The organism is Veillonella absiana (assembly GCF_032970865.1).
GTDB classification, from domain to species: domain Bacteria; phylum Bacillota; class Negativicutes; order Veillonellales; family Veillonellaceae; genus Veillonella; species Veillonella absiana.
In genome coordinates, this window is the sequence record NZ_JAWJZB010000004.1 from 1 (window position 1) to 57,671 (window position 57,671).

Below are 57,671 nucleotides of genomic sequence, written 5' to 3' on the forward strand. Positions count from 1 at the left end.
AGATTCAGTGGCGATAGCTACGAGGCTCCACCTGTTCCCATCTCGAACACAGTAGTTAAGCTCGTAAACGCCGAAAGTACTTGGCTGGCGACGGCCTGGGAGGATAGGAAGCTGCTGATTAAAGAAATAAAAAAGCTCACCCTAAAGGGTGGGCTTTTTTATTTCTCTGCTCGGCAGATTCCTACGGAGCAGGGATACCTGGGATAAGCAGGGCAATAGGCTAAAAAGGAACGAAGTGACGAATTTAGCCATTGCATCACTTTCCCACAGTGAGCGAAGCGAACGGCGGGTGATAGGCACCGTAAACTAGTAAACAACTATAGCAGCAACGAGCGAAGCAACGTTGCGGACAGCACAATGCTTCCTATCTGCCCCACAATAAGATGCTTTACGGACTAGTAAAATACTATGGTAGCAATAGCAAAGCGCATTGCGGATAGTACCATACTTATTTTTCAGCATTTATTTTACATTTTTCGGAGCAAACTTTTACAATTTACGTTATAATAATAGTTACATTCAATTTTATACAAGATAATATGAGGGAATTATCTTGTAGGTATTATTCGATGTTTATCACTTACTAGAGGGATGAGGTTACCAATGGTATAAAGAAGGAATCGCTATGCCTTGTTAGATCAATATGCTGATGATATTCGAGAGACGATGAATTTATATTTAAAATAGCCCTAGCACGAATATAATTAGTTCAGTGAAATTTATTATCCTGTAGGGCAATATGTTTAAAACTATATGAATCAATTGCTATTTGAGTTCTTAGAAATCTCAATGGATTGCTTCTAGGGAGTAGGTATATGAATTTTATTCGCATAATTTTAGCTATATTAGTAATGTCTATTGTGCCCATGTCATTACTTTGTAGTCCAGAAACCTTTTGGGAATTAGGTCCAGTGGAAACTGGGGATCTGGTAGTGTTGCTATTAGGCGCTGCTTCTTGTTTATCCTGGTATAAGTTAGACGGTGTAGGCAGTTATTTTCGTCCCGTATGGAAAGTGGGCGGATTAATATTCTTTCTCTCGGCTGCCCGTGAAGCCAGTTGGGGGCGTATTTTTATGGCTACAGGTACAGACTCAGCTGGCCCTATTATTCCTGGTATGAGTGATTTATGGTTTGGCACCTACATTCATATTACAGTAGGGATTCTGATTCTAATTTTATTGTATATGATGTATAAATATCGTCATGAATTAGGGGATCTCGTATATAGATTGTTGCGAAGCAAAGAAGCTATGTTATACTTTGGTATATTAATTGTATTGCTCGGATCTGCCACAGTTATTTGGGATCCGAATCGTATTAAATCTCTCGGCCGATGGCATCAAGCATTGGAAGAAATGTCTGAAATTACTGCCTATTTTTCAGCCTATGCATTAGCTTGGAAAGCTCATTTGTTGAGTCAAGAAACAGTAGTTCAGGATAGAACTGACAAATCTAATGTAAAAAAATAAATCCCCTATATGTTTCAACATTTAAATATAGGAAATCTAACTCTCGTTTCTTTGGTGAAAGTACCAATTGACGAGAGTTTTATTTTTATAGTCTATAGTTATTTTTCTAGGCAGGTATTTCGGCCCTTTATAGTGAATATATAATATATAAAGTATATATATTAAGTATCTCATTTTTCTCACTTTCACCAAGAAGGAGACGAGTCCATGGGTATTGATACAAGAGAGCGATTTGATGTCATTGTCGTTGGCGGTGGGCCAGCGGGTGCAGCGGCGGCGTATCGATTGGCGCAGGCCGGTGTGAAAGTACTACTATTAGAACGTGGTCAGTATAGTGGGGCCAAAAACATGATGGGTGGGCGTATTTACACGCATTCCCTAGAGGCGTTAATTCCTGATTTTCGGGAACGTGCGCCATTAGAACGGCAGGTTATGAAGGAACGCATTTCTATTGCAGAAAACGGGCACGTGACGACTGTAGAATATGTGCAATCTGAGGTTCCTCAAAATGAGGAATCCTATGTGGTGTTGCGTTCAAAATTTGATAAATGGCTGGCCCAAGAGGCGGAAAAACAAGGGGCCTTGCTCATTTGTAATGTGCAGGTCACAGAATTACTCGTTCATCAGTCCTCCGTCAATGCGAAACCGCAGGTCATTGGCGTGCGATGTGATGATGACGAGGTGTATGCGGATTTAGTCATCGTTGCTGAGGGTGCGAATACATTGTTATTGGAACAGGCCGGATTATGTGCAGCCTCTGATCCACATGCTCTTGCAGTGGGCGTGAAAGAAACGTATAAATTAGCAAAATCGGCCCTAGAGGACCGTTGTGGTCTCATGCCTGACCAAGGAATGGCATGGCTCACCTTAGGTGACCTTACAGCGGGTTTAATGGGCGGTGGATTCGTGTACACCAATAAAGATAGTGTATCCGTTGGTCTCGTTGTAGGTCTTGATAAAATCGGATCCGTGGAAACCACAGTTGAGGATATGCTTTTGAAATTCCAAGCTTACCCTGCAGTAGCACAATTATTGAAGGGTGCCCAATTGAAAGAACACAGTGCCCATCTCGTACCTGAGGGTGGCTATCATTCCATGCCTCGTTTAGGAGGCCCAGGATATGTCGTTGTAGGCGATGCAGCACGCATGTGTATGAACCTAGGGTATACCATTCGTGGTATGGACCTTGCTATCGGTTCTGGTATGCTCGCAGCAGATGCGTACCTAGCGGCAATGGGTGAAGGTGATTCTAGCAAAACAGCTAGTCATTACCGTCATATGGTTCACCACAGTTGGCTTGGCAAGGATTTGGAATTATATCGTCATTTCCCATCCTTCCTAGGCGGAACGGATCGGATTTTCCAAGTATATCCACAGTTCGTGAACGATATTATGAAAGATGTCTTTACTATTAATGATGCCGGTGCTACGCCGATTATGGGGAAATTATTACACCGCGTGGAACAAGTGGGCATGAAAGAATTAATGATCGATGCATTGAAGGGGGTACGAGCTCTATGAAACTAGAGGAAAAATTAGGTACCAACAAGTATTATGTAGATGAAACTTGTCCGCATATTCATATTGATGATACGGGCTTTACCATGGAGGAAAAACGTAAATTGGTCAATTGCTGTCCTGCTGGTTTATATAGATTGCAAGAGGATGGCTCGTTGGCTTTTGACTTTGCGGGTTGTTTAGAATGCGGTACATGCCGTGTCGTGGCGGGCCAAACGATTGTGAAAGAATGGAAATACCCTCGCAATACGAAGGGTGTAGAATTTAGACAGGGGTGAGCAGATGGAACTATTAGTATGCATTAAACAAGTGCCTGATACATCGGAAATCAAGCTAGATCCCGAAACAAATAATCTCATCCGTACGGGATTGCCAAGTATTGTAAATCCTTTTGATTTGCATGCCTTAGAGGCAGCCCTCGTGGTGAAAGATGCACATTCCGACAGTCACATCACCGTAATTTCCATGGGACCACCACAAGCAGAAGATGCATTGCGTGAATGTTTAGCCCTTGGTGCTGACGATGCGGTGCTCATTACGGACCGTGCCTTTGGCGGTGCTGATACATTAGCAACGAGCTACACTATAGCCTCTGCTATTCGTCATGTGCAAACAAAACAAGCTAAACCATTTGATATGATTTTCTGTGGCAAACAAGCCATCGATGGTGATACAGCTCAAGTAGGTCCACAAATTGCTGAAGAACTGGGGATACCTAATGTTACCTATGTATGTGATATTAAATTAGATACTAATGAAGCGGGTAAACCGGTAACTGTTGTCACTCGTGAACATGATCTTGGCTATGAAGTTGTACAAGCTACATTACCAGTGTTGGTAACGGCCACACTTGCCTTGAATGAACCGCGTGTACCAACCTTATGGCAATCCATTTATGCGAAGCGCTATGCTATCGAACATATCACTGTGAATGATATGGAGGTCGATAAAGAACGCCTCGGTTTAGGTGGTTCACCAACGAGGGTGCGCAAGGTATACCAACCACCGCTTCGTGCAAAGGTTGTAATGATGGATGGCTCTGTGGCGGATATGGCGACGCAAGTGGTGAATATGGCGAGAACTGTGAAAGGTGGTGCTACACATGAGTGAATTGGAAACTAAACAAGCTACAACACAGGTGGCGCTAGAACAAACGGCTCAGGTGGAGATTCCTAAGGCAGCAGAATCGGTAGCGCCAGAAGCACAAGAAGTACCAGAAAACCCGTTAGCAGCCTATAAAGATGTGTACGTTGTTAGCGATATACTAGAGGACAAAATCCAGCCAGTGACGATAGAACTCATTGGACAAGCTCGTATTCTCGCCGATCAATTGGGTGAACGCGTACAGGTCATGTTACTGGGTGAACATGTACAGAACCAAGCTCAAGAGCTTATTTATTATGGAGCGGATATTGTACATGTCTTTGAAAGCCAATTATTGAAGGATTATACTACCGATGGTTATACCAAGGTCCTAGCCGATTATTTATTGGTGCATAAACCAAATGTATTGTTAATTGGTGCCACGAATAATGGTCGTGACCTAGCACCTCGTATGTCTGGTCGTATGCAAAATGGTGTAGTAGCGGATTGTACGATACTTTCAGTAGATACAAAAGAAGGCCTCGTAGAATGGACGCGTCCAGCGCTAGGCGGCAATATTTTAGCGGAAATCATTTCGCCTAATCATCGTCCTCAAATGGGTAGCGTTCGACCAAATGTATTTAAGAAACCAGAACTCGATACAAGCCGTACAGGCGAAGTGATTGTAGAACCGTTTGAACTAGCGGAAACAGATATTCGCACAAAACGATTGAATTTCATTCCTTTCAGTTTAGAAGGCTATAATCTAGAGGATGCGGAAATTATCGTGGCCGGCGGTCGTGGCATGGGGAATAAGGAAAACTTTGACCGTCTCTATGAACTGGCTGATGCCCTTGGTGGCGTTGTAGGTGCCACAAGACCTTTGGTGGAAAAGGGCTGGATTGATTTGAAATACCAAATCGGTCAAACTGGCAAAACTATTAGCCCAAAACTCTATTTAGCGTTTGGCATTTCTGGGGCCATTCAACATGTATCTGGTATTGGCGGGGCGGAAACGATTATCGCCATCAACAATGATCCAGAGGCGCAAATTTTCCAATACAGTAATTATGGTATCGTTGGGGATGTTATGACCGTCCTGGAGGAAATGCTAGCGCAAGCAAAAGGAAAATAAATTCTATAGATATCCTAAAAAATAGTCTATAATAGCAATATAATGTAATATGAATGGATTGCTATTGTAGGCCTAGGTGAAAGTACATCATTAGTGTGCACCGGTCTAGCAATATGCTCATCATGTGCTAGGCCGGTGTTATTTTATAGAAAAGCGAGGGAAGAACTATGTGTAGACGTGTCTTTGTAACAGGAGCAACAAGTGGTATTGGTAAAGAAATCGCAATTTCCTTTGCTCAGTATGGCGATAATTTGTTATTGTGTGCTCGTCGCGAGGAAAAATTAGCTGAGCTAAAAGCAGAGCTCGAAGCCGATTATGATGTGAGAGTGGATACTTTCACCCTAGACGTACGAAATCGTGAGGAAGTAGAAACGAAGGTACCTCAAGCCATCAAAGCGTTTGGGGGCGTGGATATTCTCGTGAATAATGCTGGTTTGGCTCAAGGCCTCGATGATTTCCAAGATAGTTCTATCGATGATGCGGTGACAATGATTGATACCAATGTGAAAGGCCTCATTTACGTGGCTCGCAAGGTATTGCCATTCATGATGGAACAAAATAGCGGTCACATTATTAATATGGGGTCCACTGCGGGCATTTATGCCTATGCGAAGGGCGCTGTGTATTGTGCCACAAAGGCCGCTGTTAAAACATTGAGCGATGGTATCCGCATTGATACGATTGCTACCGATATTAAGGTCACTACCATCCAGCCAGGTATCGTGGAAACACCGTTTAGCGAAGTTCGATTCCATGGTGATGCACAGCGTGCAGCTAGCGTATATGCTGGTATTGATGCCATCCAACCTGAGGATGTGGCGGATATCGTGCTGTACGTGTCCAATCAACCAAAACGCGTTCAAATTTCTGATGTTACAATTATGGCAAACCAACAAGCCACTGGATTTATGGTGCATAAAAAATAAATTTTGACATAATGTTTGGTTAATTAGTAGAATAATGATAATGAGCCCTAGGTGATGTAGCACCTAGGGCCTTGTAACTTGTTATCAGATAATGTGAAGTATGTGCTAATTGATATTACTCTAAGAAAGGGGGATTTTTATGGTTCGAGAACGATCTATGAAGCATCGTGAATTTGATACGTCTAGTCTAACCGTGCCGATGACTCCCTTTTCTGTGGCGACACGCCGAGGCGTATTGCTCAAGGGCGTATTGTTTAGTGCACAAAATAATAGTCATTATGATGCTGATGTTGTGGCGCCCCGTACTGTTGTCATCTGTCTCACGGGCATCCATGGTAATTTAGAGACAAATCCGATGTATTATCACATTGGAGAAACCTTAGGGGCGCATGGTTTTGACTTTGTTTATGCACAGATGTGCGATGCGTACAATCGCCTGGAAACTGAGAATGTATTAACTGGCGAGACCGAGTGGATTGGATCCTTTAATGAGGACTTTTACGATGTGGATGATGATATCGAGGCCTATTTGAATTGGGCTCGTGAAAGTGACTATAAGCATGTGATTCTTGCGGGCCATTCCATTGCGGCCAATAAGGTATTGTGGTATTTATCGAGGCATCCTGAATGTACAATCGACCGTTTCATAGCTTTGAGCCCTGTGAATATAACCATAATGATGCGGAATGTTACGGATGAGCATCGCCAGATTGTGGATGAATATATGTCCAGTGGTCGTGATGAGGAGATGCTACCATTTGAGATGATGGGCTGGGCCCCTATGATTGCTAGGACGGGTCAGCAGTGGTTGAGTTTTACACCGCTAGATAATTGCCATATTGAGGCTGATGCGGATTACTCAGTGTTAGAGAGGGTAGAACATCGAGGCGCCTTTTTCATCGGTGGCCTTGATAGCTTTGCGGATGGAAATGCGGAGCATTTTATTCAGAATAATAACGCTCACTTAGTGCATGGTGAAGATAGCGAACTCGTTGTGATACCAAGAACGGGTCATACGTATCAGCATAAAGGTGCTGCGTTGGCACAGGCGATGCTAGAAGTGTTAGAAAAATGGATTAATAAATAGAATCTGCTTTTTCGATTAAAAAATGAAGATATATGAATTTTACGGATTATATGAGTTGTTACATATTAATTGTATGCTATGGTGTATTGGAATTGCTAATCTATATAGATACCGTTATAATAGTGAGTAATTGATTTTTGAGAAAAGGAGCTATTATGAAAGGCATACATTTCACCAAACGACAGATTTTAATTTTGGTCAGCGTGTGGTTCACATTCCTGTTGGCCTTTGTGACACGCTTATCTTGGGGCACTTTGATGCCTATCGTAAACGAGTCCTTGCAGTTTACACCACAACAGGGAACGAGCTATATTTCGGCATTTTATTTTGGTTATGCTCTTGCCGTATTACCTGGCGGTTTGTTAGCGGATAAAATTGGGTATCGTAAAACTATTATTGGCTCATTATTAGCCTTAGCTATTACGACCGCAGCGATGGGGATGATTACTGACTATACTATGGGTCTTGTTATTCGTTTCCTAATGGGGGCCGTATCTGGCCCGATTCAATCCTCTTGCTTGAGTGCATTAGGCCATAATTTCAGTATGAACCAGCGCGGTACAGCTGTGGGGATTTTCATGAGTTGTACATCCTTCGGTGTATTCACTGTTAATCTCTATGCACCAACTGTAGCTATGGAATTTGGATGGCGAGCAGCGTTCTTTGTAACTGCATTATTACCATTAATTGTTATGTTCGCATGTTTCTTTACGTTGAAAGCAAAACAAACAGTTGCTACTGTGTCTGATGCGGTGAATAAGCTGAATGGTAATGGTAGTAGTCCTGCTGTAGGTGGTGCCGGCACTGCTAATGGCGTAGGCGAATTAACAGACCACGGTGTTGAAAGTGTCATGGATCATGGCGTTACACCAAATTCTATTGAACAAGCTGCGGAGGCAGCAAAACCAACGCTGTTAGAGAATTTAAAATATTTGTTCACTACACGTAATGTATTGTTATTAGCTGTAGCTGGTATGTTTGCAACAGGTACGACTTGGGGCGTTACAAACTGGGCAAACTTGTATATGGTTAAACAGCTAGGGGTTAGTGCGGTGTTTGCGGGTTCTGTTATGAGTTTGTATGGTTTTGCCGCATTTTTAGCGAAGCCGACAATTGGTATTATCTCTGATAATATTCCTGTGAAAAAGAATTATACAGCGGCGGCAGCATTGTTCTGTTTTAGCCCTGCATTATGGATTTTCGCTAATACAACGAATCCAAATATGCTGTATGTAACAGCACCAATTCTTGGGGTAGGTGCCTTCATGTACAGTGCTGTAACAAATGCGTTAATTGTACAATCTGCACCAGAACATTTACGTGCTACCACAGCGGGCTTTGTAAATACCTTTAACCAAATCGGTGCTATTACAGCACCTATGATTTTAGGCGGGATTTTGACAAGTACTGGCAGCTATCAAACAGCATTGATGAGCATTGCCGCATTCCCAATTTTGGGTGCATTGGCGTTGACGTTTGTGAAGCTTACAGGACAGGAAAAATAAAATTAATGGAATGTCTATTAGAAATATACATCTGTAAATTCCTTATTGACACCGTGAATTATTTTGACGTATAATAACTTCATTATCTTAATAATTAGCTATGAATGGGTATAAAGATATAATCATCTACTTACAGAGAGTTGCCGGTTGGTGCGAGGCAATAGAGGGATTATGTTGAAACTCTCCCGTGAGCTTTGCTAGCGAATACAGCAGTAGTTAGCAACGGTTGGACCGTTAACACTCAATGAGCCCCAACTAGGGTGGTACCGCGTTATGATTATAATGCCCCTTTGGATGACTGTGTGTCGTCCTGAGGGGCTTTTTTTATACACTATTTGAGTTCTTATAGCTCATAGATGTTTGTGAGAGTATCCATACCTATGTTTAGGTAGTTACTTTTACAAACAGGGGTATAAGACAGTCTATTCGTAAGAATGAAGCAGAAAGGATGAATAGATATGGATCAGAATCGCATTATATTTTTTGATACCACATTACGTGACGGGGAGCAAACACCAGGCGTAGCATTGCAAGTATCTGAAAAGGTTGAAATAGCACAAAATTTAGTTCGTCTCGGTGTAGACGTTATCGAGGCGGGGTTCCCCGCGGCGTCCCCAGGGGATTTTAAAGCAGTGCAAACTATCGCTCGCGAGGTAAAAGGTGCTACCATTTGTGGTTTGGCTCGGGCGAATATCAACGATATTCAAAAGGTAGCTGATGCATTGGCTGATGCAGAACGCAGCCGTTTGCATTGTTTCATTGCTACCAGCGACATTCATTTGGAATACAAATTGAAAATGACTCGTGCAGAGGCGATTGAAAAGGTGAAAGAAGTATTGGCATTTGCGAAAGGCAAATTCGACGAAATCGAATTCTCCGCAGAGGATGCATCTCGCACAGATATGGATTACCTTTGTGAAGTGTTTGGCGTAGCCATCGCAGGCGGTGCCACTACATTGAACGTGCCTGACACAGTGGGTTACATGACACCACAAGAATTCGCCGATAAAATTCGTTATATTAAAGAGCATACACCAGGTATCGAAAATGCTATCATTTCCGTTCATTGCCATGACGATTTAGGCCTTGCCAATGCGAATACATTAGCTGCATTACAAGCGGGTGCTCGTCAGGTAGAATGTACCATCAATGGTCTTGGTGAACGTGCTGGTAACGTAGGCATCGAAGAAGTAGTGATGTCCATTAAAACTCGCCATGATATTTATCCATTCGATGTGAATATTGATACAAAACGTTTTACTCGCACCAGCAAATTGGTGAGCCGTTTAACAGGCGTTGCAGTGCCACCAAATAAAGCTATTATTGGTGCTAACGCGTTTGCTCATGAATCTGGTATTCACCAACATGGTGTTTTAAACAATCCTGGTACCTATGAAATTATGACGCCAGAATCCGTGGGTGCTGAAAAATCTGCCATCGTATTGGGTAAACATTCTGGTAAACATGCCTTTGCGGATCATTTGGTAACATTGGGCTTTGTGTTTGATGATGAAAAAGTTACTGATTTGTTCACAAAATTCAAGGCTTTGGCAGACCGTAAAAAACAAGTATTTGATGATGATGTGATTGCTTTGGTGATGGATAATATTGATCGTAAACGTGCCATCGAGGTTATCCATCATCATTACCATTCTAATGAATTTGGTTACGCTTATGCGGATATTCGTTTGAGCACACCAGAGGGCATCAAAGAGGATGCTGCTGTAGGCGATGGTCCAGTGGATGCTTCTTTGAAAGCAGTAGAACGTGTTATCGAAATGCCAGTGAGCCTCAAGGATTACCAAATCCGTGCTATTACAGCGGGTAAGGATGCCCTTGGCGAGGCTACTGTGAAAGTAGAACATGAAGGTCGTATTTATCATGGTCGTGGTATTAGTACAGACATTATTACATCAAGTGTGAATGCATATATTAACGCGGTAAATTCCGTGTATCTAGCGAAAGAGCTAGAAGAGGAGGCAAAATAAAATGGGTATGACGATTACTGAAAAAAATATGGCTCGCCATGCAGGCCTAGAATCTGTAAAACCAGGCCAAATGATTGAATGTAAATTAGACGCAGTGCTTATGAATGATATTACATTCCCACCAGCTCTTCGGGAATTCAAAAAAATTGGGAAACCAGTTTTTGATAAAGAAAAAATCTATTTGATTCCTGACCATTTCACACCTAACAAAGACGTTGTGTCCGCTACACAATCCAAAGTTATGCGTGATTTCGTAAAAGAACAACATATTCCTCACTACTTTGAAACTGGTCGTGTAGGTATTGAACACGTTATCATCCCTGAAAAAGGCATGATTGCTCCTGGTGAAATGATTATCGGTGCTGACTCTCATACTTGTACATATGGTGCGTTGGGTGCCTTCGCTACTGGCGTTGGTTCCACTGATGCGGGCGTGGCAATGGCAGAAGGTAAAACTTGGTTCAAAGTACCTGAGTCCATCAAAGTAGAATTAATCGGTAAACCTAATAAATGGGTAACTGGTAAAGATATTATTTTGGAATTAATCGGTCAAATCGGTGTTGACGGTGCTCGTTACATGGCATTGGAATTTGCTGGTGATGGTGTTCAACATTTAACAATGGCTGATCGTTTAACAATCTGCAACATGGCTATCGAAGCGGGCGGTAAATGTGGCGTATTCCCTTACGATGCAGTAACTGAAGAATATGTGACTGGCCGTGTAAAACGTGACTTCGAACCAATCGCTCCTGATGCGGATGCAAAATACGTTCAAACTATTACAATTAACCTTGCAGAATTGTCTCCAGTAGTAGCATTCCCTCATTTGCCGTCTAACAAACATTATGTGAATGAAATCAAAGAAGAAATCGCTATCGACCAAGTTATCATCGGTTCTTGTACAAATGGTCGTTATGAAGACCTTGTACAAGCAGCTGAAATCTTTAAGGGTCGCAAAGTGGCTCCATTCGTTCGTTGCATCGTGGTACCTGGTTCTCAAGAAGTATACGAAAAAGCTATGCAAGATGGCTTGTTCCAAATCTTCTTGGATGCAGAATGCGCGGTATCCACACCAACTTGTGGTCCTTGCCTAGGCGGTTACATGGGTATCATGGCGGAAGGTGAAAAAACAGTTTCCACTACAAACCGTAATTTCCGTGGTCGTATGGGTCACGTAGATAGTGAAGTATATTTGGCTAGCCCTTATGTAGCGGCTGCAAGTGCAGTATTGGGTCGCATCGCTGGCCCTGAGGAGGTAAAATAATGGACTTTCAAAGTAAAAAAATCTGGCGCTACGGCGACGATGTAGATACAGACGTAATCATTCCAGCTCGTTACTTGGCGATTTCCGATTGGAACGAATTGGCTGAACATGCAATGGAGGACATTGATACTACCTTCGCACCAAATGTAAAACCAGGCGAAATCATGGTAGCTGGTAAAAACTTTGGTTGTGGTTCCTCTCGTGAACATGCACCTGGCGTTATTAAAGCTAAACAAGTACCTGTCATCATCGCGCATAGCTTTGCGCGTATTTTCTTCCGCAACGCTATCAATATTGGTTTGCCAGTGATCGAAATCGGAGACCAAGTTGATCGCATCGATGCAGGCGATGAAATAGGCGTAGAATTGTCCAAAGGTATCGTGTACAATTTGACTAAAAATGAACAATACCAAGGTACAGAATTACCACAATTCATCCAAGATATCGCCGCTGCTGGTGGTTTGGTTGAATTTGCAAAAACTCGTAAATAAAATGTTATTACTGAAAGCAACCTAGCTCGCTAGGTTGCAGGCGGTAATTGCGGTACGTCATAAAGTAGGATGAGATAGTAGCGAGCTAACATATTATGATGTAGGCGCGCTGTATTGGGACTTTCACTATGAGGAATTATGTAAATAGTGAGTTGAGAAATGAGGATTAGAATGAGTGAAAAGAATATCGTATTGATTCCTGGCGACGGTATCGGTACAGAAATTATCGACGCAGCAAAGGCTGTGTGCGACGTAGCATTTGAAAAAGCAAATGTAACAGTGAATTGGATCGACAAAAAAGCTGGTGGCGCATCCATTGATGCATACGGCGAACCTTTAACACAAGATACAATCGACGCTTGTAAAGTAGCGGACGCGATTTTGTTAGGTGCCGTAGGCGGTCCTAAATGGGATAATCTTGATCCAGCCATCCGTCCAGAAAAAGCGATTCTTGGTTTGCGTAAAGCATTAGGCTTGTTCTGCAACCTTCGCCCTGTAAAAATCTATCCTGCATTGCAAGAATATTCCCCATTGAAAAAAGAACTCGTACAAAACGTTGATTTTGTCATCGTTCGCGAATTAACTGGTGGTATCTATTTCGGTGAACGTGAAGAAGCATCTGGTTCTGGCGCTGAAGAGTCAGCATGGGATAAAGAAACATACAGCCGTTACGAAATCGAACGCATTATGGATGTGGCGATGGAAACAGCTCGTAAACGTAATAAAAAATTAGTATCTGTAGACAAAGCGAATGTGTTGGCATCCTCTCGTTTGTGGCGTAAAATCGCTCAAGAAAAAGCGGCTGCTAATCCAGACATCGCAACAGATTACTACTATGTAGATAACACAGCACAACAACTCGTTGTAAACCCTGGTCAATTCGACGTTCTGGTAACAACAAACTTGTTCGGCGACATTTTGTCTGACGAAGGCGCTGTTATCTCTGGTTCCATCGGCTTGTTGCCATCTGCCTCCATGGGCACTGGTACTGCTTTGTATGAACCAATTCATGGTTCCGCACCTGATATTATGGGCCAAAACAAAGCGAATCCTTTGGGCACTATTTTGTCCGCGGCTATGATGTGCCGTCACTCTTTGGGCTTGCCTGAGGTAGCTGATGCTATTGAAAGCGCAGTAGAACAAGTGTTGGCTGATGGGTTCAGAACTGGTGATATCTATCGTGATGGTTTGAAACTCGTAGGGACTACAGAAATGGCGCAAGCCGTAATCGAAAGATTATAAAATACAAAAATCTCCCATACATATTTCTGGCTCCGAACGCCTGACGTACCTGCCTATAGGCAGGGCGTCGGCGTAATGTCGCTGCGAAATATATAAGGGAGATTTTTTCATTGGAGGTGCGTTGGGGGGCGGTGTAATTAACGGCTTGTGCATTGCTGTTAAGGCGGGCGAGGTTTGATATGATCGCTGTGGATATCCCCAGGGCTCTTGGGAGACATGATGTGGAGCAGAGCATCTACGTTTGTTTGAAGGTGTGGTTTGGAAAGCGGCTTAGTTTATCCGGTTGTGTTTAGCACAGGCGATGGGTTAGCATGCCTCGTCCTCCGGACATTGGGTTAGCATGCCTCGTTCCTGCGGAACATCGGAGAGCAATGCTTGGAGTACGGTAATGGGGGTTAGTGTGCCTCAGCCTACGGGCATTGGAGTGGCATTATATAGGATGAGGTAATAAATTTAACGATTCGTGAAAATCTTTTGATTAAATTGACCTTCCAGATGAGGACCTATATAATAAAGAAAAGAGATAGTTGGCGTGTTAGTTGTATTTAGTGATAAATCGTTACATGTGTATAGCATTAGGGAGTGAGCGATGCAGTGTTTTACATATTTGATTATTCAATAAGCCTGATGTGACTGGGAGGAACTTTCACCAAATAATTGAAACGAGTTTTCAAAAGTGTAGCCATGGATACGTTTATAATTTTTCAAAGTTGTATAATGAAGTCATAACGAACGTTCATTAGACCGTCAGCGAGTGGCGTTGATATAATTGAGAATATATGATAATGATATATCGAGATAGGAGACAGAATTATGAGAAAGCACGTTAAAAACAATGTATCTTGGATTGGTAAAATTGACTGGGAATTGGAATCTTTCCATGGCGATGATTATTCTATTAATAATGGTTCTAGCCAAAATGCGTATTTGATTGAAGAGGAGAAAACTGTTCTCATCGATACGGTTTGGAAACCTCATTCCACTGAGTTTATTGATAATTTGATGAGCGAAATTGATATTAACAAAATCGATTTTATCGTATGTAATCACGGTGAGGTTGACCACAGTGGTTCTCTGCCAGCGTTGATGGAAAAAATTCCTAACACACCAATTTATTGTACTGAGAATGCAGTAAAATCCTTGGTGGGTCAATATCATCATCCTGAATGGAATTTCAAGGTGGTTAAAACTGGCGACTCTGTGGATATTGGTAATGGTAAAAGCCTCGTTTTCGTTGAAATGCGTATGTTGCACTGGCCAGATAGCATGGCGACATATATGACTGGCGATAATATTTTGTTCTCTAATGATGCGTTTGGTCAACATTTCGCAGTAGAGGAATTATGGGCTGATAAAGCCGATCAATGTCGTTTATGGGAAGAAGCGATGAAATATTATGCCAATATTTTGAACCCATTCTCTCCATTGGTAAAAAATAAAATCGAAGAGATTTTGAAATTGAATTTGCCAATCGATATTATTGCTACAAGCCATGGTGCGATTTGGCGCGAAAATCCTACACAAATCGTGGAAAAATACTATGAATGGTCTCAAGCGTACCAAGAAGATCAAATTACAATTGCTTACGATACTATGTGGGATGGCACAAAACAATTGGCTCATAAAATCGGTGAAGAGATTGCGAAACAGTCCCCTGAAACTCGCGTTAAAATCTTTAATATCGCTAAGGCCGATAAAAATGATATCATGACGGAAATCTTTAAATCTAAAGCCATCGCGGTAGGTTCTCCAACTGTGGGTAACAGCATTTTGTCCTCTGTGGCTGGTTGGATGCAATTTCTTCATGAATTGAAATTCAAAAATAAAAAAGCTGCTGTATTCGGTTGCTATGGTTGGAGCGGTGAAGCACCAAAAGTATTGCGTGAAAAATTGACTGATTGTGGATTTGCTGTGGTGGAACCGCAGATTAAATGTAATTGGAATCCCGAAAGTAGTGATTTAGCGCAAGCATCTGGCGTTGCGGCTGCTCTATTGTCCTAATAGCAAAAACGCCTATATCTATTTCTTGCTCCGGAACGCGTGTGGCATGAAAGCAAAAATCTCTCCTACCTATTTCTAGCTCCGAACGCCTAACGGCGTAATATCGCTGCGAAATAGGTAAGGGAGTTTTTTTCATTGGAGATGCCTAGAGTGGGGCGCAACGTACGGCTGTTGCATCTATGTGGAGAAGGACGACTTAGGTTATCCAGATGTGTTTAGCACAGGCGATGGGCAATACCATTAACGGTGATGAGTGCATCGTTTAGGCTGAAAGTACCGAGTCCCGCTACATAGGCGGCATGTCGTTCGGACCAATTAGAGCTGATGCCGGTGTTACTGGCTGTTATACGAGACCAATGCTCATCTATTTGTGGTGAAATATTAGGAATATTCTGGTGATGAAAGAAATATCGCATGTGTTGTCGAAGAGCGTTGTTAAGCTGTTCACCATAATAACGAACGTGAGTATTTTATAGCTAGTGCTGTATCGTATATAATAAGATATATTATGGTGAAAGTACTATAACATAATCTATGAAATCTAGTTATAGAACTCAGAGATAAAAGGGATGAATTTAGATGAAAAGCATTATTTTAATTGGCATGCCTAGCAGTGGTAAAACCTATGTAGGTGAGGCATTAGCAAAATCATTACAGCGACCATTTATTGATTTGGACGATGTATTTATAGAGCGCGTACAGCGGACACCACAAGAGGTAGTGAAGCAAGATGGGCATGAATTGTTTCGGCGTCTTGAAACAGAATGTTTAGCTTCTGTGGCAGATATACAAGATGCCGTTATCTCTACAGGTGGTGGTATCGTTACAGAAGAACGGAATCGACCATATTTAGAAAAAAACATTATTATCTATGTTAAAAGAGAGCTTGATGATTTAGATGTGGAGGGGCGCCCATTAGCGAAAGGATTATCAGCAGCAGCGTTGTTTGCAGAACGACGATCCTTGTATGAATCTTGGAGCCACTACGAGGTGGAGAACCATGATGCGGAACAGGCTGTGGCGGATATTCGAAGATTGTTGAATCTATAATAATAAATATATTATACAAGCACTATACATTGTTAGTCCTAACTGATGTATAGTGCTTTTATATTGCCTTAAACTATAGCTAATTATAGATATATGGTATCTGAAATTTAATTCCTATTATTGACATGGGATAAAATGAAAGCTATAATGTACTTATAGCCTACTTTAAAAAGAGGAATTAAAAACTACACAGGTACATACCTGATGAAAATATACCTCATAGGGATATAGGTCGGATGTAACCATGGCGTAGCTTTTATAAAGAAGAAAGATTCAAATTAGATATACACTATTAGCAGAATGCTAATAGATACCGATAAATAGAAAGGGTGTTAAACCATGAGTGATAATGTAGATGTAAGCCAAATCAAGGATCCGGCGATTGCCGCGGCTCGTAAGGAAGTTGAATTCCAACGTGCCATGAATCCTTGTCCAATTGATTTTTCTGAGTTCCAATCTAGCAACCCTCGTTCCCAAGGGGAGCAAAAAGAATACGAAGGCGATGTAAACTCTAATTTTAACCGACGTCAAAAATATTCCGATAATGAAGAACCTCAATTCACAACGCCATTCGGCAACGAACCAGGTTTCCTACCTGCTGAAAAAGACCGTTACCGTTTGATTTGGTCCAAACATTGTCCTTGGGCGCATCGTATTGCTATTGCTATCGATTTACTAGGATTAGATAAAGTCATTTCCAAAGGTAGTGCAGATCCACTTCGTCCAGCAGGCGTTATTGCAGACTGGTTCTTCACATTGGACAAAGATAATGTTGATCCAGTCTTGGGCATTCATTCTCTTGGAGAAGCGTATCGCAAAGGCGACCCTAACTATGATGCACGTTCCACTGTACCAGCTATCGTGGACGTAACAACTGGGGCTGTAGTAAACAATGATTACCATGCGTTGACTACAGAATTGGCATTGGGTTTCAAAGATTTCATCGACCCTAATGCACCAGATATTTATCCAGAGGAATTGCGTGCCGATATTGATGCGTTAAACGTAATCATCTATGCAGATGTTAACCTTGCTGTTAACCTTGCAGCGCTAGTAACTAGTCAAAAAGATTACGAATACTACTTCGACCGTATCTTTGATCGTTTGGATTGGCTTGAAGAACGCTTGAGTACTCGTCGTTACTTGATGGGTGATACAATCACTGACCCAGATATCCGCTTGTTCCCAACGCTTGCGCGTTTTGACCTCGTGTTCTACCAAAAATACTTGGTTAACAAAAAACGTTTGGTAGATTATCCAAACTTGTGGAACTATGCGAAAGACTTGTACTCCAATCCAGCATTCGGTGGTACAACAGACTTCGATTCCATGCGTAAACGTTTTTACTATGTAGATCATACGCCTTTTGAAGATTTGCCACGTTTAGTTCCAAAAGGTCCAGATGACAATATTTGGAAAGAATCGAATGATCGTGCTGAGAAATTCAGCAAATAAAATTGTGAAAGAGGGGGAATTCACGTGAGTGAAACCATAGATGTAAGTAAAATTAAGGATCCTGACATTGCTGAAGCTCGTAAACATGTAGAGTTTCAACGAGCTAAGAATCCTTGCCCAATCGACTTTTCTGAGTTGCAATCTAGCAATCCACGTCAAGGGGAACAAAAAGAATATGATGGTGAGGTAGCTTCTAACTTTAACCAACGGAAAAAATATTCTGATTATGAAGAACCGCAATTTACCACACCATTTGGTAATGAAGCCGGTTTTGCACCAGCAGAGCCCGGTCGTTATCGATTGATTTGGTCTAAGCATTGTCCGTGGGCACATCGTGTAGCCATCGCTGTTGATTTATTAGGCCTTGATAAGGTCATTTCAAAAGGGGTTGTTGATCCGCTCCGCCCAGCAGGTGTTATTGCAGATTGGTTCTTTACATTAGATAAAGATAATGTAGATCCAGTGCTAGGAATTCATTCCCTTGGGGAAGCTTATTTCAAAGGTGATCCTAATTACACAGCTCGTTCTACTGTACCAGCTATCGTTGATACAAAAACGGGTGCAGTAGTGAATAATGATTTCCACGTGTTAACAACTGAGTTAGCATTAGGCTTTAAAGATTTTGTAAGTGCTGATGCACCAGATATCTATCCTGAAGAATTACGAGATGATATTGATGCATTGAACATCATTATTTACTCTGATGTAAATGTGGCCGTAAATATGGCAGCACTTGTAAAAAAACAAGAAGAATATGAATTTTACTATGATACAGTGTTCAACCGATTGGACTGGTTAGAAGAACGATTGAGTACACGTCGTTACTTGATGGGGGACACAATTACTGACCCTGATGTACGCTTGTTCCCAACTCTCGTTCGCTTTGACTCTGTATTCTATCAAAAATATATGGTTAACAAGAAGCGTTTGGTAGATTATCCAAACTTGTGGAATTATGCAAAGGATTTGTACTCCAACCCTGCATTCGGTGGAACAACAGATTTCGATGCTATTCGTAAACGTTACTATTTTGTTGATCATACACCATTCGAAGATCTACCGCGGATTATTCCAAAAGGTCCAGACCTTAGCGTTTGGAATGAACCGAATGATAGAGCTGAGAAGTTTGGGAAATAAACTTCTGTAGATAGTTAGTTTGATTATAGGTCCATGATATAAGGAGGCCCTACAATGGATACAATTACAAAAACGCTTGTAGCACATATTGAGGGCACAAATCTTACCAATCGACGGGACCTGTTTAATCAATCTGTGATTGCTTTAGTTGACTATCTAGCTGCATTGTTAGCAGCTAGGCGTGAAGCTAAGGTTATTGAAATGGCAAATTACCAAACTAATCAAGATTTAGACTACATTGATTTGCAACAAATTGCTAAGTCCTCCTCAGAACAGCAAGCATTTTGGTATGGTTATACTTCTCATTATCTTGATTATGATGACGCACAAGCAAATTTGGCAGGTCATTTTAGTACCGTACTTTTTTCCGCATTATTAGCAGTGGCAAAACCAACAGATACCTTGCAGAATTTCTTAACTGCCTATGTGGCAGGGGCAGAATTAGAGGGTTTGATTGGTAAATGGATTAATCCAAGCCATCGTTCTCAGGGATGGCATCCGACTGCTACGGTAGGACCTATTGGTGCAGCAGTGGCTATTGGCCGTTTGCGAGGCTTTACTGGTGAAAGATTGGCTCAACTCATTTCTTTGGGCGCCACACAATCAAGTGGTATGTCATTTCAATATGGTACTGATGGGAAACCTTTACATGTTGGTCTTGCAGCTAGAAATGCTGTTTGGTCATATGAATTATTGGAGAATACATCATTGGAAACGAGTGTTATTCCGTTTAATTCTGATACAGGGTGGTTGAAAATTATTGCTAATCACACCATTACTGAACAGGATGTTAATGATGTATGGCTACAACCAGGACAGATTATTAGTCCTGGTTTATGGATGAAAGTACATCAGTATTGTTCGGCAGGTATTTGCGGTGCCGCAGGCACACAAGATATTTATGATCGATTGATAGAACGTTTTGGTGCAAGTGGAGATAGTATCTGGTCTCATGTAGCGAGCATGACGATTCATTTTCCACCAGGTAATGATAAGGGCTTAAAATATAAAAATCCTAAATCAGGTCGAGAGGGGCAGTTTTCCATTGAATATGTGTTATGGCAAATTTTTGAATATGGATGTATTAGAGATGAGTTATTCCACATAGAAGCTGTACCAGAGGAATTTACACGGGCATTGCCAAAAATCTATCGTGTTAATGATTTGCCTCCAGTGCCACAAGATGTGCGAGTTACAGAAATTAAAGTTACATTGAACACTGGTGAAATATTGGTTGCAAATATAGATAATCCGAAAGGCTCTCCAGCAACACCTTTCACTATAGAAGATTTAACTGTGAAATTATTACAGGGAACTACACAAAATCGTATTGATGAGCTTTTTGAAGCTTTCAAAAAATATAAAGATATGGGGTCCATATTACATGTGATTCAGCAATTATAATTAATATAAATTATAGATAGAAGGAAGAGAACAATGTTTAATACTAAAAAATTAGGTAAATTATTAGCAGTTGCTACATTAGCATTAGGTGTTTTTGTAGTAGCTGGCTGTGCAGATGATGCTGGTAGCAGCAATAAGGCAGCAGTTAATAAAGATGCAAAAACTATTGTTGTAGCTACACGTGGTACTGCAAGACCATACTCCTATACAGATGATAAAGGTAATTTGACAGGATATGATGTTGAGCTTGTAAAAGAAATTGAACGTCGCAATCCTAATTTACATTTTGAATTCAAGCCAATGGCAACAGATGCTGCGTTTGTAGCAATGGATGCGGGCCAAGTAGATATGATTGCAAACCAAATGCGTCGTAATCCTACTCGTGAAGCAAAATACAATTATACTAATGAAGTAAATAATTATTCTACTCGTAAACTAGCTGTTAAAAATGATCGTAATGATATTAATAGTTTAGAAGACTTAAAAGGTAAAAAAATCGTAGTTACTATTTCTTCTGAGTTCCGTGAATTAGTTGATGAATTTAATAAAACAGCTAATCCGCCAATCGAAGTGGTTTACACAGATAAAGGTAGTGCGGAATCCTTAAACTTAGTAGCAACAGGTCGTGCTGATGCAGCGGGTGAATATGAATATGTAATTAATTCTGCTGTAAAAGATCGTGGTCTACCAGTTAAAGCTGTTGGCGATGTATTAGCTGTTGTTCCTACTTATTTCTTAACGAAGAAAACTGATGATATGAAAAAAGTAGCAGATCAAATTGATAAAACTATGAAGGAAATGAAAGCAGACGGTACACTTAAAAAATTATCTGAGCAATATCTTGGTGGCGACTTTACTGTAGAACCAGCTCAAAAGTAGTGTTAGCTAATATATGTAATGCATGGTTTTATTACTTCGTAGTATACAAATGTATAAAACCTAGTGTATAGAGTGGGGCTGTAATGAACTATCGTTACAGCCCAATTCTAATTTTTATCTTATGGAAAGGACATTACCCATGAGTAAATATTTTGATGTAGGATATATGATACAGTCATTACCAACTTTGTTATCCTATATTCATGTAACATTGATGATAACGGCAGTGTCAGCTGTTCTTGGAATTTTACTGGGCTCCTTAATTGCTATAGTAAGAATCAAAAAAGTGCCAGTATTAAATCAAATCTTGGTGGTATTTATTTCCTTTATGCGAGGAACTCCATTCTTAGTGCAATTATTCCTTATTTATTTCGGTGTTCCTGAGATTATGAGTCATTTAGGAATGAATGTACGGAACTTACCAGGATTGGTGTTTGTGTATGCAGTATTTACATTGCATATTGCAGCATATAGTGCGGAGATTATGCGCGCTAGTATTTCTGCTGTATCTCAAGGTGAAAAGGAAGCTGCTATGGCTATTGGCATGACAGAATTACAAAGTTACGTACGAATTATCTTGCCCCAGGCGTTTACATTGAGTATCCCTCCGTTAACTAACCTGATTATAGGTATGTTGAAAGGTACAGCATTAGTATTTAATGTTGGTGTTGTCGATATGATGCGTCGAGCTGATTTGATGGGTGGCAATAGTCAACGTTACCTTGAATTATTCGTTGATGCGGCCATTATCTATGCAGTGTTAATTTTTATAGTTACAACAGCGGGACGTTGGATCGAGAAACGTTATACTGTTGGTGAGCGCCAAACTGAGCGTGTATTATTGAGTGAGGAGTAGGCCATGGAACAGAGTATTATTGATACAACCTATATATATGGCACCTTCTGGGCGGTTATTCCTTATTTAAAAGTGACCCTATATATTACATTTATGAGTATTGTATTTGGTACACTATTAGGCTTATTTAGTTGCGTTATGCAAATGAATAAAGTGCCTGTTTTAGGACAATTGAGTTATTTATATGTGTTAATCTGTCGTAGTATTCCTAATATGGTATTACTCTATTTAGTATATTATGGACTTCCTATCGTATTCTTGGCAGTTGAGGATTCTACCGGCTTTCACATTCCCTTTGAACGTGTACCAGCTATGCTCATCGCCATCGTTGGTTTAACATTACACACAGGTGCGTACTTGAGTGAAATTTTCCGTGCAGCCCTCCAATCCGTGCCAAAAGGCCAAATGGAAGCGGCACAGGCCATTGGTATGACTTGGTTCCAAGCGTTCCGTCGTATCGTGTTGCCACAGGCGACAGTATTCGCGTTGCCTCTATTTACAAATCAATTTTTGAATACTATGAAGAGTACTAGTATCGTGTTTGTTATCACCGTTATTGAATTGTTTGGTGCAGCGAAACTATATACAGAGGAAAATTCGCAGTATTTTGAAGCCTACATTGTGGTAGCTTGTATGTTCTGGGCGTTGGGTATTTTCTTTGAATTCGTATTCCATCGTCTTGAAATTTATGCAAGCAAATATAAACGAGGTAATGCAGTATGATTAACATAAAAAATGTACATAAATCTTTTGGGAATCGTGAGATTCTGAAAGGTATCGACCTAACGGTCTCAACTGGTTCCGTAACGGCTATCCTTGGCCCATCTGGCAGTGGTAAAACCACATTCCTTCGTACGTTGAACTTCTTGGAAAAAGCAGATCAAGGAACGATGGAATTAAATGATATTAAAGTAGATTTAAAAACGGCTAGCAATAAGGAAATCTTGAATGTGCGACGTAATACGTCTATGGTATTCCAGTCTTACAATCTGTTCTCTAATAAAACTGTTATCGAGAACATCATGGAAGGGCTTGTGACGGTTAAGAAAATGAATAAGTCCGCTGCACGCGAGATTGCTCAAAAATTCCTGAAAGAAGTTGGCATGGAAGGCTTTGATGATTACTACCCAGTGCAATTATCTGGTGGTCAACAACAACGTATTGGTATTGCTCGTGCATTGGCGATGGATCCGCAGGTTATCTTATTTGATGAACCTACAAGTGCTCTTGATCCAGAACTTGTGGGTGAAGTATTGGCGGTTATTCGTAAAATCGCTCGTGATTTGAATGTAACAATGATTATTGTGACTCATGAAATTGGCTTTGCTAAGGAAGTAGCGGACCAAGTGGTGTTTATGGAAGGCGGAGTTATCGTAGAGCAAGGCGATCCTAAGATTGTGTTAGAACATCCTAAGGAAGAACGTACTCGCAAATTCCTAAGCCGTTATCTCACACTGGAACCTGATTCTCCACTGGATAGCGCAGCGCTATAGGAGGTAATTATGGCAGAGGTATTTAGATTATTAACGGTAGACGATGCGACAGAGTATCATCGTGTATTGGTAGATGGATATGCGGCGAATAAGGAGTTTCCTATTTCTTTTGAGGCCACTGATTTTACATTACAACAATCTATTGATTGGGTGAAAGAGCAGCCTACGTATGGTTTGTATGTAGATGATCAACTGGTGAGTTCTATTTCACTTCGCATGCCTTGGATTGGTAAGGGCACGATAAAAGGCTTCCCTCATATTGGGCATTTTGTTACGGCCCCACAACATAAGGGCAAAGGATATGCAAAGAAAACATTAGCCTATACTGAGGATTTACTTCGTACGGTGTATAGAACGCCTGTAGTAACCTTGGGTACGGCCGCACAACATCCTTGGTTACAAGATATGTATAAAAACATGGGGTTTGTGGAGTTTAAAAGAACTCAGTTAAAAGGGAAAAAGCATATTACTATATTTTTTGAAAAAAATTTGATTTAGCTAACATGGGTGTATATCCTGTTTTACTTCGAGAAGCAAAGCTTCAAGGGGAATGCAGGATATACACCTGTTGTTTATGTATGTACTATGGAATTTGTCATAATTAAAATAACTTGTAATAATTATAAACAAATAATATTATTATTTTATGAGAGGGCTTGTGTTAGCTTTTACGCGGATAAAAGATTGAACATGGCATAACCAGAGAGCGATAGTGGGTCAAATATATTTTAAGATATATATTTAGCTCCATTTATGTAATGCAAGATGAAGTAACTGCATTGCAAGATAAAAATGCTCAGTTAGAAGCTAAAAATGCTAGCCTTGAAGCAGACGTAGAAACATTGAAGGCTCAAGTGGCAGCTTTATTAGCGCGATAATTTCATGTTCTAATTAATTACTAACAGATTGATTTTATATTAGACACTAAAAAGCTAGTAAAATAGCAATATTGTAGATTATCATTATTAATGAAAAATATATTTGTTAGTTGAACTAATTATTATAGGCATTAATAATTTCTTTCATAGATCTTATTAATGCCTGTTCTAGCATAGTATTTATGTGTATTTTCGCAGTTTCGAGTATTGGTTTTCTTTCAAATTAAGAATATAATGAAAGTATCAATATACCCTTTAGGTTAAAGAGGAGACACAACATGAAAACTTACACACCATTCAAAGCAGGTAAAGTTCGTGAATTATATGATTTAGATGATAGCTTGATTATCGTTTGTACTGACCGCATTTCTGCGTTCGATAACATTTTGAAAGAACCAATTCCTGAAAAAGGTGCTATTCTTAATAAAATGTCCAAATTCTGGTTCGATTTCACAAAAGACATCGTTCCTAACCACATGATTTCCATCGATACAAAAGATATGCCTGAGTTCTTCCAAACTCCTGCATTCGAAGGCAATAGCATGAAGAGCCAAAAATTGACTATGCTTTCTGTAGAATGTATCGTTCGTGGTTATATCACTGGTTCCGGTTGGGAAAGCTATAAAAAAGAAGGGCATATCTGCGGTATTCAATTACCAGAAGGATTACAAGAATGCCAACAATTGCCTGAACCTTTGTTCACACCATCCACAAAAGCTCCTTTGGGCGAACATGACATGAACATCTCCATGGAAGAAGGCGCTGAATGGCTTGAAAAAGACTTCCCTGGTAAAGGCAAAGAATACATGGAACAATTGCGTGATTTTACTTTGGCGATTTACAAAAAATGTGCTGAATACGCATTGGAAAAAGGCATCATCATTGCCGACACTAAATTCGAATTTGGCCTAGATGAAAACGGTCAAATCGTATTGGGCGATGAAATCCTAACACCAGATAACAGTCGTTTCTGGCCATTAGAAGGCTACAAAGCTGGTCAAGGTCAACCATCCTATGACAAACAATTCGTACGTGATTACCTATCCGCTCATCCTGGCGATTCCTTGCCACAAGACATTATCGACAAAACATTGGCTAAATACAAAGAAGCTTACTTGTTGTTGACTGGCGAAGAGTTTAAATAAGAAACTATTCGTAAGTGTTACGATGTTGAAAGAGGCTCGAGCATTGCGTTTGTGCAATGCTCGGGCCTCTTAGCAATTATAGGGGGTATAGGACAAAATGAATTGTTCCTATAACCCCTATTATAAGCATAAATATGGGCGATAGGAACATAAAAGGCGATGCCTACACGATTGTGTGGGCATCGCCTTTTCATAATCTGTTTCGAGTGTTTCTATCGATGAATCAATTATTGTTTTGTAACAAGTTTCAATTCTGCAGGGATTTTAGCTTCTACTTTTTCGCCTTTTACAACTTTAGCAGCTGTTTCTACTGCTAATTTCCCCATCAATTCAGGTTGTTGTGCAATTGTAGCTGCCATTGTACCATCTTGAACTGCTTTTTGAGCATCTTCAGTACCATCGAAGCCTACGATGAAGATTTGTTTGCCAGCGGATTTAGCTGCTTGAATAGCACCAAGAGCCATTTCGTCGTTATGAGCAAAGATTGCTACAACGTCTGGGTTAGCTTGAAGCATGTTTGTGGCTACGTTAAGACCTTTTGTACGGTCGAATTCAGCAGTTTGTTTTGTTACTACTGTTAACATTTTGTCAGCAATGTTGTGGAAACCTTGACCACGTTCACGAGTTGCGGATGCGCCAGGGATACCTTCTAATTCAGCAACTTTCGCGCCGTTACCCATTTTGTCAGCAATCAATTTAGCTGCCATTTCGCCACCTTTTACGTTATCGGAAGCGATATGAGATACTACAGTACCTTTGTCAGCGGAACGGTCAACTGTGATCACAGGGATTTTTTTGTTGTTCGCTGCTTCTACGGATGTAGAGATTGCTGCGGAGTCAACAGGGTTAACGATAAGAACAGTTACGCCACTTTCAAGCAAGTCGGAAATGTCATTAGCTTGTTTAGCTGGGTCATTTTGAGCATCAACGATTTTAACTTTGAGGCCCATAGTTTTTGCTTGTTCTTCAACGCCTTTTTTCAAAGATACGAAGAATGGGTTGTTTTGAGTGGAAACGGAGAAACCGATAGTACCTTGTTTTTGGTCGCCACCGTCTTTTTTGGAATCAGAGCCACAGCCGGCTACTAAACCGATGACTACAAGAGCCATCATTAAAATGGTAAATAATTTTTTCATACAAACCTCCTAAAAACTGGGAACGCATAGGTTGCGTGTGCGCCGTCCTGATATTAACCACGGCTAGTAAACCGATTGCACAACCGTATGTGCGGCGCTTTCACAATAGATTTCACCATAAAAAGATGAAACCACTATGCTTTCTTGCGGTCCACGAGAACAGCGAGAAGAATTACGATCCCTTTCACAACTTGTTGATAGAAACTAGAAACATCGAGAATATTTAGACCATTATTGAGTGTGCCGATGATGAGCGCACCGATAAGGGTACCAACGATATGACCACGGCCACCAGCAAGGCTTGTACCGCCCAGCACAACGGCTGCGATGGCATCTAGTTCGTAACCTGCACCAGCTGTTGGTTGGGCAGAGTTCAAACGAGATGTAATAATGGCGCCCGCCATGGCACTGAGCATACCAGTGAGGGCATAAGAGAAGATTTTCACGCGGTCGATTTTGATACCCGCGATGTAACTTACTTTTTCAGAACCGCCAACGGCGTAAGTTTGACGACCGAGGCTCGTTTTTTGCAAGATGAACCACAAAATACCGAATGCCAAGAACATCGTAATAGCTGGAATTGGCAAACCGAGGATGTCGCCTTGACCGAAGGCATGGAACATTTTGTCATCTGTTAAACCAGAAATCGGGTTACCATCCGTGAATACGAGGGTCGCACCGCGATAAATAGTCATCGTCGCCAATGTCGCAATGAACGGTGCCACGCGACCATAGGTGATAACGAGGCCGTTGATACCGCCAAGGACGATACCGATGCCAGCGGATACGACGATGGCCAATTCAGGATTCATGCCACCGACGATGAAATTCGCCATAACTGCACTAGATAGGGCCAAAATGGAACCCACGGAAAGGTCGATACCACCTGTCAAAATAACGCAGGTCATACCAAATGCGATGATGGCATTGATGGAAACTTGACGCAACAAATTGCGCAAATTGGAAAATTCAAGGAAGCTGTCATTCATGCCAGCGATAATAATAAATAATACGATGAGACCGATGAGAGGTCCGAGTTTTTTTATAGTTTCAGTAACTTTGCCGTTCATTATTGTCCTCCTGTAGCAAGTGTCATGATGGATTCTGGTGTGGCCGTCTCACGATCGAGAATGCCGGCTACGGAATTTTCGTGGATGACCATAACGCGGTCACTCATGCCGAGAATTTCGGGCAATTCCGAAGAAACCATGATGATGGACACGCCTTCATTAGTGAGGTCGTTCATCAAATCGTAAATGTCGCGTTTCGCGCCGATATCGATGCCTCGCGTTGGCTCGTCCATGATGATGATGGATGGTGAAAGTCCAATCCATTTAGCGATAACAACCTTTTGTTGGTTACCGCCAGAGAGGGAGGACGCAGGTAAATGAACAGATTGTGTTTTAACACCCAGCTTTCTAGACAAATCGTCCGCGAAATCCACCATTTTATCCTTTTTGAGGATGTGGGTCGGACATAATTGTTTTAGAGCTGGTAGGGTAATGTTAGATCCAATGGAAAAATCAAGGATGAGACCTTCGCCTTTTCTATCCTCTGTAATGAAAGCAATGCCTGCCTTGATGGCATCTTCTGGTTTTTTGAAGTGTAGACTTTCACCATTGAGGGTAATGGTACCGCCATTGTGATTGTCCACGCCAAAGATAGCACGCATGATTTCCGTACGACCTGCGCCCATGAGGCCGGCCACGCCTAAAATCTCGCCCTTGCGAAGGTTGAAGGAGATAGGATTGTCGAAGCCATCTGGAATCAAATCCGTCACAGTGAGGATTTCCTCGCCCGGCGTCGTGGTGCGTTCTGGATAGAATTCGTCGATAGAACGGCCTACCATGTGGCGAACTACTTCGTCCACGTCGGTTTCACCGATTGGTTTCGTAATGATGGTGTGACCATCTCGCATGACAGTGACCGTATCACATTCGGTGAACACCTCCTCCATGCGGTGGGAAATGTACACGATGGCTACGCCACGGGATTTCAACTGGCGCATCATGTGGAATAATGTGTCTGTTTCTCGTTCTGTGAGGGCTGCCGTCGGTTCGTCCATAATAACGACCTTCGCATCGAGCATGAGAATACGAAGAATTTCCGTCATCTGTTGTTGACCAACGGAACATTCGCCAGCCTCTTTGGTGAGCGGCAAATCGATGTTCAATTCCTCGCATTTCGCCGTTGCCTCAGCGAGCATCGCTTTTTTGTCGTGCATGCCGAAGGCGTTTTTAATAGGGCGCATCAAATATAGATTCTCTAACAATGTTAGATTCGGCCAAATATTTAATTCTTGATGAATGAAAGCTACGCCATGTTTTTCCGCCTCGCGAGGATTTGGATATGTCGTTTCCACTCCATCAATGGTGATAGTACCGGCATCTGCCTTGTGAATACCTGTGAGGATATTCATGAGGGTGGATTTGCCAGCACCATTTTCGCCCATAAGGGCGTGGACTTCACCGGCTTTGAGCGTAATACTAACATCCCGTAGTACTTGGTTCGTACCAAAGGCCTTAGCAATGCCGGTCATTGAAATTTCCATTAGTGACTCCTAACTATTAGGTAACATTTATTTCATACAGCTCATACATTTGCTTGATTTGATTCGGGGCGCTGATGTAATTTTCGAATATCATCAGCTGTTTGAATGCTATCGCATCTAATTGGCAAATAGTGAGTAGCTAAATTGGACAAGTAATGTATCAACTTATTTTTCTTCGTTGAAAATGCAGTCAGCCCGCAAAATAACATTGGAATAAGGCGTAGCCTCACCCGTGCGGATAATGCATTTACAAGATTTTGTGGCTTCTTTAAATTCTTCGTGGCTCGTAGCAATCCATTCATAACAATCTTTTGGATATAATTCCTCAAGCACCGCGTAATTATCTGGGTTTTCCTTTGCCATTGGTTCGCCCACGTGGATGGCCTCCACTTGCATGTGGTAACGAAGCAAACGAACAACGTCCTCAAAACTAGGAACGCCATAGGTGAGGGCCAAATCAATTTTTCGGACACCCTCTGGGATTGGTAAACCACAATCGCCGATACAAATCGTATCCGTGTGACCAAGGTCGGCCAACACCTTCGCGATATGGCTATTTAAAATACCATGCTTTTGCATAGGATACCTTCTTTCATGGTAAAAGTATATGATTTTTCTGTATCACCAGTGCTAGTATGGACTAGCTTTTGTTGTGCCAATTAGCACTCAAACAATTACGTAAGCACTGGTGTAAGTTGATACTAGTTTAGGTTTACTGTTTCGCCAAAAATGCGCTAACTTCCTCAGCCGTCGGCATACCTTCTTGGGCGCCTAATTTCAAGATGGATAGGGCTGCTGCCGCATTACCGTAGCGAATGGCTTCCTCAATGGACTTACCATTTACGATGGCTGTAGCAAAGCCACCATTGAATGTATCGCCGGCACCAGTTGTATCCACTGGTTGTACCTTGAAGCTAGGCACTTTGTGGATGTCGCCATCTTTGCCAAAGGCAACGCCTTCGCTACCAAGGGTAACAATGATTTTGCCTGCATTGGCTTTGATGATGTCGTCAGTATTGTTCACTGGATATAAGGCAGCCAGCTCATGTTCGTTTGGTGTAATGTAAGTCGCTTGTGTTAACCATTCAGCCTCTAAATCAGCAGCTGGTGCTGGATTTAAGAGAACTTTCACACCCGCAGCGGCACATTTTTTGGTAATGTAACCGATGGTTTTGAGAGGGATTTCGTTTTGCACCATCACAAGATCAGCTTTGGAAATAGCATCCCAAGCGCCATCGACGATACTTTCATCCACGCGAGCATTCGCGCCCAATAGCACGATGATGCTATTGTCGCCCTCAGCTAACGTGATGTGAGCCGTGCCCGTGTTTACGTCATCCAGAGTCACGAGATAATCTGTATTGATGTTCCAACGATGCAAGTTTTCCAGCACCATTTGGCCGTACGCATCATTGCCGATGCAACCCACCATAGTCACATTGGCGCCTAATTTAGCTGCCGCTACCGCTTGGTTGGCACCCTTGCCGCCTGGCGCAATATTCAGGCCGTTACCGAGCACCGTTTCGCCCGCTACTGGCCGTTTGTCGGACAGCACCGTTAAATCTATATTACAACTGCCGATTACCACAATATTATTCATGGAATCCTCCTTAAATTTTGCATAAAAAATGCTGCTGCATTATGAGATAACTAATCGATAGATGGAACAATCAAAATTAGTAACGAATCCTCCTAAAATAGTGCAACAGAATTTACATTAATAGTATACACGATACAGGCCGTTAAGGTAAACAATAAAAACGATAAATAATCAGTATTTTACAGTGTTTTTGTGCATCTTGAGGGGATGAAAGTACATTTAAATAAAAGTATTAAGAAAATATAAAAGTAAATTTATAATCATTCTTGAAACCTTCATCGGCGCCCAATCCCGATTTGAGATATTACTTACCTCCCAAGCAGATTTGAGATACATCTACAGGCCCATCCCAGATGCGAACCTCCACCGGATCCCTCTCTCGGAGCCGTAAAGAGCCTCCTGCTTTCAACGTAGAAGCTGTATTCAACGCAACAAATCCGCGCTTCATAAACAAGGTAGAACGAAACTCGGGGGACCACCTCTGGGGGAGCGCCTTACACCGAAGGCGTTTGAAGTGAGACCAGAGGTGGTCCCTCAAGTTCTTTCACCCCCTTTTAAAACGCCCGGATTTTTGGTAAAATAACAAATATATGTTTTAAGCAGGAGGATTTTTAATGGCGACTTTACCGAATTGCCCTAAATGCGGCGATGAATACACCTACGAAGACGGCACGATGCTTGTTTGCCCTATGTGCGGACATGAATGGACTGCAGCCGACGCAGATGCTGCAGAGGCAGGCCTAGTCGTACGCGATGCGAATGGCAATCTTTTACAAGATGGAGATTCCGTAACAATTGTGAAGGATCTCAAAGTAAAAGGTGCATCCACCCTTAAACAAGGGACTCGCGTGAAAAACATCCGCCTGGTAGAAGGCGACCATAACATTGATTGCAAAATCGATGGCTTTGGTGCGATGGCATTAAAATCTGAGTTCGTGAAAAAATTATAATTTTCAGCGAGATAGGCTCATAGGAACAGACTAAGGCGTACCTGCCTTAGTCTGTTTTCATAACTGTTGTGTCTATACATATCGGACAATTGTTCGCGGGAATTATAAGCTAATTTAAAATATATGTTGTATGTTATCTAAAATGGCACCAACGGTGCTTTCACTATAGAGATCCTAACAAGTGGATAGAAAAGAGGAGTAGAAATGGAACGAATTACAGACGTTTCAAAATTGGTATACACCCACATTCAGGGCGGCCAATTTAGATGGGTGACGGTGAGCACCCTCATGTTGGCGCTGGGCACAATTTTGCATTTGGTGAGTCCTAGCGTAGGCGGCGTGACGCCGAACTGGACTATCGCGACCTATTGCGTGGCGATTTTGCTGACCCGCCCGAATTACAAACAAACATTGGGTATCGGCCTCGTGGCGGCGCTCATCAATGTGTTAACGTCTAAATCTGGGTTCCCTTATGGCAATCTATTGAGCGAACCAGGCGGGACGGTGGCATGTGCCTTCGTGATGCGGTTAATGATGGGCCTCAAGATTGAAAAAATCGGTAAGCTCGATATCATGCCGTTTGTCACTGGCTTCATTGCAACATGCGTGTCTGGCGGTATTTTTGTTACTATTTTGTGGCAGGTCCTTGGTCTCGCTAATAACATTTACATCAATGCGATGTTACCGCTCGTGGTCATCATCGGTTTGGTAAATGGCGTGGTGACACCGCTCTTGTACTTCCCGGCAAAACGTCTATTCGCGAAACGTGGTTTCTTGCCATCCTCTGGTGAAATCACGAGCGATCACAGCAATTACATCATCGAACCGTCCCAAGAGGGTAAAATTTCTGTGGAACATGTTAATTACACGTATTCCAAGGCGACAGAGCCTTCTTTGAAAGATATCAATCTCGTGGTGCACGAAGGTGATTTCCTAGTTATCACTGGCCCGGCAGGTTGTGGTAAATCCACACTTTGCATGGCTATGGTAGGTGCGGTGCCTAAGTTCTATGGCGGTCGCCTGGAGGGAATGGTTTTCGTAGATGGCAAGGCCACAACACAAATGGATATTCCAGAACTGGCCACACATATTGGTGTTGTTCTAGCTGATTATGATACGCAGCTCGTAACGATGACGGTGAAAGAAGAAGTAGCCTTCGCTATGGAAAATCGTGGTTATGATCGTGACACTATTGAAACTCGTTGCAAAGAAGTATTCAAACAAGTAGGCCTAGAAGGCATGGAAGAACAAAAAATTACGAGCCTTTCTGGCGGTCAACGTCAACGTTTGGCAATTGCTTCCGTATTGGCTACGAACCCAACCGTTCTTGTCCTTGATGAACCTACGAGCTCCCTTGACCCAGATGGTACAGCTGAATTGTATCGCTTGGTAGGCGCTCTTAATAAAGAGCATGGCATTACCGTTGTGGTTATTGACCACGATTTACATGCTGTATTACCATATGCGAACCGTATGGCCCTCATGGTGGATGGCGAACTTCGCTGTGATGCGGACGTAACAACAACATTGCGTTACATGTATGACAATGGCATTTATTTAGAAGCCTTGCCAACTGTATTTACAGCATACATGGATCTTGAAAAAGCTGGTCACACATTTGGTGAACCATGGCTCAGTATTGAATCTGCTCGCGCAGGCCTTGCAAAAGGTGGCGTAGCAGTTTCCGAAACAGCTCAACCTGCGTCAAACGTAGCTTTTGCTAGCGCTACAGCTCAGGATGTTGTAACAGTAGGAGGTGGCACACATGCTTGAAGTAAATAATTTGCGCTTTGGCTATGTGCCAACTATGGATATTTTCCGTAACGTTAATTTCATCATCAAGGAAGGCGAGTTCATCGCCATCGGTGGTCGTAATGGTTGTGGTAAAACCACTATAACTCGTTTGCTTGTAGGTCTTGAATCCCCTGCAGAGGGCCGAATTTCTTACATGGGCGAGGATATTACCAATATGCCGGCCTCCAAACGGGGCCAATTCATTGGTTATGTATTCCAACAGCCGGACCGTCAAATGTTCCGATCCAACGTGGCCACTGAGGTTGCCTTTGGCCCTGAAAGTCTCGGTTACAGCAAATCCGAAGTCGATGATATCGTAGCAAATGCGTTGGAACGCACGGGCATCTCTCATTTGCGTGAAGCCTACCCACCAACATTACGTCGTGGTGAAAAACAGCGCGTTGCTATCGCGTCTGCGTTGGCAATGCAATCTAAAATTCTTATCCTCGATGAACCAACCTCTGGCCAAGACGGCAAGGAAACGAAAGAATTATTGGAATTATTACGTCAACTCAATGCTGAGGGGGTAACGATTCTGCTCATTACTCATGATATGGAAATTATGGCTGGTGAATGTTCTCGTGCTATTATCATGGGACACCAAAGTGTGGCCTTTGATGGCACTACTGAGGAGTTATTCACTGGTGACTATGATCTTCATGATTGGGGCCTCACAAAACCACCATCTGTGGAATTATCTGATGCTGTACCTGGTCTTGGATATTGCAAGTCCATGGCTGAATTCAAAGAACGTATGTTAGCGCACTTGGCGCAGAAATAGGAGGGGACCATGGAACGATTAGTACCATTTACAAAAATTCTGTTGACCCTCGCCGTATCTGCGTGGGCTATCGCGTTACAAACATGGGAACAACTATTGGGCCTCGTAGTGGTCGAATTAGTGCTCCTCGCTATGACGGGTTTGCTAGGTAAACAAATTAAACCTGTTATCGCTTTGGCCGGTTTTGCCGTATTCCTCGGTGTTGTTCAATACATTGGCAGCGGTGATATCGTATCCTCCGCAGTGGCGGGCCTTCGCATGTTGGCCATGACCATGGTGTTCATCATGCTCTTGGCTACAACGAAATTGCAGGATTTAACGGCATCCCTCGTAATGCAATGTAAAATTCCTTACGAATATGCCTTTATGTTCACCGCAGCGCTTCGCTTTGTGCCAGATTTCATTGCTGAAAGCCACGCTGTACAAGAGGCTCAGGCTTGTCGCGGACTTTCACTAGAGGGAAATGTATTCAAACGCATTAAATCCTATATGTCCGTTATTCAACCATTGTTATTGAAATCCTTGGGACGTTCCGAAACCATGGCATTGTCCTTGGAATTGCGCGGATTCGGCGGTCCAACACATAGTTTCGCTGCAACGGTAGGTTTGAAATCCTTGGATTATATCGTGATTGCTGTATTGGTAGCGATTACAGTAGTGTTGTTTGTGATTCGATAAATGGGGTTTACAGAATGAATATACAACAAGAACGTCATGTGGTAGGTTACAATCGTTACCGCAGTCGTTTAGTGGATGGACATACGCATACAGAATTATGCCCACATGGCAGTGGGGACCGTACGGCATTGATGATTGAGAAGGCCATTGAATGCCGTATTGAAAAGATTTGCCTCACTGAGCATGCACCATTGCCAGCGAATTTCATCCAAGAATATATTGGGGATGCAACGGCTCTACAGACGGCAGCATTACAACGCAATCAAGTGGATACCTACTTGGAATTAGGAGGACAATTGCAACGTATCTATGGGTCTCGTATCGATATTTCCATTGGTTTCGAAGTTGATTTCATACCAGGATTCGAGGCAGATACACGTGATTTCCTAGATCAATATGGTCCGCTTACAGAGGAAAATATTTTGTCCGTTCATTTCATGGATGGTGTGAATAATGGATTCTGGTGCGTTGATTATAGCGAAGGGGAGTTTGAACGCGGTTTCGGTCCATGGCTCAAGAATCAATCTGAACTGTACTTTAAATATTTTTCCCTTATGCGTCAAGCGGTAAAAACAGATTTTGGTACTTATACTCCACAACGGATTGGCCATCTTGATTTGATTAAGAAATACCAAAAACATTTTGGCTTTAACGAACGCCTTGATCGTCGTAGCCTTCAAGTTGTTTCCGATATTTTGCACATTCTCCGCGGCCAAGGACGTGAATTAGATTATAATTTCGCGGGCTTATTCAAATCCAACTGCCAGGACATGTACCCAAGCCGATTCATCCAAGGCATGGCTTATGTGATTGGTGTTCCTTATGTGTTGGGGTCTGATGCACATGGGGTGAAGGACTTGGAGAAAGTTTGGATGCAAAAGAATAACTAGTAATGTTGGTTATTATAGGATTACAATAGCGTAATATAATTGATATATTTTGTGAAATTTACATATAAATAAAAGAAAGAACCGAGCTAATTGTGGCTCGGTTCTTTCTTTTACTCTCTAAACAACCATTTCGTTGCATTATGAATGTATTTTGCTGTTTCAGAGCGGTTCATAATATATAAATGGATACCTGGCACGTCTTGTGTTACGAGGTCCACGATTTGGTCAATGGCGTAGGCAAGGCCGGCTTCGCGAAGGGCCTCCGGGTTGTGTTCGTATTTGTTGAGGATGGCCTTGAATTTACGCGGTAATTTTGTTTCATTCATGGATACGAGGCGCATAGCCTGGCGTTGGTTTGTAATAGGCATAATGCCTGGGATGATTGGCACATCGATGCCGGCGATGCGACATTTTTCTTGGAAATCAAGGAAAATATCGTTGTCGAAGAATAATTGTGTAATGAGTTCGTCACAACCTGCATCAACTTTCTTTTTGAGGTTCTTAATATCGTCTACGGCAGAGGCTGCTTCAGGATGGATTTCTGGGTAGCAAGCGCCAGTGATTTCAAAATGAGGGGCAATTTTTTTAATATAGGTTACCAAATCGCTAGCATAGGTAAAATCATTCACTGGTTCCATGTCAGGTAATCGGTCTCCACGAAGGGCTAAAATTTTATTGATGCCAGATTCATCTAGTCGTGTCACGATGTTGGACACGTCTTGTTTTGTCAGATAAATGGCTGGTAAATGGGCGATGGCAGGGATGCATAGATTATTTTGCACATGCTCTGCAATTTTGGTTGTCGTGTCGGCGACGTTATTGTTTTTTGTGCTGTACGTTACGGAAATGGAATCGGCCTCCAAATCCTTCAAATCTTGGAGAACTTGGAATAAATTGTCTTCCCCCACTTGTGTTTTGGGAGGAAATACTTCATAGGATAATGTAGTTTTACGTAAGGGATTTGTCGTTGTCATATATGTGCCTCAATACTAGTTATGTATTATGAATGAGTATGGTGAAAGTGTCTTAATATAAACAATATCCATATTCTAACAAGATGAGAATTGATTGAATAACTTGTATTCTATATACATTGTTATAGTTATAAACTATAATATATATTGGAATAGAAAATAGCACAGTGCTAACAAATAAAATCAGGAGATTCACATGCGTATACAACAATTATTATATTTAGAACAAATCGTTAAAAAAGGTTCCATCAATGAAGCGGCGAAGGAGCTGTATTTAACGCAGCCGAGCTTGTCCAATGCCATTAAAGAACTGGAAGAGGAAATGGGTATCCAAATCCTTTTGCGTCAACGTAACGGCGTATCCCTCACCGAGGAAGGTCGTGAGTTCATGATGTACGCGAAACAGATTCTGGATCAAATTAATTTGATGGAGGAAAAATATAAATCTAATTCTCCGCGAAAACAATTGTTCTCTGTGTCGGCCCAGCATTATGCGTTCGTGGTACATGCCTTCGTTAAACTGGTGAAAGAAACGGGCGGTCAAGAATATCAATTTACCCTACGCGAAACAGAAACACAAAATATTTTGGATGATTTAACGAGCTTTAAAAGTGAGCTTGGTGTCTTATATTTAAATGATTTTAACCGTAAGGTTATGGAAAAACTATTTAAGGAAAAGAAATTAGAATTCCATCATTTATTTACGGCTAGCCCTCACGTATTTGTGAGCCGCGATAATCCATTGGCACAACAGAGCAGCCTTACACTTGAGGATTTAGAGGATTATCCATGTTTGTCCTATGAACAAGGTGAGGAAAATTCCTTCTATTTTGCAGAGGAAATCTTGAGTACTTTGGAGCATCGCAAGAATATTACCGTATCTGACCGTGCGACGATTTTTAACTTGATGGTCGGCCTCAATGGCTATACTATCAGCTCCGGTATCATCAGTAGCGAATTGAATGATGATAAAATCATCGCTATTCCTTTAGAGGTAGAGGATGAAATTCATATCGGTTACTTGAAACACCAACAAATAGAGCTTTCACCAATTGCAGAAACCTATTTAGAATTGTTGAAAGATAATATTGAGGAATTTGGTTTTGCTGTGGCAGATGAATAAATAGACTGTAGATGAGTTGGTTGATCTCAGTACATAGAGCGCTGATTACTGAGGTAATTGGCGCTTTTGTGCATTCTAGTAGCGATAATAGCTGCACATTAGGCGTGAGTAATCCGCGCATATTGGTAGATATGGTACAGGATGTATTGAAAATCATATACTGTGTTTGTATGCGCATAGTAAAGATTACATAAAAACCTAATTAATAACTGTATTTTTGTTGACATATGGCACAGATAGTTGTAATATTGGTTCATCACTTTAATACGCTAAATAAATAAAGGAAAGATTATCGTATTAAAAAGCATAGAAAATAGATCGTATTTAGAACTGAATTATATAGTATTAAATGCATAGATTCTATCATTGTAGTAGGCACTATTGAGGAATAAAGAGGGACATATGATACGTAAACAATTGCCACAGGGGTTCCGTGATGAATTCGGGGCACTGGCACAGAAAAAAGAACAAGTAAGTCGCTATTTGTTGACGGGCTTTCACAAACGAGGGTACACAAAAATCTCTACACCATTGATGGAGTACAAGGATGTATTTGATGGGTATGTATTAGATAGTCAACAAGGGGTGTATGAATTTGTGGACACGGCCACAGGAAACCTTGTGTTGCGTCCGGATTTGACGCTACCTATTGCACGATTTTTGTCTACCACAAAGGTGAAAATGCCTAAAAAATTCTATTATTTAGGAGATGTGTTGGCACTCAATCAAGAGCATCGTGGTAATGCGAACCAAGTGACACAAGCCGGCGTTGAGCTCGTTGGATATAGTTCCATCAAGGCGGAGATTGAATGTATGCTCATCATCAGCCGCGTGAATCGCGAATTGTTGGGCGGTCGCTTGTACTTGGAATTGAGCGATGCGAGATTTGCAGAATCCATTGCGGAGGCATTGGGATTAACAGCGGATGAAAAAAATGCGTTATTTAATGCATTATTTTATAAAAATCTACCAGTTTATGATACATTGATTCAACAATACGAAGGGAATGCATTGTATCCATTTCTAGAATGTTGGCCTCGTTTATTTGGTTCTGTTGAGGAAATTCAAGGCGAATTGGCTCGCATCATCTTACCGATGACGGCGCAACGTATTGTAGATAATGTATTTAATTTGGCGCAGACAGTGGAATCTATTTCTGGACAGCAAGTACGCATCGATTTTAGTAGTAAGGCACCACAAGATTACTACACAGGCATCACGTTCCGTGGCTATGTGGATGGTGTGGCCTCTTATATTGTCAGCGGTGGTCGTTATGATCAATTGTTGGCGAATTTTCAAGAACAGCCTGAATGTGCAGTGGGAATGGCCTTTGATATCGATGTATTAACTGCAGTGGCGGACATCGACGAATCACAGTACGACAAGGCTCTCGTATATTTTGAACAAGAACAATGGCAGGCGGCTCGTGAGCTTCTTGAAAGCAATGACGAGTATAGCGTGGCCATGGCGGATTCTTTAGAGGATGCACGCAAATTAGCGAAACAAGAAGGTGTACAGTTAATGATAGTTTCAGCGGAAGGGGTGAAGGTAGATGCTTAAAATCGCGTTAACAAAAGGTCGTGTTGAAGAACAAGCGATTCCATTATTAGAGGCCTGTGGCATCGACTGCGAACCTCTGCGCAATAAAAAACGTAAACTTGTCATCCCATTGGGGGATGATTTAGAGGTCATCTTGGTGAAAGGCGGCGACGTCCTCACATACCTTAACAATGGTGTTGTGGATCTTGGTATCGTCGGTAGTGATGTGCTAGACGAACAACAAAATGTAGGCTATGAATTGCTAGATTTAAAAACAGGTGTATGCCGATTCATCTTGGCATCCTTGGCAGAATACAATCCTGATGAGGGCCGACGTCAAACTATCGGTACAAAATATCCGAACATCACGAAAGAATACTTTGCTAAGCAAGGCAAGGACGTGGAAATTATTAAAATCGAAGGTTCTGTGGAACTAGCACCACTCATCGGCCTAGCTGATGCTATCGTAGATATCACGGAAACAGGCACCACACTTCGTGAAAATAATTTGAAAATTTTTGATTGGTTGCGACCAATTTCTACACGCCTCGTGGTTAATCCATTGGCATTAAAACAAAAACGTAATGAAATTTTCCCATTGGTGAACAAAATGAAAGCCACCATTGAGGAACGTGAAGCGGCTAAAAAAGAAGCGTAGTGTGCTGTGTGTTTAGGGGTTTTCACAAGAGAAAAAGAGACGAACATTTATATAAAAACGCGACGTGAGAAATCGCAGATATACAAGCGTTAAACGCTAATACGTAAGGCGACGTGGTCGCTAGAGAAACGGATTGAGGTAGGACATGAAAATTTATCGTGAATCATTAGAAAAAATGATTGAAATTACAACTGAGTATACGAGCCAAACTACGGACATGACCATTGAAAAAACGGTGTATGACATCATTCAAGACGTTATTCAAAACGGTGATGCAGCACTTCGTGCGTATGGTGAAAAATTCGACAAAGTAACGGTAGAGAATTTGAAAGTGGATCAAGCGGACATCGACAAAGCCTATGATTCCATTCCTGAAGATTTGAAAGCCGCATTATTAAAGGCAAAAGCGAACATCACTGAATTCCATGCACGCGAAAAGGAACAAGGTTTCGTTGATATGGATACACCAGGCATCCTTCGTGGTCAAAAGGTAACACCGTTGAAACGCGTGGGCCTCTATGTTCCTGGCGGCACAGCAGCGTACCCATCCACTATCATGATGAGTGCCATCCCAGCGAAAATCGCTGGCGTAAAAGAAATCGTTATGGTTACACCTCCTCAAAAGGATGGCATTGCACCAGCTGTATTGGCAGCGGCAAAAATCGCGGGCGTTGATGCGGTATACCAAGTAGGCGGTGCCCAAGGCGTAGCGGCATTGGCATATGGTACAGAATCCGTTCCTAAAGTAGATAAAATCGTTGGTCCTGGCAACATCTTCGTAGCCACTGCAAAACGCCAAGTATTCGGTCAAGTATCTATCGATATGATTGCGGGCCCATCCGAAATAGGTATACTCGCAGATGACAGCGCTAACCCTGTTCACCTCGCAGCAGATTTATTGTCCCAAGCAGAACATGATGCGCGGGCTCGTGCTATTTTGATCACAAATAGCGAAGACTTGGCTAATAAAGTATCTGACGAAGTAGAACGTCAATTGAAATTGTTGCCTCGTGAAGCCATCGCTCGTCCTGCTATCGAAGAACGTAGCTTTATCGCTATCATGGATAGCATTGAAGATATGTTCACATTGATGAACGAAGTAGCGCCTGAGCATTTGGAAATTCAGTTGCCAGACCCAGTACAATATATGAGCATGGTGGAAAATGCAGGCTCTGTATTCCTTGGTCAATATGCGGCGGAACCATTGGGAGATTACATCGGTGGTCCAAACCACGTATTGCCTACAAGCGGTACGGCTCGATTCTCCTCACCTCTTGGGGTGTATGACTTCGTGAAACGTACGTCCTTCATGCAATTCTCTAAATCTCGTTTAGAGGAATTGGCTGGTCACATCACAACATTGGCGCGTACCGAAGGTCTGGAGGCGCATGCTCGTGCTATTGAAGTACGTTTTGAAAAATAAATTGTATCGCGCTCGGCCGTTGATGCTCATTCATCAGCGACTGTGCGCATTGTATACCGCAGAGAAAATGGTGCGTTAATTAGCATCATGTGAGGTTTTTATGACGACAACAACGAATCGTTGCGCGCAGGTGCAACGGACAACGGCAGAAACAGATATTTTAATCGACCTTCAACTCGATGGCAACCAAGGCATTTACGTGGAAACGGGCATCGGTTTCTTTGACCATATGCTCCATCTATTTGCGAAACATGGCCGTTTTGGTCTCACTGTGAAAGCCAAAGGCGACACGTATATCGATGCACATCATACCGTTGAGGATATCGGTATTGCCCTCGGAGAGGCCTTGGTAAAAGCGCTGGGTGACAAAGCCGGCATCGAGCGTTATGGTGATACATGGGTGCCAATGGATGAGGCGTTAACACAAGTTGTCATCGACTTGAGCGGTCGTCCATTCCTAGTATTTAAAGGCGAGTTCCAAATACAATTGTTGGGTAATTTTGAAACAGAATTGGTAGAGGATTTCTTCCAGGCCCTAGCTTTCACAGCGAAAATGAATTTACATATCCGCAATGAATATGGTCGCAACACGCACCACATTATTGAAAGTATGTTCAAGGCCACAGGTCGTGCATTGCGCAAGGCCGTGACCATTAATCCTGAAATCGAAGGCGTGAATTCCACGAAAGGTGTGATTTAATGATAGCCATCGTTGATTATGATGCGGGGAATACGTTCAACGTACAAAAGGCCTTTGCTCATCTTGGCGTGGATACTGTGTTGACAGCGGATCCAGAGGTCATTTTGAACTCTGACGGCGTAGTGTTACCTGGTGTAGGCGCCTTTAAGGCGGCTATGGATACCTTGGTGGAACGCAAGCTCGTGGACGTGTTAAAACAAGTAGCCGAGAAAAATATTCCATTATTGGGTATTTGCTTGGGGATGCAATTATTGTTTGATTCCTCCACAGAATACGGCCTTACAGAAGGCCTTGGCCTCATTCCAGGCACCGTAGAGGCACTACCGGCTGATTTAGGTCTCATGATTCCTCATATGGGTTGGAACCAAAATCTTGTGAAAAACCACAGCAGCATTTTCGCTGACGTAGCGGATAGAGAATATACATATTTCGTGCATTCTTATTATGCGAAATGCGATGACCAATATATTACAACTACAGCCGATTATGGTGTGGATGTGCCAGGCATCGTGGAACGGGATAGTGTATATGGTATGCAGTTCCATCCGGAAAAAAGTGCCCATGTAGGCCTTAATTTACTCAGAACCTTTGTGGAACGGACGAAAGGATAACTATGATTTTTCCAGCAATCGATTTACAGAACGGTCGTAGTGTGCGTTTGTACAAAGGCGACTTTGAAAAAGAAACTATTATTAATCCTGATCCAGTGGACCAGGCACAGCAATATGAAGCAGCTGGCGTGCAGGCCTTGCACCTCGTCGATTTAGACGGCGCCAAGGCGGGCAAACCAGTGAATACAGATGTGGCGAAACGCGTGCGTGCAGCCTTTTCTGGTATTTTGGAAATTGGCGGCGGCATTCGTGACGAAGCAGCTGTGAAATTATATATGGATATGGGCATTGACCGTATCATCTTGGGTTCCGTGGCTTTGAAAAATCCAGAACTCACTAAAAACCTGCTCAAAACCTATGGCGGTGAAAGAATCGTTATCGGCGTAGATGGCTTTGATGGCAAGGTGGCTACGGAAGGTTGGCTTGAACAATCCGACGTAACTATGAGTGCGCTCATCTCCGTTATGATGGAGGCCGGCGCAAAACACTTTATCGTAACGGACGTAAACCGTGATGGCACTATGCAAGGTGCGAACGAGGATTTGCTTGAAAGTTTACAAAAGGAATTCCCTAATGGCAATATTATTGCCTCTGGTGGTATCCGTAACGCTGACGATATCCGTTCCTTGCAATCCAAGGGCATCAAGGATAGCGTGCTAGGTAAGGCGTTATATGAAGGTACCATTACCCTTGAGGAAATTGCTGACATGAACGTGGCTGAGCAGCAAGCGAATAATGCAACAAATGCAACTGCTAATAGCGCAACTAATGCAGCTGGTGGTAATGGCAAATTAGACGCAAGTAAGGCGGTGGATTGATATGTTAGCGAAACGAATCATTCCATGCCTCGACGTAGACAACGGACGCGTTAAAAAAGGCGTAAATTTTATCAATTTGGTGGACGTAGGCGATCCAGTGCAAATTTCTGCATCCTATGAGGAGCAAGGCGCTGATGAGCTCGTATTTTTAGATATTACCGCCACAACAGAACGCCGCGATACCTTCAAGGACGTGGTCATGGATATTTCTAAAGAAGTATTCATGCCCCTAACCGTAGGTGGTGGTATTCGTACCGTTGAAGATATGCAACATTTATTACAAGCTGGGGCGGATAAGATTTCTTTGAACTCTGCGGCGTTGGCGAATCCAGAACTCATTCGTGAGGGGGCTCAAAAATTCGGTAATCAATGTATCGTCGTAGCCATCGACGTGAAAACAGATCCTGTGACGGGGCGTCGCTATGCCTATACGCATGGGGGCCGAAAAAAAACGGAACGCCTCGCCATTGAATGGGCGAAGGAGGCCGTATCCCTTGGTGCTGGCGAATTGCTCGTAACGAGCATGGACAAGGACGGCACAAAATCTGGCTTTGACATCGACCTATACCGCGAGCTTGGCGACGCCGTTGATGTGCCAATCATCGCCTCTGGTGGTGCCGGTACGCTACAACATTTCGTAGACGTATTTGAACAAACCAAGGTAACAGGCGCTCTGGCAGCCTCCATTTTTCACTTTGGTGAAATGACCATTAGCGATGTGAAATCTGAATTGCGTAAACACGGAATTAGCGTTCGTTAATATGATGAAAGCTACGCAACAGGTTCACGTTTTCAGCATCATACTGATGAACGGTAATCGTGAGGCGTAGCTTTCGCAAGCGAATTCATAGCAAGTCAGCATTAAACTAGCAGTAAATATACTGCTGAACTGTTACGGCGCTTTCAAAAAATAGATGTAAGGAGCAACAATGAATCCTGATTTTAAAAAGGGCAACGGCTTGCTGCCAACGGTGGTGACCGATGCAAATACAAAAGAAGTGCTCATGGTAGCATGGATGAACGAAGAGAGTTTCAAAAAGACAAAGGAAACAAAGGAAACTTGGTTCTGGAGTCGTTCTCGTCAAGAGCTATGGCATAAAGGTGGTACGAGCGGTAATGTGCAACGCGTGGTGCGCATGGCGCTAGATTGCGATCTAGATACATTGCTCGTAGAGGTTATCCCTAATGGACCAGCGTGCCATACGGGGGCGACGAGCTGTTTCTTTAACGAAATTCCGCTAGAAAAATAATACGAGGCTTATAAACGCGATTTCCTTAATGCTGTGAGAAAATCGTTGTAACATAGCCTGACAATATATTGATGAACAGAGATGTGAAGTAACTTTCACAAAACGAGGCCATTATGAACGGACAAGAATTGAACGAATTATACGCAGTCATTGCGGACCGCAAAGCCAATCCAAAAGAAGGTTCCTACACGAATTATTTATTCGACAAGGGATTGGACAAAATCTTGAAAAAAGTGGGCGAAGAAACCACAGAAGTTGTGATTGCGGCCAAAAATACAGATCCACAAGAGGTTATCTACGAATCTGCTGATTTGTTGTACCATTTGTTGGTATTGCTCGTGGAAAAAGGCATCCCTTACGAAGCCATCACAGAAGAATTGGCGAAACGCGAAGGCCTTGTGAGCAAAACAACGGATCGACCAGAAATCGACAATTTATAAAGGAGGCCAACAATGAAGGAAATTATTGGACAGTTAAAATCCTATGTTCCTGAGGAACCATTGGAATCTGTACAAGCACGATTGGGCATCGATAAATTGGTGCGTTTATCTGCGAACGAAAATCCTTACGGCACATCACAAAAGGTGCGTGAGGCCGTATTAGACTATGTGGCAAATAACGATGCCAATTATTATCCAGATGGTTATGCCGCGTCCTTGCGACAAGCCTTGTCGGAACACTGGGACATTCCGGGCGATCAATTTGTTATCGGCGTAGGGTTAGACGAAGTGATTTCCTTGGTAAGCCGTACGTTTTTATGCCCTGGTGATAATATTTTGGTGAGCACACCAGCGTTCTCTGAATATGCTTTGAATGGTCTCATTGAAGGTGCTGAGGTGAATGCTGTACCATGCCAACCGGAAACAGGACACTATGATTTCCCAGCTCTATTGGCGGCGGTGAATGACAAAACTCGTCTCGTATGGTTCTGTAATCCTAATAACCCAACTGGTACCTATGAAACAGTAGAGGACTTGCGTAATTTCATCAGCCAAGTGCCAAAGAATACTATCGTTATCATCGACGAAGCCTATATCGATTTCGTTACGGATGTGCCAGTGCCAACAGCGATGGAACTTCTTAAGGAATTCGATAACATCGCCATGATGCGGACCTTCTCCAAGGCCTATGGATTGGCAAATTACCGCGTAGGCTACATGATTATGTGCCAAGAATTGACGAAATACGTACAAACTATTCGTTTGCCATATAATTTGAATAGCGTGTCCCAAGTGGCAGCGGAGGCTGCTTTCAAAGACGAAGCATTTTTGAAAGACACCATTGAGAAAAATCGTGTGCAACGTGACAAGTGGGAAACTGTCCTCACAGATCTAGGAGTGAAGTTCTTCCACAGCCAAGCAAATTTCATATATATGCAAATTGATGAAGCCATTGCCGAAGAGTGGCTCAAGGTTGGTTATCAAGTACGTAAAGGTTTACAACCTGGTTGGTTACGAATTGGAATCGGCAATGCAGAAGATTGTGATAAGATGCAAACTGTATTGCGCCAATTCTTAGGTAACTAACAATATAGATATAGCTTGAATTCTATAGAAAATACAAAAAGGATGATCCCCAGTGTATCATCCTTTTTTATATGTCCTTGCATGATTGTAGATAAAGAAATTCTATAAAGTATCGTTGTTGTTCTCAAAAACTCATACATGCTGTGTAAAATTATATGTGTATAACTTGATGTAATACTATGTATAAAATTTACAAATATACAGTTGACATAACAACGATTAAGTTTACAATAAAGGTACAGATGGTCCTATTTGACATAAGTATGCCATTGGGAAGTAGGACCGCTGGACCGCACCAGCGTATTTTATGATGAGGCCCAGATTTGTGTTCCCTAGTCGCGACATTGTAGATGGTGCACTTAACACAGATGCTTTATTAGATTTTATAAACCGTGCTAACCACCTTCGATGTTGCAGAAATCTTGGAGGTGGTTTTTGTGGTAATGAATGGGATTTATCTAGTTATTGCCTCAGCCTGCATTTTGATGTTGGCGTACCGATTCTATGGGGCATTTGTAGCAGCAAAGGTATTAACCTTGGACCAGTATCGTCCAACACCTGCTTGTGTACATGACGATGGTCATGACTATGTTCCAACAAACAAATGGGTGACATTTGGTCACCATTTCGCCGCTATCGCCGGCGCGGGTCCTCTCGTAGGCCCAGTTATTGCAGCACAATTTGGCTATTTACCAGGGGCATTATGGATTTTAATCGGTTCCGTATTTGCCGGTGCTGTCCATGATATGGTTATTTTATTTGCATCCGTTCGTTATGATGGTAAATCCATCGCCGATATTGCGAAGGAAGAAATCAGTAATTCCGCTGGTATCGGTGCCATGTTTGCCACATTGTTCTTACTTGTTATTACATTAGCAGGTATGGCCGTAGTAGTAGCGAATGCATTGCATAACTCCCCTTGGGGCTTCTTCTCCGTTAGTATGACGATTCCAATTGCGATTTTCGTTGGTGCTTACTTACGTTGGATTCGCCCAGGTAAAATCCAAGAAGGTACTATTATTGGTGTATTGTTGATTTTCGCAGCTATTCTTGGTGGCCCAGTCGTAGCCGCTTCTCCATATGCATCTTGGTTTACCTATGATTTGAAAACTATTGAAATCATGCTTGCTGTATATGGTTTCTTTGCAGCTGCATTGCCAGTTTGGTTATTGCTTGCTCCTCGTGATTATTTATCTACATACCTTAAAATTGGTACTATCGGCGCATTGGCACTTGGTATTATCATCGTAATGCCAGTTATCCAAATGCCAGCAGTTACCCCTTATCTTTGGGGTGGCGGTCCTGTATTGAAAGGTTCCGTATTCCCATTCATCTTTATTACTATTGCCTGTGGTGCTATCTCTGGTTTCCATACAGTTATCGCAACAGGTACAACTCCTAAGATGATTACTAATGAAAGAGAAATCTTGCCTATCGGTTATGGCGCTATGTTAACAGAAGCGTTCATCTCCATGATGGCATTAATCGCAGCTACTGCATTACATCCAGATGATTACTTTGCAATCAACAGTACTGCTGAATCTTTCAAAGCCTTAGGTTTGCAAGTTCATGAATTGCCAGCATTGGCAAACATGGTTGGTGAAGATTTGATGCACCGTCCTGGTGGCGCCGTATCCCTTGCAGTTGGTATGGCACATATCTTCTCTAAATTGCCTAACATGGATCATTTAATGGGTTACTGGTATCACTTCTGTATCATGTTCGAAGCTTTGTTCATCATGACATTGATCGATGCTGGTACACGTGTAGGTCGTTATTTGTTACAAGAATTGCTTGGTCAATTCTACAAACCTTTAGGTAACGTTCATTGGCAACCTGGCGTATATGGTTGTGCTGCTCTTATCTGCGTACTTTGGGGCTACTTAGTTCTTCAAGGTAACATCGGTACCATTTGGCCTCTATTTGGTGTATCTAACCAATTACTAGCCACAATGACATTAGCCGTTGGTACTACCGTAATTATGCGTCTTGGTCGTAAACGTTACGCATGGGTAACCGGTATTCCATGTATTGCGTTGGCTATTATCGCTATTACAGCAGACTTTGAAAACGTAATGTACAACTACATTCCTGGTCAAAAATGGATTCTCGTAGCCTTCAGTGCAGCGATGTTCTTGATGATTCTCATCGTATTAATTGAGGCCATCCGCAGCTGGATTCGTCTATCCTCTATCCCTCAAGATTACCGTACACAAGCCGATTTCGAGGCTGAAAGCTTGAAAAAATACGGTGCTCCTAAGGTGAATGCTTAATATCCATATTCATATATAGTTAATTTGCACACCACATATGACATAATGGGTTGAGCGTAAGATATATTGAGAGAGGGTTCCTAACAACCCGATTTTGATTGAGAAAAAACATATAGAAATAGGTTCTATCAGATAGTCTATCGGAACTGGTATTGTTGATATAATACTGGTTACGCTATCAATGATAGAACCTTTTCTTTTGGTGAAAGCTGCAATTAGGTGAAAGCTACCATTAGGTGAAAGTTCGGAAAGGTGAAAGCTAATTTCACAGGTAGCACATTTCTGCATGGATTTCCTCTATGGTTAGTTGTTTTAAAATGTTCAATTTAATGTGGTACAATATAATATTATTACTATACTTATTAAATCCCGATGATAGTCAGCATTACAGGTGCTTTCACAAACGATTATGATACAAAAACTACGAAGCATAGTCCGATGGATTATACGAAAAGTACAACAGAATAAACGAGGCTTCAAGGTCGTCCTTGGCATTGTGTCTGTTGCCATCGTAGTCATTGTGGCGCTAGCGATGCTGGCCAGTCGTGGGGCAGGGCTCATATTCAATGAGGTAATGGCTCGACAAACCATGTTGAATGGTACCGTTACGGTAGAGTCGATTCATGCCACGCCTTGGGGCAGAGTTAGTTTTACGGAATTGAACTGGACGAATGCGCAAGGTGAAACCATTTTAGAGGTACCTAGCGGTAGTTTCCGTGTCAATCCTTGGGATGTGATTACCAAGAATTTCAAGGCCGCTGCGTTGCGTGAATTGACACTAGAGGATGCGATTATCGTTGTAGATATGGACGATAACATGCGTTTGGATTTTACGAAACCATCGCCAGATGTAAAGAAACCACTCAATGAAGTGTCTCAACAACCTGTGCCACCTAAAGCTTTGACCGAACGCAAAACGACGGAGCAACGTGAGGCAGATATTGAAAAGCGCGTTCGTAACTTTAACTGGAATGGCCAACATATGGATTTGAAAATCTATTTGGAAAATTGCCAATTAGAGGTCTTTCAAAAAAATCGTCATTATGTCATGACAGATATCAATACGGAAATTGATTTGGATAGTGACAAGGAATTGAAACTCGATTTTTCTGCCGGTAAATTCGGTGGTACAGCTATCGGTGAAGGTATGAAAATTAAGGGCACTATCGATTTACGAGGCGTTAAACATCAAGAATTGCCGACCTTGAATATGCAGGTCCACATCCTTGGCGTAGATCCATCTTCATTAGGATTTGGGGATAATATCCATGATCCTATGACACTGCATGTAGATGCAACGGGTACATTGGCGCATCCTGTGGCAGATGGTCGCGTATCTATGCCGGAACTACACATCCCGGCGTTGACGTTCACCCAAGTTATTGGTGATGTGCATTATGATGCAGGCGATTTGGAGTTCAAGAGCGTATCGGCAAATGTGTATAACGGGACGCTCGAGGCTCATGGCCAGTATAATATCGATACTAGGGCCTATACATTCTATGGCGAGGCTAGTGGGCTCGACAGCAGTATCGCCCTCAAGGAGGATGATTTTGTGGTGCCTGTCAATGTGACCATGACCTTTGAAAGTAAAGGTGCTCGTCGTGATCTTCGTGTATGGGGCGAATTTAATTCCGATGAGGGGCGTTATATTCTGATTCCTATTAAATCCATTACTGGTAAGTTTAGTAACTATCAGCGACATTTAGCATTTGAGGATGTAAAAATTCATCTTAAATACACCACAATATCCACAGATGCCCTTCGTATCGATGACGGTGAACTGACCATGGGGGCTTTAAATATCACCTCCAATGGGGGTAGTAATTTTATCTTCCATGAATCAGATTTCGATACTATAGGCGATGAATTTGATAATATCAGCAATCAAGGCAAGGCGGCCCAAGAGAATAGTAAACGCATGTCGAATGACATGAAAGGTCTGTCGGAAGGTATTAAGCGCAACAAAGATGACTTGGATGCCACAAAATCTGGAATCGATGATGTAAAAGATAGATTCGATGCCATATCGGAACGCATAGGGAACATCAAGTTCAATAAGTAGTTCTGTGCCGTATATGGCTAAACCATAAACAACAATTATATTCCTCTCATATGTGCTACCCCAATAGATAGCTAGCCTTTTTGCTCCTGACGGCAGAGCCGAATGTCGCTGCAAAGGCTAGCTATCTATTGGGGATATGTCATCTATGGCGGAAGTAATTGTTGTTTATTACGTTTGGCGAGTATCGCTACTTGTAATAGAACTAGCTTATTGAACGATATACCCTATTGGTCTGGCGATACTGGCACGGATGTACCGCTATCCATAATATAGGATCTTTGCGGTGCAATATAGATTTCATTGCCTTGCACAGCTACATCATTGAGCAATAATTCAAATGCTTTTGGAGATACATACATTACGCCATTTTTTAATTGGGCAGCAGGCATGTAGTCTTCAGACAAATTGAGATTAATGACATTCAATTTCCCGTTACGCACAATAGTGGCCTCGTTCGGTTTCACCAGCAAATTGCTAATAGAGCCTTCGATGACAGCTGTTTGCGTATCGGCCTGCCAGGACACTTTGTTACCTAGTGCTTCGGCCACTTGACGAAGTGCTACGAGCGGTTGGTCATTAACGTAGATAATTTGCGCTTGCCCTTCCATAGGCATTAATAATTTACCATCAATATTGATATGGTGTTTTGTTGTAACGCTGGCAGGATGCTCTAAGTTACGAGCAGGCAATTGTGGTTCAAATCCGATTGCTGCGTGAACAGGTGCTTGGATACCAGCAAAGCTCGTGATAGCGAGAGCGCCTAACAAGCAAGCTGTTAGAATAGATTGTTTTGGTGCTTTCATGAGTGAAATCCTTTCGATTAGCGATACGCTACGCGTTCAGGTTGCATATCGTGGAAGTGCAAGCGTTCTTTGGCTGTTTTTTCCCAATCTGTACCTGGTTTACCATAGTTTGCAAATGGGTCGATGGATAGACCACCGCGTGGTGTGAATTTGCCCCAAACCTCGATGTACTTAGGATCCATGAGGGCAATTAAATCTTTCATAATGATATTAATGCAGTCCTCGTGGAAGTCGCCGTGGTTGCGGAAACTGAATAAATAGAGTTTCAAGGATTTACTTTCCACCATTTTTTTGTCAGGCACGTAGGAAATGTAAATCGTCGCGAAATCCGGTTGCCCCGTCATTGGACAGAGGCTCGTGAACTCAGGGCAATTGAATTTAACGAAATAGTCGTTGTCCGGATGTTTGTTGTCGAATGCCTCAAGCACTTGTGGTGCGTAGTCCGTTGGATAATCTGTATTGTGGCCCAATGCTGTTACGCCGGCCAATTCTGCTGCTGTTCTGCCGCTGCTCATATGTACCTCTTTCTTGGAACGTATTATAATAGATATATTATTTGCTATTGTGAAAGTTAGATTTTCTCTATAAATTATATCTTAGATAGGGATAAGGGGCAAATGCTGTTCCGCGATTGCTTTGATGAAAGGAGGCTGTAACGTGATTGATCTAACCGGTGTCGATATAATTGGCTGGGCTTGGAAGCTTTTCGGCATGTTGATTTTCTTTGAACCTCATGTACAAAGTTATACGAATACATTATTGGAACTACATACACAGGGCCGAATTCAACAAGAACAGCACAATCAAGAGTTACTGGCTGATGGCAAGGCTCGATGTAATTGGCGTCATTATCTTCAGCTAGTGAGACGGTGTATATCTATTTTTACAACTGCCATAGTCTTTTGGCTGTTACCGGGCATATTTGTGTATTTCCTTGGATATCAGTTATTCTATAAACTTATAGGTACATCTGTTGTGTCGCATCTTTCACCAGACAGTTTTGATATGATTTGGTTTGTTGCCAAGAATTTCGTTAGAGTAGTGCTGGGATTGTTTATCATTCAACTGGTGGGACTCGTCGATATTTCGCATCCGCTAAGAACCTATACGTTTTGGCGTAGTCATATCAAGGACGGAACCATAGCGCGACCTATACTAGAACAATATATAGAGCGTAATCCGAATGGATTCATTAGCTATCTACTCACATGGGTGCTCATTCTCACTAACACCTGGCGAAGCACATGGGGCTATGGGCTTAGCGTAGTTATATGTTGTTGGGTGCTATTCCCCTTGAGTAATCCCTTGGTGTCTATGATCGAAGGATTCTTTTTAGGGCTAATAGTATGGCGTGTATGTCGACGATATATGCCAACGACCGGTTCTGTGAAAGTGCAGTGGATTGGCTTGGTGTTGAGCCGAATGATGGGTATCTTGTTACTAATCTTAGGCATGATTTATGTACGGTGAACATGTATAATGGAACATTTGGATGTATGCGCAGGACAAATCAACTGGAAAGCCCAACATTTATAAAATAAATTTGTATATACAACAAAATATTTAACCGTTATAAACCCTTGATTATTGCGCATTATAGCTATGGTTTTCTTGACAATAAATATCCCAAGTGGTACAGTATGATTATATAAAATAAACAATAGTGCATTTGGGGTAAACAAAATACAAAATGTATGTTAACTTTCACAAGATGACATAATCCCCGATGTATGATACAAACGATGACGAGAAAAGTACATGTATAGCGCTGTGCCTAGAGAGTTCTGATGGTGGAAATGAACGATAGACTATATATGGAAGTGCATCTCTGAGTTATTCTCGTGAACTCTATGGGGCTAGCGTGAATCGGGTGGCCCGTTATAGCCAACTGACATATGGGTGTCGGATTATGCAAATAATTGCGCAACTGTGTTGCGTTGATGTTGCCACAACTGAAAATAACTCATTTTGTCAGACTGAGATTTTCACTAGTGCTCTGGTGAAAGTAATCAAGGTGGAACCGCGACTATCGCCCTTGGGATTTTCCTGAGGGCGTTTTTTATTTATGTCATACTAGAATCAAATGCGTATATAGTATAGATATTAGTAGATATCTAGGCATAACAGCAGATTATTGTATTCAACAATACGCATTATGAGCGTTAAGAAAAGAGTGATACCATGGCTATTACAACAAGTTCTACTATCGAATTGATCGGCAACACACCAGTCTATCAATTACCAAATACAAATATTTATGTAAAATTAGAAAAATATAATGTTGGCGGCAGCGTGAAAGACCGCGCTGTGCTTGGTATGCTTCGTGCAGCTAAGGAGAAAGGCCAAATCAAAGACGATAGCATCATCGTAGAGGCTACGAGCGGTAATACAGGCATTGCTCTTGCAATGGTGGGCGCAGTGCTTGGCATTAAAACGGTCATCATCATGCCTGAAAGTATGAGTAAAGAACGTCGCGAATTGATCAAAGCCTACGGGTCTCAACTCATTTTGACACCAAAGGAAACTGGCATGAAAGGTGCGTTAGCGAAGGCTGACGAAATCTTGGCGAATTATCCAAATGCGTTTACGTTGGGCCAATTCGTAAATCCAGCGAACCCTGAAATCCATTATGAAACTACAGCTGTTGAAATCTTGGAACAAGTACCGAATGTCGATGTATTCGTGGCTGGTATCGGCACAGGTGGGACTTTCACAGGCGTGACACGTCATTTGAAAAAGGCTCGTCCGTTCATTCAAGCGGTAGCAGTCGAACCGACTGGTTCCCCGGCGATTTCTCAAGGGCAAGGGGGGCCGCACAAAATCCAAGGTATCGGCGCTGGATTTATTCCAGAGAATTTCGATCGTTCCTTGATGGATGACGTGCAAACCGTGTCCGACGAGGAGGCATTCGCACAAATTCAAACGTTCATGCGTGAAAGTGGCATTTCCATCGGTATTTCCGCAGCGGCTGCTGTGGTGGTGGCAAAACGTATCGCCGCTGAGCGTCCAACACAAAATATCGTTGTCATTGCACCAGATGGGGTTGAAAAATACCTATCCATGCTCGACTTTGACAATGTAGAACATGTAAAATAATCCAATCGATGAAAGTAGGAAGTTATGAAAGAACTTTGGGGTAAGATTAAATATAATATTCAGCGTGTTATGGATTCCGATCCAGCTGCGTCGAATGTGTTCATGGTATTGTGGACCTATCCGCATATTACAGCACTATTCTGGCACTTCTTTGCCCACCGTTTGTACAAGGCAGGCTGGCCAACATTGGCACGCCGTGTTGCCTTGCATTCACGGCATGTAACGGGTATCGAAATTCACCCTGGCGCGACCATCGGTAAAGGTCTGTTTATCGACCATGGCATGGGCGTTGTTATCGGTGAAACCGCTATCGTTGGTGATAATGTAACCCTGTTCCATCAGGTAACCCTTGGCGGCATGTCCTCCAAGAAAACGAAACGCCATCCTACTATCGAGGACAATGTACTCATCGGTACAGGTACAAAAATCCTCGGGGACATCACCATCGGTGCACGCACGAAAATCGGTTGTAACCTTGTTGTAAAACATAATATCCCAGCCGACATGGTTGTGTTCGAAACCGACCCAGAAAATATGTACATCCGTCGCCCACGCCGCGATTTGCATGTGGTCAATGGCAAGAAAACAGATCCTGTGGCTGAGAAAAAATTGCCGGATAGCTATATTGAATACTATATTTGATAGGTGAGTGGTGAATATGGAAAATCAGAGCATTCCAATTCTTGAAGATTTAAGTGAGAAAGACGTTGATCTTATGATGGCAAAAGGCTATATAGAAGCACTGCAGGGAAATTCATATGATATTGATGCGGTGTTTGAAGAATTGGAAAAGGACCTATAATATAAAAGTTTAGTAACTGTAATTTTAGAATATAGAATTCAGGTAAAAGCATCTACGGAATAAGTAGGTGCTTTTTTTTATCAAAGTTAGGTAATCTTTGATGTGGGTTTGTGTTTTACTCTATCATAGCGGCATAGTTTTTGATTATAATAACAATAGATGTGCTAATTACAGAATTCAAATACATGTAAGTTGAGGAGTTTTATGATAACGGGTACAATTAAAAACAAAGTCGATAAAATTTGGGATGATATCCATGCTGGTGGGTTAACAAACCCGTTAGCGGTTATCGAACAGTTGACATAATTGATGTTCATTCGTTCTTTGGATGAAAAAGAACTTGAAAAAGAAGCATTAGAATCCATGATGGGCTCATCGGTGGATGATAAAATATTCCCACAATCTGATGTGGGACAATCTATGCGTTGGTCCAAGTTCAAAAATATAGTGATTCTTCTAAATCAGTTGTATGGAGGTGATGCGCTGGTAAAATTGTACGCAGGCTCTGTTTTTTCCAGTACTGGAAATCATCAAGGCCTGAAGCAAATTAATGCCAATTACACCGAACTCACAACATTTGAACGTATCTTTGCGCAATACAGAAATGATTATTTGACAATTCCGGCAGACACAGAAAAACACTTTTTCAGTTCTCAGAAGGAAGCGTATGACCATCTTAGCGACCCATGCTTTAGTTATTCTGGCCCGACCTCGATGGGGAAATCTTTCATCATGCGAATGTTTATCAAGGATGAAATCGTCTTGCAAGGGGCCAAAAAGAACTATGCGCTAATTGTGCCAACTAAGGCTTTGATTAACGAAGTGCGAAGTAGTGTCATCAATGACTTGGGCGTAAATTTGGAACAGCATGATTATCATGTGGTATCCGCTGCAAGTGACGTGGCTCTTGAAGAAAGGCATCATTTTATATTTGTTTTGACACCTGAGCGGTTGCTCTATCTATTGATTAGCAAACCGGATATTGAAATAGACTATTTGTTTTTAGATGAAGCACATAAGCTGTCTGGTAAAAACAGTCGAGGCCCATTTTATTATAAAGTGGTAGATATGCTGCTCAAGCGAACACATAAACCACACTTTATATTTGCTTCACCGAATATTCCGAATCCACAAGTATACCTTCGCCTCATGAATGACATTATAGGAAATGGGGATGAAAACAAGCTGGCTTCTACATATTCGCCGGTTATTCAAGTGAAATTTTTGATGGATTTTGTTGGCGGACAAATTGATGTATATAATGAGAAGGCTGATAAGCAGGTAAAAATTGCCGACATAAAACAGTCTGGCGCAAAACTTAATGATATGCTTGTTCTGTTTGAAGCCAAGAACCTGAGAATGCCACCAGAGGATAGAACGCAGACAATAGTATATTATAATGGTCGAGCAAGGGCCATTGCCGCTGCAAAAGAATATACCAATTATGCTGGTATAAAAGAGAAAAACGACCCTGAACTGAATGCGCTATCAAAGGATATCAGTCAGGAAGTTCATGGAGATTATTATCTTGCCGATATGATAAAAAAGGGCGTTGCATATCATATCGGTTATCTTCCAGCGTCCATAAGGACAAGAATAGAGAAGCTGTTTCAAAGTGGACACA

General features: G+C 42.1%; 54 protein-coding genes, 1 rRNA gene, 1 pseudogene and 1 other annotated feature (1 of these 57 running past the window's edge). Of the genes and pseudogenes, 46 read left to right on the forward strand and 10 right to left on the reverse strand.

Translation table 11 applies throughout. The annotated features are described in order from the left end of the window. Positions 1-3 precede the first annotated feature (3 nt). The 14 genes from rrf to RVY80_RS03870 all read left to right on the forward strand — a co-directional run bounded on the left by rrf (position 4) and on the right by RVY80_RS03870 (position 15,709). Positions 4-120, forward strand: a 5S ribosomal RNA gene (gene rrf / locus RVY80_RS03805). Between the two features lie 695 nt (positions 121-815). Continuing rightward, positions 816-1,469, forward strand: coding sequence for a hypothetical protein (locus RVY80_RS03810; RefSeq protein WP_317329726.1), 654 nt, complete (start codon positions 816-818; stop codon positions 1,467-1,469). Positions 1,470-1,676: 207 nt separating this feature from the next. Further along, entirely contained in the window at positions 1,677-2,990 is a 1,314-nt protein-coding gene (locus RVY80_RS03815; RefSeq protein WP_317329727.1) for an FAD-dependent oxidoreductase, read from the forward strand. Beyond that, positions 2,987-3,265: a ferredoxin family protein gene (locus RVY80_RS03820; RefSeq protein WP_317329728.1), complete on the forward strand. Its 279-nt coding sequence runs from the start codon at positions 2,987-2,989 to the stop codon at positions 3,263-3,265. The genes RVY80_RS03815 and RVY80_RS03820 overlap by 4 nt, the downstream gene beginning before the upstream one ends. Before the next feature lie 4 nt (positions 3,266-3,269). Beyond that, the gene (locus RVY80_RS03825; protein ID WP_317329729.1) at positions 3,270-4,097 is read left to right on the forward strand and encodes an electron transfer flavoprotein subunit beta/FixA family protein; all 828 of its coding nucleotides are present in this window, start codon (positions 3,270-3,272) and stop codon (positions 4,095-4,097) included. Further along, positions 4,090-5,205, forward strand: a complete 1,116-nt coding sequence (locus RVY80_RS03830; protein ID WP_310746201.1) for an electron transfer flavoprotein subunit alpha/FixB family protein — start codon at positions 4,090-4,092, stop codon at positions 5,203-5,205. Before RVY80_RS03825 ends, RVY80_RS03830 begins: the two co-directional genes overlap by 8 nt. Before the next feature lie 167 nt (positions 5,206-5,372). Beyond that, entirely contained in the window at positions 5,373-6,131 is a 759-nt protein-coding gene (locus tag RVY80_RS03835) for an SDR family NAD(P)-dependent oxidoreductase (RefSeq protein WP_295191483.1), read from the forward strand. A 139-nt stretch (positions 6,132-6,270) separates the two neighbouring features. After that, positions 6,271-7,218, forward strand: coding sequence for an alpha/beta hydrolase (locus tag RVY80_RS03840; RefSeq protein WP_295191480.1), 948 nt, complete (start codon positions 6,271-6,273; stop codon positions 7,216-7,218). 155 nt (positions 7,219-7,373) lie between these two features. Further along, complete coding sequence (locus RVY80_RS03845) at positions 7,374-8,723, forward strand: MFS transporter (protein ID WP_317329730.1); 1,350 nt, start codon at positions 7,374-7,376, stop codon at positions 8,721-8,723. A gap of 91 nt (positions 8,724-8,814) precedes the next feature. Then, positions 8,815-9,016, forward strand: a binding site (T-box leader). Between the two features lie 165 nt (positions 9,017-9,181). Further along, a complete protein-coding gene (locus RVY80_RS03850) occupies positions 9,182-10,711 on the forward strand; it encodes a 2-isopropylmalate synthase (protein WP_295191477.1) in 1,530 nt (509 codons plus the stop codon). Position 10,712: 1 nt separating this feature from the next. After that, positions 10,713-11,975, forward strand: coding sequence for a 3-isopropylmalate dehydratase large subunit (gene leuC, locus RVY80_RS03855; RefSeq protein WP_295192384.1), 1,263 nt, complete (start codon positions 10,713-10,715; stop codon positions 11,973-11,975). Further along, positions 11,975-12,466: a 3-isopropylmalate dehydratase small subunit gene (locus tag RVY80_RS03860; protein ID WP_295191471.1), complete on the forward strand. Its 492-nt coding sequence runs from the start codon at positions 11,975-11,977 to the stop codon at positions 12,464-12,466. The genes leuC and RVY80_RS03860 overlap by 1 nt, the downstream gene beginning before the upstream one ends. A 171-nt stretch (positions 12,467-12,637) precedes the next feature. Next, a complete protein-coding gene (gene leuB, locus RVY80_RS03865; protein ID WP_295192386.1) occupies positions 12,638-13,708 on the forward strand; it encodes a 3-isopropylmalate dehydrogenase in 1,071 nt (356 codons plus the stop codon). Between the two features lie 813 nt (positions 13,709-14,521). Then, positions 14,522-15,709 (forward strand): oxygen-binding di-iron domain-containing protein, encoded by a 1,188-nt coding sequence (locus RVY80_RS03870; RefSeq protein ID WP_295189563.1) that lies wholly within the window; start codon positions 14,522-14,524, stop codon positions 15,707-15,709. A 215-nt stretch (positions 15,710-15,924) separates the two neighbouring features. Here RVY80_RS03870 and RVY80_RS03875 read toward each other — a convergent pair whose 3' ends face one another. Next, positions 15,925-16,125, reverse strand: coding sequence for a hypothetical protein (locus tag RVY80_RS03875; RefSeq protein WP_317329731.1), 201 nt, complete (start codon positions 16,123-16,125; stop codon positions 15,925-15,927). A 163-nt stretch (positions 16,126-16,288) separates the two neighbouring features. On the opposite strand from RVY80_RS03875, the gene RVY80_RS03880 reads away from it, so the two are divergent. From RVY80_RS03880 to RVY80_RS03925, 10 genes are all read left to right on the forward strand, one after another. Beyond that, positions 16,289-16,759 (forward strand): shikimate kinase, encoded by a 471-nt coding sequence (locus tag RVY80_RS03880; protein ID WP_317329732.1) that lies wholly within the window; start codon positions 16,289-16,291, stop codon positions 16,757-16,759. Positions 16,760-17,098: 339 nt separating this feature from the next. Then, on the forward strand, positions 17,099-18,214 hold the full coding sequence (locus RVY80_RS03885; protein ID WP_317329733.1) for a glutathione S-transferase C-terminal domain-containing protein: 1,116 nt from the start codon (positions 17,099-17,101) through the stop codon (positions 18,212-18,214). Positions 18,215-18,238: 24 nt separating this feature from the next. Next, positions 18,239-19,351 carry a glutathione S-transferase family protein gene (locus tag RVY80_RS03890; protein WP_317329734.1) on the forward strand — a complete coding sequence of 371 codons (1,113 nt, stop codon included), beginning with the start codon at positions 18,239-18,241 and terminating at the stop codon, positions 19,349-19,351. A 54-nt stretch (positions 19,352-19,405) separates the two neighbouring features. Next, positions 19,406-20,755: an MmgE/PrpD family protein gene (locus RVY80_RS03895; protein ID WP_317329735.1), complete on the forward strand. Its 1,350-nt coding sequence runs from the start codon at positions 19,406-19,408 to the stop codon at positions 20,753-20,755. A gap of 33 nt (positions 20,756-20,788) precedes the next feature. Next, the gene (locus tag RVY80_RS03900) at positions 20,789-21,634 is read left to right on the forward strand and encodes a transporter substrate-binding domain-containing protein (RefSeq protein ID WP_295189548.1); all 846 of its coding nucleotides are present in this window, start codon (positions 20,789-20,791) and stop codon (positions 21,632-21,634) included. A 139-nt stretch (positions 21,635-21,773) separates the two neighbouring features. Continuing rightward, a complete protein-coding gene (locus RVY80_RS03905) occupies positions 21,774-22,490 on the forward strand; it encodes an amino acid ABC transporter permease (protein WP_295192391.1) in 717 nt (238 codons plus the stop codon). A gap of 3 nt (positions 22,491-22,493) precedes the next feature. Next, positions 22,494-23,213, forward strand: a complete 720-nt coding sequence (locus RVY80_RS03910; protein WP_295189542.1) for an amino acid ABC transporter permease — start codon at positions 22,494-22,496, stop codon at positions 23,211-23,213. After that, positions 23,210-23,983 (forward strand): amino acid ABC transporter ATP-binding protein, encoded by a 774-nt coding sequence (locus tag RVY80_RS03915; RefSeq protein WP_317329736.1) that lies wholly within the window; start codon positions 23,210-23,212, stop codon positions 23,981-23,983. The genes RVY80_RS03910 and RVY80_RS03915 overlap by 4 nt, the downstream gene beginning before the upstream one ends. A 9-nt stretch (positions 23,984-23,992) precedes the next feature. Beyond that, the gene (locus tag RVY80_RS03920) at positions 23,993-24,481 is read left to right on the forward strand and encodes a GNAT family N-acetyltransferase (protein ID WP_295189538.1); all 489 of its coding nucleotides are present in this window, start codon (positions 23,993-23,995) and stop codon (positions 24,479-24,481) included. A 658-nt stretch (positions 24,482-25,139) separates the two neighbouring features. Further along, the gene (locus tag RVY80_RS03925) at positions 25,140-26,006 is read left to right on the forward strand and encodes a phosphoribosylaminoimidazolesuccinocarboxamide synthase (RefSeq protein ID WP_317329737.1); all 867 of its coding nucleotides are present in this window, start codon (positions 25,140-25,142) and stop codon (positions 26,004-26,006) included. A 227-nt stretch (positions 26,007-26,233) separates the two neighbouring features. Here RVY80_RS03925 and rbsB read toward each other — a convergent pair whose 3' ends face one another. The 6 genes from rbsB to RVY80_RS03955 form a co-directional block, all read right to left on the reverse strand. Then, on the reverse strand, positions 26,234-27,142 hold the full coding sequence (gene rbsB / locus RVY80_RS03930; RefSeq protein WP_295189529.1) for a ribose ABC transporter substrate-binding protein RbsB: 909 nt from the start codon (positions 27,140-27,142) through the stop codon (positions 26,234-26,236). 134 nt (positions 27,143-27,276) lie between these two features. Beyond that, the gene (locus tag RVY80_RS03935; RefSeq protein WP_317329738.1) at positions 27,277-28,212 is read right to left on the reverse strand and encodes an ABC transporter permease subunit; all 936 of its coding nucleotides are present in this window, start codon (positions 28,210-28,212) and stop codon (positions 27,277-27,279) included. After that, positions 28,212-29,693 (reverse strand): sugar ABC transporter ATP-binding protein, encoded by a 1,482-nt coding sequence (locus RVY80_RS03940; RefSeq protein ID WP_295189525.1) that lies wholly within the window; start codon positions 29,691-29,693, stop codon positions 28,212-28,214. The genes RVY80_RS03935 and RVY80_RS03940 overlap by 1 nt, the downstream gene beginning before the upstream one ends. Before the next feature lie 165 nt (positions 29,694-29,858). Beyond that, positions 29,859-30,272, reverse strand: a complete 414-nt coding sequence (gene rbsD / locus RVY80_RS03945) for a D-ribose pyranase (protein ID WP_295189522.1) — start codon at positions 30,270-30,272, stop codon at positions 29,859-29,861. A 133-nt stretch (positions 30,273-30,405) separates the two neighbouring features. Next, positions 30,406-31,293 (reverse strand): ribokinase, encoded by an 888-nt coding sequence (rbsK, locus tag RVY80_RS03950; RefSeq protein ID WP_295189519.1) that lies wholly within the window; start codon positions 31,291-31,293, stop codon positions 30,406-30,408. 304 nt (positions 31,294-31,597) lie between these two features. Next, positions 31,598-31,741, reverse strand: coding sequence for a hypothetical protein (locus tag RVY80_RS03955; RefSeq protein ID WP_317329739.1), 144 nt, complete (start codon positions 31,739-31,741; stop codon positions 31,598-31,600). A gap of 166 nt (positions 31,742-31,907) precedes the next feature. Here RVY80_RS03955 and RVY80_RS03960 point away from each other — a divergent pair, with 166 nt between their 5' ends. The 5 genes from RVY80_RS03960 to hisJ all read left to right on the forward strand — a co-directional run bounded on the left by RVY80_RS03960 (position 31,908) and on the right by hisJ (position 36,386). Further along, positions 31,908-32,243 (forward strand): zinc ribbon domain-containing protein YjdM, encoded by a 336-nt coding sequence (locus RVY80_RS03960; protein WP_295192399.1) that lies wholly within the window; start codon positions 31,908-31,910, stop codon positions 32,241-32,243. A 204-nt stretch (positions 32,244-32,447) separates the two neighbouring features. Next, complete coding sequence (locus tag RVY80_RS03965) at positions 32,448-34,016, forward strand: energy-coupling factor ABC transporter ATP-binding protein (protein ID WP_295189510.1); 1,569 nt, start codon at positions 32,448-32,450, stop codon at positions 34,014-34,016. Then, positions 34,009-34,818, forward strand: a complete 810-nt coding sequence (locus tag RVY80_RS03970; RefSeq protein WP_317329740.1) for an energy-coupling factor ABC transporter ATP-binding protein — start codon at positions 34,009-34,011, stop codon at positions 34,816-34,818. The genes RVY80_RS03965 and RVY80_RS03970 overlap by 8 nt, the downstream gene beginning before the upstream one ends. Before the next feature lie 9 nt (positions 34,819-34,827). Next, on the forward strand, positions 34,828-35,496 hold the full coding sequence (locus tag RVY80_RS03975) for an energy-coupling factor transporter transmembrane component T (protein ID WP_295189504.1): 669 nt from the start codon (positions 34,828-34,830) through the stop codon (positions 35,494-35,496). Between the two features lie 14 nt (positions 35,497-35,510). Then, positions 35,511-36,386, forward strand: coding sequence for a histidinol-phosphatase HisJ (hisJ, locus tag RVY80_RS03980; protein WP_317329741.1), 876 nt, complete (start codon positions 35,511-35,513; stop codon positions 36,384-36,386). Positions 36,387-36,496: 110 nt separating this feature from the next. Here hisJ and metF read toward each other — a convergent pair whose 3' ends face one another. After that, positions 36,497-37,360, reverse strand: coding sequence for a methylenetetrahydrofolate reductase [NAD(P)H] (gene metF, locus RVY80_RS03985; protein ID WP_295189498.1), 864 nt, complete (start codon positions 37,358-37,360; stop codon positions 36,497-36,499). A 196-nt stretch (positions 37,361-37,556) separates the two neighbouring features. Here metF and RVY80_RS03990 point away from each other — a divergent pair, with 196 nt between their 5' ends. The 12 genes and pseudogenes from RVY80_RS03990 (at position 37,557) to RVY80_RS04050 (ending at position 51,346) form a co-directional block, all read left to right on the forward strand. Continuing rightward, positions 37,557-38,483, forward strand: a complete 927-nt coding sequence (locus RVY80_RS03990) for a LysR family transcriptional regulator (protein WP_295189495.1) — start codon at positions 37,557-37,559, stop codon at positions 38,481-38,483. A gap of 402 nt (positions 38,484-38,885) precedes the next feature. After that, positions 38,886-40,680, forward strand: a pseudogene (gene hisG / locus RVY80_RS10270) (ATP phosphoribosyltransferase). A 145-nt stretch (positions 40,681-40,825) separates the two neighbouring features. After that, positions 40,826-42,103, forward strand: coding sequence for a histidinol dehydrogenase (hisD, locus tag RVY80_RS04005; RefSeq protein ID WP_295189486.1), 1,278 nt, complete (start codon positions 40,826-40,828; stop codon positions 42,101-42,103). 100 nt (positions 42,104-42,203) lie between these two features. Further along, the gene (gene hisB, locus RVY80_RS04010) at positions 42,204-42,803 is read left to right on the forward strand and encodes an imidazoleglycerol-phosphate dehydratase HisB (protein ID WP_317329743.1); all 600 of its coding nucleotides are present in this window, start codon (positions 42,204-42,206) and stop codon (positions 42,801-42,803) included. After that, a complete protein-coding gene (hisH, locus tag RVY80_RS04015) occupies positions 42,803-43,414 on the forward strand; it encodes an imidazole glycerol phosphate synthase subunit HisH (RefSeq protein ID WP_295189480.1) in 612 nt (203 codons plus the stop codon). The genes hisB and hisH overlap by 1 nt, the downstream gene beginning before the upstream one ends. Positions 43,415-43,416: 2 nt before the next feature. Further along, on the forward strand, positions 43,417-44,232 hold the full coding sequence (hisA, locus tag RVY80_RS04020; protein ID WP_295189477.1) for a 1-(5-phosphoribosyl)-5-[(5-phosphoribosylamino)methylideneamino]imidazole-4-carboxamide isomerase: 816 nt from the start codon (positions 43,417-43,419) through the stop codon (positions 44,230-44,232). A gap of 1 nt (position 44,233) precedes the next feature. After that, the gene (hisF, locus tag RVY80_RS04025; protein WP_310746129.1) at positions 44,234-44,992 is read left to right on the forward strand and encodes an imidazole glycerol phosphate synthase subunit HisF; all 759 of its coding nucleotides are present in this window, start codon (positions 44,234-44,236) and stop codon (positions 44,990-44,992) included. Positions 44,993-45,161: 169 nt separating this feature from the next. Beyond that, on the forward strand, positions 45,162-45,482 hold the full coding sequence (hisI, locus tag RVY80_RS04030; RefSeq protein WP_295189472.1) for a phosphoribosyl-AMP cyclohydrolase: 321 nt from the start codon (positions 45,162-45,164) through the stop codon (positions 45,480-45,482). A gap of 113 nt (positions 45,483-45,595) precedes the next feature. Next, complete coding sequence (gene hisE / locus RVY80_RS04035) at positions 45,596-45,922, forward strand: phosphoribosyl-ATP diphosphatase (protein ID WP_295189469.1); 327 nt, start codon at positions 45,596-45,598, stop codon at positions 45,920-45,922. A gap of 12 nt (positions 45,923-45,934) precedes the next feature. Next, complete coding sequence (gene hisC / locus RVY80_RS04040) at positions 45,935-47,008, forward strand: histidinol-phosphate transaminase (protein ID WP_295189467.1); 1,074 nt, start codon at positions 45,935-45,937, stop codon at positions 47,006-47,008. A 437-nt stretch (positions 47,009-47,445) separates the two neighbouring features. Then, positions 47,446-49,281, forward strand: coding sequence for a carbon starvation CstA family protein (locus RVY80_RS04045; protein WP_317329744.1), 1,836 nt, complete (start codon positions 47,446-47,448; stop codon positions 49,279-49,281). 409 nt (positions 49,282-49,690) lie between these two features. Then, positions 49,691-51,346, forward strand: a complete 1,656-nt coding sequence (locus RVY80_RS04050) for a translocation/assembly module TamB domain-containing protein (protein WP_317329745.1) — start codon at positions 49,691-49,693, stop codon at positions 51,344-51,346. A 224-nt stretch (positions 51,347-51,570) separates the two neighbouring features. On the opposite strand, the gene RVY80_RS04055 is transcribed toward RVY80_RS04050, so the two are convergent. Both RVY80_RS04055 and queF read right to left on the reverse strand, forming a co-directional pair. Next, positions 51,571-52,149, reverse strand: a complete 579-nt coding sequence (locus RVY80_RS04055; protein ID WP_295192418.1) for a copper amine oxidase N-terminal domain-containing protein — start codon at positions 52,147-52,149, stop codon at positions 51,571-51,573. Positions 52,150-52,166: 17 nt separating this feature from the next. Further along, positions 52,167-52,664, reverse strand: a complete 498-nt coding sequence (queF, locus tag RVY80_RS04060) for a preQ(1) synthase (RefSeq protein ID WP_295191205.1) — start codon at positions 52,662-52,664, stop codon at positions 52,167-52,169. Between the two features lie 142 nt (positions 52,665-52,806). On the opposite strand from queF, the gene RVY80_RS04065 reads away from it, so the two are divergent. The 5 genes from RVY80_RS04065 to RVY80_RS04085 all read left to right on the forward strand — a co-directional run. Beyond that, complete coding sequence (locus tag RVY80_RS04065) at positions 52,807-53,619, forward strand: hypothetical protein (protein ID WP_317329746.1); 813 nt, start codon at positions 52,807-52,809, stop codon at positions 53,617-53,619. 711 nt (positions 53,620-54,330) lie between these two features. After that, on the forward strand, positions 54,331-55,245 hold the full coding sequence (cysK, locus tag RVY80_RS04070) for a cysteine synthase A (RefSeq protein ID WP_295191211.1): 915 nt from the start codon (positions 54,331-54,333) through the stop codon (positions 55,243-55,245). 24 nt (positions 55,246-55,269) lie between these two features. Next, positions 55,270-55,887: a serine O-acetyltransferase EpsC gene (gene epsC, locus RVY80_RS04075; protein WP_295191214.1), complete on the forward strand. Its 618-nt coding sequence runs from the start codon at positions 55,270-55,272 to the stop codon at positions 55,885-55,887. Positions 55,888-55,903: 16 nt separating this feature from the next. Next, positions 55,904-56,047, forward strand: coding sequence for a hypothetical protein (locus RVY80_RS04080; protein ID WP_295191217.1), 144 nt, complete (start codon positions 55,904-55,906; stop codon positions 56,045-56,047). A gap of 324 nt (positions 56,048-56,371) precedes the next feature. Next, positions 56,372-57,671, forward strand: partial view of a DEAD/DEAH box helicase gene (locus RVY80_RS04085; RefSeq protein WP_317329747.1) — the start only. The gene runs 1,529 nt beyond the window's last position; only the first 1,300 of its 2,829 coding nucleotides appear in the window; its start codon is at positions 56,372-56,374; its stop codon lies off the right edge, out of view.

What these genes read in the sequence shown, in the direction of transcription:
- cysK (WP_295191211.1), top strand. Translation starts at nt 54,331, where the DNA reads ATGGCTATTACAACAAGTTCTACTATCGAATTGATCGGCAACACACCA.
- hisD (WP_295189486.1), top strand. Translation starts at nt 40,826, where the DNA reads ATGAAAATTTATCGTGAATCATTAGAAAAAATGATTGAAATTACAACT.
- RVY80_RS03965 (WP_295189510.1), top strand. Translation starts at nt 32,448, where the DNA reads ATGGAACGAATTACAGACGTTTCAAAATTGGTATACACCCACATTCAG.
- RVY80_RS03845 (WP_317329730.1), top strand. Translation starts at nt 7,374, where the DNA reads ATGAAAGGCATACATTTCACCAAACGACAGATTTTAATTTTGGTCAGC.
- RVY80_RS04050 (WP_317329745.1), top strand. Translation starts at nt 49,691, where the DNA reads ATGATACAAAAACTACGAAGCATAGTCCGATGGATTATACGAAAAGTA.
- leuB (WP_295192386.1), top strand. Translation starts at nt 12,638, where the DNA reads ATGAGTGAAAAGAATATCGTATTGATTCCTGGCGACGGTATCGGTACA.
- rbsK (WP_295189519.1), bottom strand. Translation starts at nt 31,293, where the DNA reads ATGAATAATATTGTGGTAATCGGCAGTTGTAATATAGATTTAACGGTG.
- hisI (WP_295189472.1), top strand. Translation starts at nt 45,162, where the DNA reads ATGAATCCTGATTTTAAAAAGGGCAACGGCTTGCTGCCAACGGTGGTG.
- rbsD (WP_295189522.1), bottom strand. Translation starts at nt 30,272, where the DNA reads ATGCAAAAGCATGGTATTTTAAATAGCCATATCGCGAAGGTGTTGGCC.
- RVY80_RS03860 (WP_295191471.1), top strand. Translation starts at nt 11,975, where the DNA reads ATGGACTTTCAAAGTAAAAAAATCTGGCGCTACGGCGACGATGTAGAT.
- RVY80_RS03815 (WP_317329727.1), top strand. Translation starts at nt 1,677, where the DNA reads ATGGGTATTGATACAAGAGAGCGATTTGATGTCATTGTCGTTGGCGGT.
- RVY80_RS04055 (WP_295192418.1), bottom strand. Translation starts at nt 52,149, where the DNA reads ATGAAAGCACCAAAACAATCTATTCTAACAGCTTGCTTGTTAGGCGCT.
- hisE (WP_295189469.1), top strand. Translation starts at nt 45,596, where the DNA reads ATGAACGGACAAGAATTGAACGAATTATACGCAGTCATTGCGGACCGC.
- RVY80_RS03900 (WP_295189548.1), top strand. Translation starts at nt 20,789, where the DNA reads ATGTTTAATACTAAAAAATTAGGTAAATTATTAGCAGTTGCTACATTA.
- RVY80_RS03925 (WP_317329737.1), top strand. Translation starts at nt 25,140, where the DNA reads ATGAAAACTTACACACCATTCAAAGCAGGTAAAGTTCGTGAATTATAT.
- RVY80_RS03830 (WP_310746201.1), top strand. Translation starts at nt 4,090, where the DNA reads ATGAGTGAATTGGAAACTAAACAAGCTACAACACAGGTGGCGCTAGAA.
- epsC (WP_295191214.1), top strand. Translation starts at nt 55,270, where the DNA reads ATGAAAGAACTTTGGGGTAAGATTAAATATAATATTCAGCGTGTTATG.
- hisA (WP_295189477.1), top strand. Translation starts at nt 43,417, where the DNA reads ATGATTTTTCCAGCAATCGATTTACAGAACGGTCGTAGTGTGCGTTTG.
- RVY80_RS03840 (WP_295191480.1), top strand. Translation starts at nt 6,271, where the DNA reads ATGGTTCGAGAACGATCTATGAAGCATCGTGAATTTGATACGTCTAGT.
- RVY80_RS03850 (WP_295191477.1), top strand. Translation starts at nt 9,182, where the DNA reads ATGGATCAGAATCGCATTATATTTTTTGATACCACATTACGTGACGGG.
- RVY80_RS04080 (WP_295191217.1), top strand. Translation starts at nt 55,904, where the DNA reads ATGGAAAATCAGAGCATTCCAATTCTTGAAGATTTAAGTGAGAAAGAC.
- RVY80_RS03885 (WP_317329733.1), top strand. Translation starts at nt 17,099, where the DNA reads ATGAGTGATAATGTAGATGTAAGCCAAATCAAGGATCCGGCGATTGCC.
- queF (WP_295191205.1), bottom strand. Translation starts at nt 52,664, where the DNA reads ATGAGCAGCGGCAGAACAGCAGCAGAATTGGCCGGCGTAACAGCATTG.
- RVY80_RS03880 (WP_317329732.1), top strand. Translation starts at nt 16,289, where the DNA reads ATGAAAAGCATTATTTTAATTGGCATGCCTAGCAGTGGTAAAACCTAT.
- RVY80_RS03810 (WP_317329726.1), top strand. Translation starts at nt 816, where the DNA reads ATGAATTTTATTCGCATAATTTTAGCTATATTAGTAATGTCTATTGTG.
- rbsB (WP_295189529.1), bottom strand. Translation starts at nt 27,142, where the DNA reads ATGAAAAAATTATTTACCATTTTAATGATGGCTCTTGTAGTCATCGGT.
- RVY80_RS03835 (WP_295191483.1), top strand. Translation starts at nt 5,373, where the DNA reads ATGTGTAGACGTGTCTTTGTAACAGGAGCAACAAGTGGTATTGGTAAA.
- RVY80_RS03970 (WP_317329740.1), top strand. Translation starts at nt 34,009, where the DNA reads ATGCTTGAAGTAAATAATTTGCGCTTTGGCTATGTGCCAACTATGGAT.
- RVY80_RS03955 (WP_317329739.1), bottom strand. Translation starts at nt 31,741, where the DNA reads ATGAAGCGCGGATTTGTTGCGTTGAATACAGCTTCTACGTTGAAAGCA.
- hisJ (WP_317329741.1), top strand. Translation starts at nt 35,511, where the DNA reads ATGAATATACAACAAGAACGTCATGTGGTAGGTTACAATCGTTACCGC.
- RVY80_RS03875 (WP_317329731.1), bottom strand. Translation starts at nt 16,125, where the DNA reads ATGCGATATTTCTTTCATCACCAGAATATTCCTAATATTTCACCACAA.
- RVY80_RS03920 (WP_295189538.1), top strand. Translation starts at nt 23,993, where the DNA reads ATGGCAGAGGTATTTAGATTATTAACGGTAGACGATGCGACAGAGTAT.
- RVY80_RS03870 (WP_295189563.1), top strand. Translation starts at nt 14,522, where the DNA reads ATGAGAAAGCACGTTAAAAACAATGTATCTTGGATTGGTAAAATTGAC.
- RVY80_RS03915 (WP_317329736.1), top strand. Translation starts at nt 23,210, where the DNA reads ATGATTAACATAAAAAATGTACATAAATCTTTTGGGAATCGTGAGATT.
- RVY80_RS03975 (WP_295189504.1), top strand. Translation starts at nt 34,828, where the DNA reads ATGGAACGATTAGTACCATTTACAAAAATTCTGTTGACCCTCGCCGTA.
- RVY80_RS03990 (WP_295189495.1), top strand. Translation starts at nt 37,557, where the DNA reads ATGCGTATACAACAATTATTATATTTAGAACAAATCGTTAAAAAAGGT.
- RVY80_RS03940 (WP_295189525.1), bottom strand. Translation starts at nt 29,693, where the DNA reads ATGGAAATTTCAATGACCGGCATTGCTAAGGCCTTTGGTACGAACCAA.
- RVY80_RS03895 (WP_317329735.1), top strand. Translation starts at nt 19,406, where the DNA reads ATGGATACAATTACAAAAACGCTTGTAGCACATATTGAGGGCACAAAT.
- hisB (WP_317329743.1), top strand. Translation starts at nt 42,204, where the DNA reads ATGACGACAACAACGAATCGTTGCGCGCAGGTGCAACGGACAACGGCA.
- hisH (WP_295189480.1), top strand. Translation starts at nt 42,803, where the DNA reads ATGATAGCCATCGTTGATTATGATGCGGGGAATACGTTCAACGTACAA.
- RVY80_RS03935 (WP_317329738.1), bottom strand. Translation starts at nt 28,212, where the DNA reads ATGAACGGCAAAGTTACTGAAACTATAAAAAAACTCGGACCTCTCATC.
- RVY80_RS03910 (WP_295189542.1), top strand. Translation starts at nt 22,494, where the DNA reads ATGGAACAGAGTATTATTGATACAACCTATATATATGGCACCTTCTGG.
- RVY80_RS03820 (WP_317329728.1), top strand. Translation starts at nt 2,987, where the DNA reads ATGAAACTAGAGGAAAAATTAGGTACCAACAAGTATTATGTAGATGAA.
- RVY80_RS03960 (WP_295192399.1), top strand. Translation starts at nt 31,908, where the DNA reads ATGGCGACTTTACCGAATTGCCCTAAATGCGGCGATGAATACACCTAC.
- RVY80_RS03825 (WP_317329729.1), top strand. Translation starts at nt 3,270, where the DNA reads ATGGAACTATTAGTATGCATTAAACAAGTGCCTGATACATCGGAAATC.
- RVY80_RS03905 (WP_295192391.1), top strand. Translation starts at nt 21,774, where the DNA reads ATGAGTAAATATTTTGATGTAGGATATATGATACAGTCATTACCAACT.
- hisC (WP_295189467.1), top strand. Translation starts at nt 45,935, where the DNA reads ATGAAGGAAATTATTGGACAGTTAAAATCCTATGTTCCTGAGGAACCA.
- hisF (WP_310746129.1), top strand. Translation starts at nt 44,234, where the DNA reads ATGTTAGCGAAACGAATCATTCCATGCCTCGACGTAGACAACGGACGC.
- metF (WP_295189498.1), bottom strand. Translation starts at nt 37,360, where the DNA reads ATGACAACGACAAATCCCTTACGTAAAACTACATTATCCTATGAAGTA.
- leuC (WP_295192384.1), top strand. Translation starts at nt 10,713, where the DNA reads ATGGGTATGACGATTACTGAAAAAAATATGGCTCGCCATGCAGGCCTA.